At 75.6% G+C, this 53,575-nt stretch carries 53 protein-coding genes, 1 tRNA gene, 2 pseudogenes and 1 riboswitch (1 of these 57 cut by a window edge); of the genes and pseudogenes, 28 read left to right on the forward strand and 28 right to left on the reverse strand.

Annotated elements, in window-relative coordinates; translation table 11 throughout:
* The 9 genes and pseudogenes from ACFQ8Y_RS11705 to ACFQ8Y_RS11745 all read left to right on the forward strand — a co-directional run.
* Nucleotides 1–573 (forward strand): annotated as a pseudogene (locus tag ACFQ8Y_RS11705) (hypothetical protein); the annotation flags it as partial.
* Nucleotides 570–1,016, forward strand: coding sequence for a ribosome silencing factor (gene rsfS / locus ACFQ8Y_RS11710; protein ID WP_430545659.1), 447 nt, complete (start codon nt 570–572; stop codon nt 1,014–1,016). The pseudogene ACFQ8Y_RS11705 and the gene rsfS, both read left to right, overlap by 4 nt.
* Nucleotides 1,013–1,702: a histidine phosphatase family protein gene (locus ACFQ8Y_RS11715; RefSeq protein WP_430550171.1), complete on the forward strand. Its 690-nt coding sequence runs from the start codon at nt 1,013–1,015 to the stop codon at nt 1,700–1,702. Before rsfS ends, ACFQ8Y_RS11715 begins: the two co-directional genes overlap by 4 nt.
* Nucleotides 1,703–1,794: 92 nt before the next feature.
* Nucleotides 1,795–1,867, forward strand: a tRNA-Ala gene (locus ACFQ8Y_RS11720).
* A gap of 163 nt (nt 1,868–2,030) precedes the next feature.
* Nucleotides 2,031–2,142, forward strand: a riboswitch (TPP riboswitch).
* On the forward strand, nt 2,136–2,774 hold the full coding sequence (locus ACFQ8Y_RS11725; protein WP_430585552.1) for an ECF transporter S component: 639 nt from the start codon (nt 2,136–2,138) through the stop codon (nt 2,772–2,774). It overlaps the preceding riboswitch by 7 nt.
* A gap of 4 nt (nt 2,775–2,778) precedes the next feature.
* A complete protein-coding gene (locus tag ACFQ8Y_RS11730) occupies nt 2,779–4,230 on the forward strand; it encodes an ATP-binding cassette domain-containing protein (RefSeq protein ID WP_430585553.1) in 1,452 nt (483 codons plus the stop codon).
* Nucleotides 4,227–4,925, forward strand: a complete 699-nt coding sequence (locus ACFQ8Y_RS11735; protein ID WP_430585554.1) for an energy-coupling factor transporter transmembrane component T — start codon at nt 4,227–4,229, stop codon at nt 4,923–4,925. Before ACFQ8Y_RS11730 ends, ACFQ8Y_RS11735 begins: the two co-directional genes overlap by 4 nt.
* Nucleotides 4,926–4,975: 50 nt before the next feature.
* The gene (locus ACFQ8Y_RS11740; RefSeq protein WP_430550167.1) at nt 4,976–5,587 is read left to right on the forward strand and encodes a class I SAM-dependent methyltransferase; all 612 of its coding nucleotides are present in this window, start codon (nt 4,976–4,978) and stop codon (nt 5,585–5,587) included.
* Nucleotides 5,588–5,640: 53 nt separating this feature from the next.
* The gene (locus ACFQ8Y_RS11745) at nt 5,641–6,864 is read left to right on the forward strand and encodes an MFS transporter (protein ID WP_430550166.1); all 1,224 of its coding nucleotides are present in this window, start codon (nt 5,641–5,643) and stop codon (nt 6,862–6,864) included.
* A gap of 10 nt (nt 6,865–6,874) precedes the next feature.
* Here the strand turns inward: ACFQ8Y_RS11745 and ACFQ8Y_RS11750 are convergent, their stop codons facing one another.
* Nucleotides 6,875–7,723 (reverse strand): NAD(P)H-dependent oxidoreductase, encoded by an 849-nt coding sequence (locus ACFQ8Y_RS11750; RefSeq protein WP_430585555.1) that lies wholly within the window; start codon nt 7,721–7,723, stop codon nt 6,875–6,877.
* A gap of 124 nt (nt 7,724–7,847) precedes the next feature.
* Here ACFQ8Y_RS11750 and ACFQ8Y_RS11755 point away from each other — a divergent pair, with 124 nt between their 5' ends.
* From ACFQ8Y_RS11755 to ACFQ8Y_RS11770, 4 genes are read left to right on the forward strand one after another with little or no spacing between them, the layout of a single operon-like run.
* Nucleotides 7,848–8,909, forward strand: a complete 1,062-nt coding sequence (locus ACFQ8Y_RS11755) for a GlxA family transcriptional regulator (protein ID WP_430585556.1) — start codon at nt 7,848–7,850, stop codon at nt 8,907–8,909.
* A gap of 32 nt (nt 8,910–8,941) precedes the next feature.
* Entirely contained in the window at nt 8,942–10,210 is a 1,269-nt protein-coding gene (locus ACFQ8Y_RS11760) for an aspartate aminotransferase family protein (RefSeq protein WP_430585557.1), read from the forward strand.
* Between the two features lie 49 nt (nt 10,211–10,259).
* Nucleotides 10,260–11,540: an ectoine hydrolase gene (doeA, locus tag ACFQ8Y_RS11765; protein ID WP_430585558.1), complete on the forward strand. Its 1,281-nt coding sequence runs from the start codon at nt 10,260–10,262 to the stop codon at nt 11,538–11,540.
* On the forward strand, nt 11,537–12,925 hold the full coding sequence (locus ACFQ8Y_RS11770; protein ID WP_430550161.1) for an aldehyde dehydrogenase family protein: 1,389 nt from the start codon (nt 11,537–11,539) through the stop codon (nt 12,923–12,925). The genes doeA and ACFQ8Y_RS11770 overlap by 4 nt, the downstream gene beginning before the upstream one ends.
* Before the next feature lie 29 nt (nt 12,926–12,954).
* Here ACFQ8Y_RS11770 and ACFQ8Y_RS11775 read toward each other — a convergent pair whose 3' ends face one another.
* The 4 genes from ACFQ8Y_RS11775 to ACFQ8Y_RS11790 form a co-directional block, all read right to left on the reverse strand.
* The gene (locus ACFQ8Y_RS11775; protein WP_430585559.1) at nt 12,955–14,859 is read right to left on the reverse strand and encodes a rhamnogalacturonan lyase; all 1,905 of its coding nucleotides are present in this window, start codon (nt 14,857–14,859) and stop codon (nt 12,955–12,957) included.
* Nucleotides 14,860–14,973: 114 nt separating this feature from the next.
* On the reverse strand, nt 14,974–15,303 hold the full coding sequence (locus ACFQ8Y_RS11780) for a cupin (protein WP_430550159.1): 330 nt from the start codon (nt 15,301–15,303) through the stop codon (nt 14,974–14,976).
* Between the two features lie 77 nt (nt 15,304–15,380).
* A complete protein-coding gene (locus ACFQ8Y_RS11785) occupies nt 15,381–15,920 on the reverse strand; it encodes a hypothetical protein (RefSeq protein ID WP_430585560.1) in 540 nt (179 codons plus the stop codon).
* A 54-nt stretch (nt 15,921–15,974) separates the two neighbouring features.
* Entirely contained in the window at nt 15,975–16,769 is a 795-nt protein-coding gene (locus ACFQ8Y_RS11790; RefSeq protein WP_430585561.1) for an HAD hydrolase family protein, read from the reverse strand.
* Nucleotides 16,770–16,884: 115 nt separating this feature from the next.
* On the opposite strand from ACFQ8Y_RS11790, the gene ACFQ8Y_RS11795 reads away from it, so the two are divergent.
* Entirely contained in the window at nt 16,885–17,523 is a 639-nt protein-coding gene (locus ACFQ8Y_RS11795) for a maleylpyruvate isomerase family mycothiol-dependent enzyme (RefSeq protein WP_430585562.1), read from the forward strand.
* Here the strand turns inward: ACFQ8Y_RS11795 and ACFQ8Y_RS11800 are convergent.
* The gene (locus ACFQ8Y_RS11800) at nt 17,520–17,963 is read right to left on the reverse strand and encodes a VOC family protein (RefSeq protein ID WP_430585563.1); all 444 of its coding nucleotides are present in this window, start codon (nt 17,961–17,963) and stop codon (nt 17,520–17,522) included. The two genes, ACFQ8Y_RS11795 and ACFQ8Y_RS11800, sit on opposite strands and share 4 nt — an antisense overlap.
* 71 nt (nt 17,964–18,034) lie before the next feature.
* Between ACFQ8Y_RS11800 and ACFQ8Y_RS11805 the strand changes: the two genes are divergently transcribed.
* Nucleotides 18,035–18,622 carry a TetR/AcrR family transcriptional regulator gene (locus ACFQ8Y_RS11805; protein ID WP_430585564.1) on the forward strand — a complete coding sequence of 196 codons (588 nt, stop codon included), beginning with the start codon at nt 18,035–18,037 and terminating at the stop codon, nt 18,620–18,622.
* Nucleotides 18,623–18,646: 24 nt separating this feature from the next.
* On the opposite strand, the gene ACFQ8Y_RS11810 is transcribed toward ACFQ8Y_RS11805, so the two are convergent.
* The 3 genes from ACFQ8Y_RS11810 to ACFQ8Y_RS11820 form a co-directional block, all read right to left on the reverse strand.
* Complete coding sequence (locus ACFQ8Y_RS11810; protein ID WP_430585565.1) at nt 18,647–20,263, reverse strand: UxaA family hydrolase; 1,617 nt, start codon at nt 20,261–20,263, stop codon at nt 18,647–18,649.
* Entirely contained in the window at nt 20,260–21,321 is a 1,062-nt protein-coding gene (locus ACFQ8Y_RS11815; protein WP_430585566.1) for a LacI family DNA-binding transcriptional regulator, read from the reverse strand. Before ACFQ8Y_RS11815 ends, ACFQ8Y_RS11810 begins: the two co-directional genes overlap by 4 nt.
* Nucleotides 21,322–21,423: 102 nt before the next feature.
* Entirely contained in the window at nt 21,424–22,134 is a 711-nt protein-coding gene (locus ACFQ8Y_RS11820; RefSeq protein WP_430585567.1) for a rhamnogalacturonan acetylesterase, read from the reverse strand.
* A gap of 167 nt (nt 22,135–22,301) precedes the next feature.
* On the opposite strand from ACFQ8Y_RS11820, the gene ACFQ8Y_RS11825 reads away from it, so the two are divergent.
* Genes ACFQ8Y_RS11825 through pntB form a run of 3 tightly spaced genes read left to right on the forward strand, consistent with a single transcriptional unit; the run spans nt 22,302 to nt 25,739 of the window.
* Nucleotides 22,302–22,748 (forward strand): pyridoxamine 5'-phosphate oxidase family protein, encoded by a 447-nt coding sequence (locus tag ACFQ8Y_RS11825; RefSeq protein ID WP_430550150.1) that lies wholly within the window; start codon nt 22,302–22,304, stop codon nt 22,746–22,748.
* Between the two features lie 10 nt (nt 22,749–22,758).
* On the forward strand, nt 22,759–24,309 hold the full coding sequence (locus ACFQ8Y_RS11830; RefSeq protein WP_430585568.1) for a Re/Si-specific NAD(P)(+) transhydrogenase subunit alpha: 1,551 nt from the start codon (nt 22,759–22,761) through the stop codon (nt 24,307–24,309).
* Nucleotides 24,306–25,739, forward strand: coding sequence for a Re/Si-specific NAD(P)(+) transhydrogenase subunit beta (gene pntB, locus ACFQ8Y_RS11835; protein ID WP_430550148.1), 1,434 nt, complete (start codon nt 24,306–24,308; stop codon nt 25,737–25,739). Before ACFQ8Y_RS11830 ends, pntB begins: the two co-directional genes overlap by 4 nt.
* 30 nt (nt 25,740–25,769) lie before the next feature.
* On the opposite strand, the pseudogene mqo reads toward pntB, so the two are convergent.
* The 6 genes and pseudogenes from mqo to eis form a co-directional block, all read right to left on the reverse strand.
* Nucleotides 25,770–27,329 (reverse strand): annotated as a pseudogene (mqo, locus tag ACFQ8Y_RS11840) (malate dehydrogenase (quinone)); the annotation flags it as partial.
* 108 nt (nt 27,330–27,437) lie between these two features.
* Nucleotides 27,438–28,163: a maleylpyruvate isomerase family mycothiol-dependent enzyme gene (locus ACFQ8Y_RS11845; protein WP_430585569.1), complete on the reverse strand. Its 726-nt coding sequence runs from the start codon at nt 28,161–28,163 to the stop codon at nt 27,438–27,440.
* The gene (locus ACFQ8Y_RS11850; RefSeq protein ID WP_430585570.1) at nt 28,160–28,843 is read right to left on the reverse strand and encodes a pyridoxal 5'-phosphate synthase; all 684 of its coding nucleotides are present in this window, start codon (nt 28,841–28,843) and stop codon (nt 28,160–28,162) included. The genes ACFQ8Y_RS11845 and ACFQ8Y_RS11850 overlap by 4 nt, the downstream gene beginning before the upstream one ends.
* Nucleotides 28,840–29,412, reverse strand: coding sequence for a TetR/AcrR family transcriptional regulator (locus tag ACFQ8Y_RS11855; protein WP_430550145.1), 573 nt, complete (start codon nt 29,410–29,412; stop codon nt 28,840–28,842). Before ACFQ8Y_RS11855 ends, ACFQ8Y_RS11850 begins: the two co-directional genes overlap by 4 nt.
* 32 nt (nt 29,413–29,444) lie before the next feature.
* A complete protein-coding gene (locus ACFQ8Y_RS11860) occupies nt 29,445–29,891 on the reverse strand; it encodes a DUF2809 domain-containing protein (RefSeq protein WP_430585571.1) in 447 nt (148 codons plus the stop codon).
* 13 nt (nt 29,892–29,904) lie between these two features.
* Nucleotides 29,905–31,134 (reverse strand): enhanced intracellular survival protein Eis, encoded by a 1,230-nt coding sequence (gene eis, locus ACFQ8Y_RS11865; RefSeq protein ID WP_430585572.1) that lies wholly within the window; start codon nt 31,132–31,134, stop codon nt 29,905–29,907.
* A gap of 61 nt (nt 31,135–31,195) precedes the next feature.
* Between eis and ACFQ8Y_RS11870 the strand changes: the two genes are divergently transcribed.
* Entirely contained in the window at nt 31,196–32,602 is a 1,407-nt protein-coding gene (locus ACFQ8Y_RS11870) for an MFS transporter (protein WP_430550142.1), read from the forward strand.
* On the opposite strand, the gene ACFQ8Y_RS11875 is transcribed toward ACFQ8Y_RS11870, so the two are convergent.
* Nucleotides 32,586–33,050 (reverse strand): GNAT family N-acetyltransferase, encoded by a 465-nt coding sequence (locus tag ACFQ8Y_RS11875; RefSeq protein WP_430550141.1) that lies wholly within the window; start codon nt 33,048–33,050, stop codon nt 32,586–32,588. The two genes, ACFQ8Y_RS11870 and ACFQ8Y_RS11875, sit on opposite strands and share 17 nt — an antisense overlap.
* Before the next feature lie 35 nt (nt 33,051–33,085).
* Between ACFQ8Y_RS11875 and ACFQ8Y_RS11880 the strand changes: the two genes are divergently transcribed.
* On the forward strand, nt 33,086–34,102 hold the full coding sequence (locus ACFQ8Y_RS11880) for a DUF2804 domain-containing protein (protein ID WP_430585573.1): 1,017 nt from the start codon (nt 33,086–33,088) through the stop codon (nt 34,100–34,102).
* A gap of 30 nt (nt 34,103–34,132) precedes the next feature.
* On the opposite strand, the gene ACFQ8Y_RS11885 is transcribed toward ACFQ8Y_RS11880, so the two are convergent.
* Nucleotides 34,133–34,720, reverse strand: a complete 588-nt coding sequence (locus ACFQ8Y_RS11885; RefSeq protein WP_430585574.1) for an HD domain-containing protein — start codon at nt 34,718–34,720, stop codon at nt 34,133–34,135.
* A gap of 84 nt (nt 34,721–34,804) precedes the next feature.
* Between ACFQ8Y_RS11885 and ACFQ8Y_RS11890 the strand changes: the two genes are divergently transcribed.
* Complete coding sequence (locus ACFQ8Y_RS11890) at nt 34,805–35,812, forward strand: NAD-dependent epimerase/dehydratase family protein (RefSeq protein WP_430585575.1); 1,008 nt, start codon at nt 34,805–34,807, stop codon at nt 35,810–35,812.
* A 181-nt stretch (nt 35,813–35,993) separates the two neighbouring features.
* A complete protein-coding gene (locus ACFQ8Y_RS11895) occupies nt 35,994–36,761 on the forward strand; it encodes an SDR family NAD(P)-dependent oxidoreductase (RefSeq protein WP_430564028.1) in 768 nt (255 codons plus the stop codon).
* A gap of 86 nt (nt 36,762–36,847) precedes the next feature.
* Here ACFQ8Y_RS11895 and ACFQ8Y_RS11900 read toward each other — a convergent pair whose 3' ends face one another.
* From ACFQ8Y_RS11900 to ACFQ8Y_RS11910, 3 genes are read right to left on the reverse strand one after another with little or no spacing between them, the layout of a single operon-like run.
* Nucleotides 36,848–37,345: an SRPBCC family protein gene (locus ACFQ8Y_RS11900; RefSeq protein ID WP_430550136.1), complete on the reverse strand. Its 498-nt coding sequence runs from the start codon at nt 37,343–37,345 to the stop codon at nt 36,848–36,850.
* Nucleotides 37,342–37,719 (reverse strand): ArsR/SmtB family transcription factor, encoded by a 378-nt coding sequence (locus tag ACFQ8Y_RS11905; RefSeq protein ID WP_430550135.1) that lies wholly within the window; start codon nt 37,717–37,719, stop codon nt 37,342–37,344. Before ACFQ8Y_RS11905 ends, ACFQ8Y_RS11900 begins: the two co-directional genes overlap by 4 nt.
* A 40-nt stretch (nt 37,720–37,759) precedes the next feature.
* The gene (locus ACFQ8Y_RS11910; RefSeq protein ID WP_430585576.1) at nt 37,760–38,566 is read right to left on the reverse strand and encodes a DUF2599 domain-containing protein; all 807 of its coding nucleotides are present in this window, start codon (nt 38,564–38,566) and stop codon (nt 37,760–37,762) included.
* Between the two features lie 83 nt (nt 38,567–38,649).
* On the opposite strand from ACFQ8Y_RS11910, the gene ACFQ8Y_RS11915 reads away from it, so the two are divergent.
* A complete protein-coding gene (locus ACFQ8Y_RS11915; RefSeq protein ID WP_430550133.1) occupies nt 38,650–39,522 on the forward strand; it encodes a siderophore-interacting protein in 873 nt (290 codons plus the stop codon).
* A 45-nt stretch (nt 39,523–39,567) separates the two neighbouring features.
* Here ACFQ8Y_RS11915 and ACFQ8Y_RS11920 read toward each other — a convergent pair whose 3' ends face one another.
* The 3 genes from ACFQ8Y_RS11920 to ACFQ8Y_RS11930 all read right to left on the reverse strand — a co-directional run bounded on the left by ACFQ8Y_RS11920 (nt 39,568) and on the right by ACFQ8Y_RS11930 (nt 42,482).
* The gene (locus ACFQ8Y_RS11920) at nt 39,568–40,707 is read right to left on the reverse strand and encodes a M24 family metallopeptidase (protein WP_430585577.1); all 1,140 of its coding nucleotides are present in this window, start codon (nt 40,705–40,707) and stop codon (nt 39,568–39,570) included.
* Between the two features lie 64 nt (nt 40,708–40,771).
* Complete coding sequence (locus ACFQ8Y_RS11925; protein WP_430550131.1) at nt 40,772–41,695, reverse strand: NADP-dependent oxidoreductase; 924 nt, start codon at nt 41,693–41,695, stop codon at nt 40,772–40,774.
* Nucleotides 41,696–41,771: 76 nt separating this feature from the next.
* Complete coding sequence (locus ACFQ8Y_RS11930; protein WP_430585578.1) at nt 41,772–42,482, reverse strand: DUF981 domain-containing protein; 711 nt, start codon at nt 42,480–42,482, stop codon at nt 41,772–41,774.
* A gap of 124 nt (nt 42,483–42,606) precedes the next feature.
* On the opposite strand from ACFQ8Y_RS11930, the gene ACFQ8Y_RS11935 reads away from it, so the two are divergent.
* A complete protein-coding gene (locus ACFQ8Y_RS11935; protein WP_430550129.1) occupies nt 42,607–43,224 on the forward strand; it encodes a TetR/AcrR family transcriptional regulator in 618 nt (205 codons plus the stop codon).
* 27 nt (nt 43,225–43,251) lie between these two features.
* Here ACFQ8Y_RS11935 and ACFQ8Y_RS11940 read toward each other — a convergent pair whose 3' ends face one another.
* Nucleotides 43,252–44,235: a GlxA family transcriptional regulator gene (locus ACFQ8Y_RS11940; protein ID WP_430585579.1), complete on the reverse strand. Its 984-nt coding sequence runs from the start codon at nt 44,233–44,235 to the stop codon at nt 43,252–43,254.
* Nucleotides 44,236–44,352: 117 nt separating this feature from the next.
* On the opposite strand from ACFQ8Y_RS11940, the gene ACFQ8Y_RS11945 reads away from it, so the two are divergent.
* On the forward strand, nt 44,353–44,961 hold the full coding sequence (locus ACFQ8Y_RS11945) for an isochorismatase family protein (RefSeq protein ID WP_430585580.1): 609 nt from the start codon (nt 44,353–44,355) through the stop codon (nt 44,959–44,961).
* 10 nt (nt 44,962–44,971) lie between these two features.
* On the opposite strand, the gene ACFQ8Y_RS11950 is transcribed toward ACFQ8Y_RS11945, so the two are convergent.
* Together ACFQ8Y_RS11950 and ACFQ8Y_RS11955 are read right to left on the reverse strand one after the other, a co-directional pair.
* On the reverse strand, nt 44,972–46,186 hold the full coding sequence (locus ACFQ8Y_RS11950) for an amidohydrolase (RefSeq protein WP_430585581.1): 1,215 nt from the start codon (nt 46,184–46,186) through the stop codon (nt 44,972–44,974).
* Nucleotides 46,183–47,463, reverse strand: a complete 1,281-nt coding sequence (locus ACFQ8Y_RS11955; protein ID WP_430585582.1) for a hypothetical protein — start codon at nt 47,461–47,463, stop codon at nt 46,183–46,185. The genes ACFQ8Y_RS11950 and ACFQ8Y_RS11955 overlap by 4 nt, the downstream gene beginning before the upstream one ends.
* Nucleotides 47,464–47,513: 50 nt before the next feature.
* On the opposite strand from ACFQ8Y_RS11955, the gene ACFQ8Y_RS11960 reads away from it, so the two are divergent.
* From ACFQ8Y_RS11960 to ACFQ8Y_RS11970, 3 genes are all read left to right on the forward strand, one after another.
* The gene (locus ACFQ8Y_RS11960) at nt 47,514–48,158 is read left to right on the forward strand and encodes a GntR family transcriptional regulator (RefSeq protein WP_430550124.1); all 645 of its coding nucleotides are present in this window, start codon (nt 47,514–47,516) and stop codon (nt 48,156–48,158) included.
* 186 nt (nt 48,159–48,344) lie between these two features.
* On the forward strand, nt 48,345–49,514 hold the full coding sequence (locus ACFQ8Y_RS11965) for a sensor histidine kinase (protein ID WP_430585583.1): 1,170 nt from the start codon (nt 48,345–48,347) through the stop codon (nt 49,512–49,514).
* Nucleotides 49,511–50,140, forward strand: a complete 630-nt coding sequence (locus ACFQ8Y_RS11970; protein WP_430585584.1) for a response regulator — start codon at nt 49,511–49,513, stop codon at nt 50,138–50,140. Before ACFQ8Y_RS11965 ends, ACFQ8Y_RS11970 begins: the two co-directional genes overlap by 4 nt.
* Before the next feature lie 4 nt (nt 50,141–50,144).
* On the opposite strand, the gene ACFQ8Y_RS11975 is transcribed toward ACFQ8Y_RS11970, so the two are convergent.
* Both ACFQ8Y_RS11975 and ACFQ8Y_RS11980 read right to left on the reverse strand, forming a co-directional pair.
* Complete coding sequence (locus tag ACFQ8Y_RS11975; RefSeq protein WP_430585585.1) at nt 50,145–52,730, reverse strand: ATP-dependent DNA ligase; 2,586 nt, start codon at nt 52,728–52,730, stop codon at nt 50,145–50,147.
* Nucleotides 52,731–52,813: 83 nt separating this feature from the next.
* A protein-coding gene (locus ACFQ8Y_RS11980) for an alpha/beta fold hydrolase (RefSeq protein WP_430585586.1) crosses the window boundary here: on the reverse strand, nt 52,814–53,575 show its 3' portion. It continues 105 nt past the right edge of the window; 762 of the gene's 867 nt are visible here — the last part of the coding sequence; its start codon lies beyond the right edge, outside the window — the gene reads right to left on this strand; the stop codon is at nt 52,814–52,816.

Here is a 53,575-nt window from a genome sequence, read left to right on the forward strand (position 1 = left end):
CCCCCGGCCGCCCCGGCTGCCAGCCCGCCGGCCACGGTCGCGCCGCGCCCCGACGGCCCCGCCCGCCGTTCCCCGTTCGCGACGACGGGCACCGCGTCGCCGTTCGGCGCCACCGCGGCCTCGGCGCCGCCCGCCCAGGCGGCACCGAGCCCGGCGCCGCCCGGCGCCACGTCGGTCGCGCCCCCGCTGCCCTGGGCGAGCCCGACCACCGAGCGGCCCGCGTCCGTGCCGCCGTCCCGCCCCGCTGCGGGCCCCGCACAGCCGCCGGCCGCGCCGGAGCGACCCGCCGCGTCCCCGTTCGACGCGCTGGTCGCGTCGGAGCAGCCCGTCCGCGCGCGGTCGGCCGCGCCGCTGGACGACGAGGACGACGACGAGGACTGGGACGAGCCCGAGGCGTCGTACACCTGGCTGCACTACATCGTCCTCGTGGTCGTCGCGTTCGTGCTGGGGCTCCTGGTCTGGAAGCTGCTGCTCCAGGCGCCCGACGACAGCAACTTCCAGACCGATACCGACGCCGCCGCGCCCGCGGCCGGCGTCTCCCTCACGTACGAGCACCCCGGAGCCGCTGCATGACCGCTAGCCCCCGCGCCGTCGAGCTGGCGGTCGTCGCCGCCCGGGCCGCGTCGGACCGCAAGGCGCAGGAGATCATCGCGCTGGACGTGAGCGACCAGCTGGTGCTCACCGACGTGTTCCTCATCGCCTCCGGCACGAACGAGCGCCAGGTCTCGGCGATCGTGGACGCCGTCGAGGAGGCGATGTTCCTCGCCGGCTCCAAGCCGATCCGTCGGGAGGGCAAGGCGCAGGCGCGGTGGGTGCTGCTGGACTTCGGGGAGGTCGTCGTCCACGTGCAGCACGCCGAGGACCGCGTGTACTACGCGCTCGAGCGACTGTGGAAGGACTGCCCGGCGGTGGAGCTGCCGGAGGACGCGCGCGGCGGTGACGGCGCGGCGGCCGCCGCCGAGTACGGCGACGGCGGGGGCGACGGGGCGATCCGTCTCGCGGGCGACGAGCGGTGACGGCCGGCACCGTCGTCCTGCTGCGGCACGCCCGCACCGCCTACAACGCGTCCCTGCGGCTGCAGGGGCAGATCGACATCCCGCTCGACGAGGTCGGGCGCTGGCAGGCGGCGGAGGGCGGCTCCGCGCTGGCGTCGTCGCACCGCGCGACGCGCATCGTGTCGTCCGACCTGGGGCGCGCCGTCGAGACGGCGACCGCGTACGCGGACGCGCTCGGCGGGCAGCCCCTGGTCACCGACGAGCGCCTGCGCGAGCGCGGCTTCGGTGCCTGGGAGGGCCTCACGGGCGCGGAGCTGCAGGAGCGCTGGCCCGAGGAGTACGCCGCCTGGCGCCTGGGCGCGGAGCCCGTGGGCGCGGGGGCCGAGACGAAGGCGGCGGTCGCGGAGCGCATGGCCGAGGCCCTGGCCGAGCATGCCGGGGACCTGGACGACGACGCGACGCTCGTCGTCGTGTCGCACGGCGCCGCCATCTCGCTGGCGGTGACGGCGCTGCTCGGGCTCGACCCGACCACGTGGCGCGGGCTGTCGGGGATGCACAACGTGCACTGGTCGCACCTGCACCGTGCGGGCGAGGGTGCTGTGCCCGCCTGGCGCCTCGTGGCGCACAACGTGGGCGCGGGGTACCCCCTGGACCGCTGGCAGGCGGGGCCGGACTGGAATTTGGAACCTGGCCCGAAGTCTGCCTAAGATATCGACGTTCCCGAGGGGCGCAAGCCCGGAGGAACGCACCGAATCAGACGAATCGCCCGGTCGCCCGTCGGCCGCGAGAGTCGGTTCTCGGGGCTGTGGCGCAGCTGGTAGCGCACCTGCATGGCATGCAGGGGGTCAGGGGTTCGAGTCCCCTCAGCTCCACCCCGACGAGAAGGCCCGGAACCCCACGGTTCCGGGCCTTCTTGCGTGACCAGGGGTTTCACGGTGCGGGACGCCCTTGCGCCGACGCCGTCGTCGCCTAGGGTCGGACCTGCGGTCGCGTCGTCGGCCGCCGTGAGGTCACACCTGAAGTCACATCTGAAGACACCCATGACAGGGGAGCGCCGTCGAAGGGGCGCTGAGAGTGCGGGCACAGCCGCAGACCCTTGGAACCTGCTCCGGTTAGCACCGGCGAAGGGAGTTACCTGGAATGTCCGCGCCCACTTTCGCGCGCAGCGCGTCCCTGCGGTACCGCACCGTCGACCTCGTCACCGTGGCCATGCTCGGCGTGGCCGTCGGTGTCGTCTTCTGGGGCTGGACCCAGCTCTACCACCTGCTCTCCGCCGGGCTGGCGGTCGCCTTCCCGCCGGCCACCGGCCTGCTCGGCGGCGGCTGGCTGCTCGGCGGCGTGCTGGGTGGCCTCATCGTCCGCCGTCCGGGCGCGGCGCTGCTCACCGAGGTCGTCGCCGCGAGCGTCGAGGCCCTGCTCGGCGCCGGCTGGGGCTTCTCGGCGATCGTCTCCGGCGTCGTCCAGGGGTTCGGCGCCGAGCTTGTCCTCGCCCTGTTCCTCTACCGGCGTTTCGGCGCCGCGGTGGCGGCCCTGGCGGGCGCGACGGCGGGCGCGTGCGGCGCCGTGTACGAGTGGTTCGCGTACTACCCGGACTGGGAGTGGGGCTTCCGGCTGGCGTACCTGGGCCTCTTCGCGCTGTCCGGCGCGCTGCTCGCCGGCCTCGGGGGCGCGGCGCTCGTGCGCGCCCTCGCGCGGGCCGGCGTGCTCGACGCGTTCGGCCCGGGTCGCGACCTCGCCGACCGTGCCGTCGACCGTGCCGTCGACCGCGCGCCGGCCTGACGGCGTGGCGCACGACGACGTCCGGGTTCGCGTGCGAGGGCTGTGCTGGCGGCCCACCGGGCGCCGGGCCCCGACGATCGAGGGCCTCGACCTCATCGTCGGCGCGGGGGAGCGCCTGGGGCTGGTCGGTCCCAGCGGGGCGGGCAAGTCGACCGTGCTGCACGCCCTGGCGGGCGTGCTGGGCGACCCGCTGCCCGGCGAGCTGTCCGGGACCGTCCACGTGGACGGCGGGGTGGGGCTCGTCCCGCAGGACCCGGGCTCCGCGGTCGTCGCGGCCCGGATCGGCCGGGACGTCGCCTTCGGCCCCGAGAACGCCGGCCTGCCGCGGGACGAGATCTGGCGCCGGGCCGGGGAGGCTCTCGACCGGGTCGGGCTGCGCCACCCGCCCGACCGGCCGACGTCGGCCCTCTCGGGCGGCGAGCTGCAGCGGCTCGCGCTCGCCGGGGCGCTGGCGAGCGCGCCGGGCCTGCTGCTCCTGGACGAGCCGACCGCGATGCTCGACCCCGCCGCGGCGGCCGAGGTGCGCGCCGCCGTCGTCGGCGCGCTGGAGGGCTCGGACACGTCCCTCGTCGTGGTCGACCACCACGTCGGGCCGTGGCTCGAGCACCTGGACCGCGTCGTGGTGCTCGGACCGGGCGGCCGGGTCACGCACGACGTCGCGCCCGCCGCGCTGCGCGACGTCCCGTCCGCCCTGCGGGACGACCTGACGCGCGCCGGCGTCTGGCTGCCCGGCGTGGCGGCGCCGTCCCCGCTGTCCGTGCCCGCGGCGCTGGTGGCGCCGGACGTGCCCGGGCCGGACGTCGTCGTCGCCGGCCTCCGCGTCGACCTGGTGACCCGCGGCCTGCGCGGTCGCACCACGACGCGTGCCCTCGACGGCGTGGCCGCGCGGCTGCCCGCGGGCCGCCTCACGTCCGTCACGGGGCCCTCGGGGGCGGGGAAGTCCACGCTCGTCGCCACTCTTGCGGGGCACCTGCGGCCGACGGCCGGCGAGGTGCGGGGCGTCCCGGGGCGGACGGCCCGCTCGGAGGAGCTCGCGCGGTCCTGCGGGTGGGTGCCGCAGCACCCGGAGCACGGCCTGCTCGCGCTGCGCGTGCGGGACGAGGTGGAGCTCACCGGCCGGCGCCTCGGCGTCCGGGTGGACGTGGACGCCGTGCTCGCGCTGCTGCGCCTCGACCACCTCGCCGACGCGCATCCGTTCCGGCTGTCCGGCGGCGAGCAGCGGCGGCTCGCCCTGGCGGCGGCGCTGGCGCACCGGCCGGGGCTCGTGCTGCTCGACGAGCCGACCGTCGGCCAGGACAGGGGGACCTGGGCGGCGGTGGCCGGGTGGGCCGGCGCCGCGGCCCGGCACGGCGCCACCGTCGCGGCGAGCACCCACGACGCGCACCTCGTCGCCCTCGCGGGGCACCAGGTGCGGCTCGGCGGCGCGACGAGCGAGCGAGCGACGGTGGCGGCGTGACCGGCGCGCTGGGGCGCGTGAACGCCCTCGTGCTCGTGGCCCTCGGGCTGCTCGGGCTGGTCGCCTCCCTGGGCGTCCGGGACGTCGCGAGCGCCGCCGTCGCGCTGGGCGGGTCGCTGGCTCTCGGGCTGCTGCTCCTGCCGCGCGGCGCCGGCTCTCCGGCCCGTTACCTCGCGGTGGTCGTCGCGGTCGCGTCGGTGGCGTGGTCGACGTGGCTGCTCGGTGGCCACGACCCGGTGGTGGCCGCCGTCGCGGGGGCCCGCATCGCGGTGCTCGCCCTGCCCGGCGTGGCCCTCGCCCCGCTGGTCGACCTGAGCGGGCTGGCCGACCAGCTCGGCCAGCGGCTGCGCCTGCCGGCCCGTTTCGTCGTCGGGGTGGCCGCGGCGCTGCAGCGGTTCGAGCGGCTCGGCGCCGTGTGGGAGCAGGCGTCGCGGGCGCGTCGGTCGCGCGGCGTCGGGCCCGGGCGGGGCCCGCTCTCGCGAGCGCGCCACGCGGCGTCGGTGACGTTCGCCGTGCTGGCCGCCACCCTGCGCGACGCGGCGGCCATGTCCGTCGCGATGGACACCCGGGGCTTCGCGGGCGCCCACCGCCGGACCTGGGCGGAGCCTGCGCCGTGGACCCGTACGGACGGCGTCGTGCTCGCCGCCGGCGCCGTCGTCGCGGCGCTGCCGTTCGCCGTCCTGGCCTGGCGGTAGCCGTCGAGCGGGGCCCGTCGGGCGCAGGATGGGTGTCGGGAGGTGCTCGCATGGCCCGCCAGGTGCACGACTTCGACGCCCTCTACGCCGCGGACGTCCCGCCGCCGTGGGAGATCGGGCGCCCGCAGCCCGCGCTCCTGGCGCTCGTGCGCCGGTCGGTGCTCGCCGACCCGGTGCTCGACGTCGGCTGCGGCACGGGCGTGCTGGCGCTCGCGGTCGCCCGGGCGGGCCACCGGGTGGTGGGCGTGGACGCCGCGGCGCACGCGATCTCCCGCGCGCGGGAGCGGGCCGCGGAGTCGATCGTCGACCCGCCCGGCGAGGTGCGCTTCGAGGTCGCGGACGCCCGGCGGCTCGACCGCCTGGCCGTGCGGCCCCGGACCGTCCTCGACTCAGGGCTGCTGCACACCCTGGACGATGCCGGTCGCGCCGCCTACGTGGCAGGGCTGGAGGCGATCTGCCCGTCCGACGCGCTCGTCGCCGTCCTCGCGATGTCCGTGGCCGCCGGGCTCGGCTGGGGCACGACCGACGACCGGCTGCGCGCCGCGTTCGAGGGGCCCTCCTGGTCGGCGACCGTGGTCTCGGACGCCGAGATCACCGCGCGCCCCGCGGGCGACGAGCTCCACCTGCCCGCGCTGCTCCTCACGACCCGGCGGGCCGCATGAGACGTCCGTGAACGGACCGGCTCCCCACGGGGCCGGTGCGATAGGAATGGTGCGTGCCGTCCCCGCCGCTCTTCCCGTTCCGTAGCGTCGTCCTCGGGGCGTTCCTCCCGACCCTGGTGCTGGAGATCGGCATCGGTGCGCTGCTGCCGGTCGTGGCGGTCACCGCCACGGGCCGTGGCGCCACCCTCACGGTCGCCGGCCTCGTGGCCGCGCTGCTGCCGCTCGGCAAGATCGCGTTCGACCTGCCCGCCGGGGCGCTCTCGCAGCGCCTCGGGGACCGGGTGGCGATGCTGGTCGCCGGCAGCGTCGCCGTCGTGGCGTTCACGACGATCGCGCTGTCGTCGGCGCTGTGGGGACTGGCCGCGGGGGTGCTCGCGCTCGGCGCGGCGAACGCCGTGTTCAACCTCGCCCGGCAGGCGTACCTCACCGAGATCACGCCGCCGCTGCGGCGGGCGCGCGTGATGTCGACCCTCGCGGGGGTGCACCGCATCGGCCTGTTCCTGGGGCCGTTCGCGGGGGCCGCGATGATCGCGGCGACGTCGCTGCACGGCGCGTTCTGGCTGGGCACGGGCTCCGCGCTGGTCGCGGTGCTGGTCATCGCCCTGGTGCGGCCGGAGCCGCGGGCCGACGCCGCGCTGCCGCGCCCCGCCGGCGGTCCGCGGGTGTCCATCGCGGCGGTCGCGCGCGAGCACAGGCAGCTGTTCGCGACCCTCGGCGTCGCCATCCTGCTGGTGAGCGCCGTGCGCGGCGCGCGGCAGACAGTCATCCCGCTGTGGGGCGAGCACCTGGGCCTCGACGCCGAGGTGACGTCGCTCGTCTTCGGCGTCTCGGGCGCCCTGGACATGCTGCTGTTCTACCCGGCGGGCAAGGTGATGGACCGGTTCGGCCGGCTGTGGGTGGCCGTCCCGTCGATGCTCACGATGGCGGTGGGGCTGGCGGTGCTGCCGTTCGCGCACACCGCCGGCGCGCTCGCCGTGGTCGCCGCCCTGCTCGGCGTGGGCAACGGCATGGGCTCGGGCATCGTCATGACGCTGGGCGCCGACGTCGCACCCGCCGCGGTGCGGCCCACGTTCCTCAGCGTGTGGCGGCTCTTCCAGGACACGGGCGACGCGCTCGGGCCGCTGATCCTGTCGGCCGGGGCCGCCCTGGGCTCGCTCGCGGCCGGGGTGTGGGCCACCGCCACGCTGGGCGGCGCGTCCGCGGCCGCGCTCGCGCGCTGGGTGCCGCGGTACTCGTCGCTCGCGAACCTCGTGCCGCCCCGGCGCCGGCGGCCGTGACGTCCGTGCCTCACGCGCGCAGGTGCACGCCCAGCCCGCGGCGGCCGGGCTCCAGCGCGTCGTGGAGCTCGCCGCGCTCGTCGTAGTCCCCGCCGTCCTGGCTCCGGTACGCCAGCACCGGGCCGTCGGGCAGGGCGAGCAGCCGCTCGCGCAGGCCGGCCGAGACGGCGGCGTAGCCCGCGTCGTCGAGGCGGTTCGCGCCCAGCACCAGCACGGGCTCCGCCACCTGCATGCCGGTGTACCAGAAGGTGCCGTGCAGCAGGGGGAACAGCGTCTCGGCCAGGTCGCCGTGCAGCCCGCGCGGCCCGAGCCCCGTGCCCGCGCCGACCGTCACCACGGCCAGCGCGCGCCGGCCCGCCAGTCCGCCGTCGCCGTACCGCCGGGTGCGCCCGGTCGCCGCGTCGCGCACGCCGTATGCGTAGCCCTGCACCAGCACCCGGTCGAGCCACCCCTTGAGGATGGCGGGGACGCCCAGCCACCACAGGGGGAACTGCAGGACCACGGTGTCGGCCCAGGCCAGCTTGTCGTGCTCGGCCCGGATGTCCGGCGCGAGCTGCCCGCGACGCAGGGCGCGCTCCGAGGCCCCCGCGACGTCGAGCCGGTCGTCCGCGGCGTCGCCGAAGTCGGCAGCCGTCACCACGGGGTCCCAGCCCATCGCGTACAGGTCGGACTGCACCACCTCGTGCCCGGCGTCCCGCAGCGCCCGGACCCCGTCGTCGCGCAGGTGCGCGGTGAGCGACCGCGGCTCGGGGTGGGCGAGCACCCACAGCACCCTCATCGGGTGGGTCGTCGCGTCCGTCCGGTCGTCCGTCCGAACGTCCGTCGCGTTCTCCATCGGGTTCTCCATCAGGACCTCCATCGCTGCTCCGTCTCGGTACGAGGTTCTCGGGAAGGGCGGCGCCCGCCGCCCACCACGACCACGCTGCCGGTCCGCGCGCGCCTCCGGAAGTGGCCGGAGAGCCACTCTGTGCAAGGATCGAGCCATGACGACTCCGACGAGCATCGCCCCGGCCGCACCCGGTGCGCGTCCGCACCACGTCGCGGTCCTCGTGCGCGACGGCGTGATGCCGCTGGAGCTCGGCGCCGTGCACCAGCTGTTCGGCACGGCCCGGGGTCCGGGCGGCGAGCGGCTGTACGAGGTGCGCACGTGCGCCGCGGTGCCGGGCCGGGTCCGCTCGGACGCGGACTTCGCCCTCGACGTCCCGCACGGCCCGGAGGCGCTCGTCGACGCCGACACCGTGGTGGTGCCGGCCTCGCACGCGCTGGACGACACCGGCGCGCCCGACGAGGAGGGCGTGGCCCCGGGCCAGAGCTCCCTCGCGGAGCTGCTGGGGCAGGTCCGCCCGGACGCGCGGATCGCGTCGATCTGCACCGGGGCGTTCGCGCTCGCGCGCGCCGGCCTCCTCGACGGGCGCCGGGCGACGACGCACTGGATGTCGGCCGAGCGGTTCCGGCGCGCGTTCCCGGCGGTCGAGCTGGACCCGGACGTGCTGTTCACCGAGGACGGTCGGGTCTTCACGTCGGCCGGCGAGGCGGCCGGGATCGACCTGTGCCTGCACCTGATCCGCTCCGACCACGGCGCGGCGGTCGCGAACGACGTCGCGCGCCGGACGGTCGTGCCGCCCTTCCGCGACGGCGGCCAGGCGCAGTTCGTGGACGCCCCCGTGCCCGAGCCGGCGGGGGACCACACCGGCACCGCGCGGTCGTGGGCGCTCGAGCACCTCGACGAGCCGCTCTCGCTGGACCGCCTCGCCCGGCAGTCGTCGATGAGCACCCGCACCTTCACCCGCCGGTTCCGCCGCGAGGTCGGTCTCTCGCCCGGGGCGTGGCTGCTGCAGCAGCGCCTCCTGCGGGCTCGTGACCTGCTGGAACGCTCCGACCTCCCCGTGGACGCCGTCGCCGGCCGCGCCGGGTTCGGCACGGGCGCGTCGCTGCGCCAGCACTTCGCGCGGGCGCTGGGGGTCTCGCCCGCCGCCTACCGCGCGACGTTCGGCCCCCGCCCGCGACATCAGAACGTTACGCAGGTCGTCCCGCGAGTTCCTTGACGGGGGAGGCCTCGGGCACCTACATCTGGTTGATGGAGGTCTTCGAGAAGTGGGAATCCGAGATCCGGGGGTACAGCCGCACGTATCCCACGGTGTTCGCCTCGGCGTCGAACGCGCGGCAGGTGGACGAGGCCGGCCGTAGCTACCTCGACTTCTTCGCCGGTGCGGGGGTGCTGAACTTCGGGCACAACAACCCGCGCATGAAACGGGCCATGATCGAGTTCCTCGAGGCCGACGGCGTCGCGCACAGCCTCGACATGGCGACCACCACCAAGCGGGACTTCATCTCGAAGTTCGTCTCCACGGTGCTCGAGCCGCGCGGCATGACGATGCGCTTGCAGTTCATGGGGCCGACGGGCAGCAACGCCGTCGAGGCGGCTCTCAAGCTCGCCCGCAAGGTCACCGGCCGGCGCGAGGTGGTCGCCTTCACGCACGGGTTCCACGGCATGACCCTCGGGTCGCTCGCGCTCACGGGCAACGACGTCTTCCGCCGGGCCGCGGGGGTGCCGTTGGAGAACGTGCACCGGTTGCCGTTCGAGACCGCCCCCGGGGGCGGTCTCGCGTCGCTCGAGGCGTACCGGGAACAGCTGGCCGACGTGTCGAGCGGGCTGCTTCCCCCCGCTGCGTTCGTCGTCGAGACGATCCAGGCCGAGGGCGGCGTCAACGTGGCCGGCGCCGAGTGGCTGCACGCCGTGCAGCGGCTCGCCCGCGACGTCGGGGCGCTGTTCGTCATCGACGAGATCCAGGTGGGCTGCGGCCGCACCGGCAGCTACTTCAGCTTCGACGGCATGGGGCTCGACCCCGACATCGTGTGCCTCGCCAAGGGGATCGGCGGCTACGGGACGCCCCTGGCGATGAACCTCAACCGGCCCGAGCTGGACGCGCACTGGGCTCCGGGCGAGCACACGGGCACCTTCCGCGGCCAGGGCCTGTCGTTCGTGGCCGGGCGCGAGGCGCTGACCTACTTCGACGACGACGAGCTCATGAACGAGGTGCACGCCAAGGCCGAGCGCATGGTGTCCGTGCTGGACGGCCTCGCCGCCGAGGTCCCCGACCGCGGGTCCGCCGGGAAGGATCGCCGCTTCGCCGTGCGCGGCCGCGGGATGATCCAGGGCCTCGACGTGGTCGACGGCGCGTTCGCGAAGGCGGTCGCGGCGGAGTGCTTCGCCCGCGGGCTGCTCATCGGGCCGTGCGGCAGCGGCGGCCGCGTGCTCAAGCTCATCCCGCCCCTGACCATTCCCGACGACGACCTCGACGAGGGCCTGGAGATCCTCGCGGGGGCGGTGCGCGACACCCTCTAGCGCCCTCGAGCAACCTCGCCGGGGCGCGTGACAGCAGAAGGAGGCCGGCATGCGGCAGCGCGACGACATGACGTTCCCGTTCGAGGAGTACGCGAGACGCCTCGGCGACCTGCGCCGCCGCATGGCGGAGCGGATGCTGGACGCGGTGGTCATCACCGACCCCGAGAACCTCATGTACCTCACGGACTACCAGACCACGGGGTACTCCTTCTTCCAGGCGCTGGTGGTGCCGCTCGAGGACGAGCCGTTCATGATCACCCGTGCCATGGAGGAGTCGAACGTCCACGCGCGCACGTGGGTGGAGCTGACCCGCCCCTACCCGGACACCGGCGACGCGATCCAGAGCCTCGTGCAGTCCCTGCGCGAGTTCGGGCTCGACACCAAGGACGTCGGGTACGAGCGCAACAGCTACTACTTCCCGGCCTACCACCAGGACTACATCCACAACTCGTTCACCGACGGCCGCCTGCTCGACTGCTTCGGCATCGTGGAGGAGGGGCGCGTGACCAAGTCCGACGCCGAGATCGCGGTCATGCGGCGGGCCGCGCGCGCCACGGAGGTCGGGATGGCGGCGGGCATCGAGGCGGTCGCCGCCGGCGTGACCGAGAACGAGATCGCGGCGGAGATCGCGTCGGCGATGTTCCGCTCCGGCGGCGAGTTCCCCGCGGTGATGCCGTACGTCACCTCGGGGCCGCGGAGCATGATCGGCCACGCGACCTGGGAGGGTCGCACCGTGCGGCCGGGGGAGCACGTCTTCCTCGAGGTGGGCGGCTGCTTCCGGCGGTACCACACCGCGATGATGCGCACCGTGGTGCTCGACGACCTCTCGCGCAGCATGCTGGTGGCGCAGGAGCGGATGAAGCTGGCGCTCGCGGAGGTCAAGGCGGCCATCCGGCCCGGGCTCACCGTGTCCGACGCCGACAACATCGTGCGGAACATCATCTCGGACAACGGCGTCGGGGCGCGGCTGGTGACCCGGTCGGGGTACTCGATCGGCATCGCGTTCCCGCCCAGCTGGGACGAGGGCTACATCGTCAGCCTCAACCAGGGCGACCCGCGCGTGCTGCGCGAGGGGATGACGTTCCACATCATCCCGTGGATGTGGGGGGTCGACGGCGACAAGACCGTCGGCATCTCCGACACGGTGCGGGTGACCGCCGACGGGTGCGAGTCGTTCTTCACCCTGGGCGAGGACTTCACCTGCAAGCCCGAGCACGCCGCCGCGGATGGCGGACGGATCGGCGGCGAACCGTCGGACGGCGGTTCCCTCGCGCTCGTGCCGGGCCCGGCCACCGACGGCATGGACGCGACGGAGGAGGAGACCGCATGACGATGCTGATCGCGACGGACCCGAGCACGGGCGAGACGGTCCGCGAGGTCCCGGCGGCGACGCCGGGGGAGGTGGACGCCACCCTGGCGGCCGCCGAGGCGGCGCGGGCCGCGTGGCGGGACCGTGGGCTCGACGGGCGCGCCGAGGTGATGCACGCGGTGGCGGCCGACCTGCGCGCCCGCGCCGACGAGCTGGCCCCCCTGATGACGCAGGAGATGGGCAAGCCGATCACCGAGGCGCTCGGCGAGGTCGAGAAGGCGGCCTGGTGCGCCGAGCACTACGCCGAGCACGCGGCGGCGTACCTGGCGACCGAGGAGATCGCCTCCGACGCGACGCGCAGCTACGTGCAGCACCTGCCGCTGGGCACGGTGCTCGGCGTCCTGCCGTGGAACGCGCCCTTTTGGCTGGCCCTGCGCTTCGCGGCGCCGGCCCTCATGGCGGGCAACACGGGCGTGCTCAAGCACGACCCGCACGTGCCCGGCTGCGCGGAGGCGATCGGCGAGGTCTTCGCACGGGCGCTGTCGGCGTCGGGCGCGCCGCGGGGGGTGTTCCTCAACCTGCCGCTGGAGACCGCGGACGTCGCCGCCGTCATCCGCGACCCGCGCGTGCAGGCGGTGTCGTTCACCGGGTCGTCGCGCGGCGGCGCGGCGGTGGCGAGCGTCGCGGCGGCCGAGATCAAGCCCGCCGTGCTGGAGCTGGGCGGCTCCGACCCGTGCGTCGTGCTCGCCGACGCCGACCTGGACGCCGCGGCCGACACCATCGCCCTGTCGCGGATCATCAACGCCGGCCAGTCGTGCATCGCAGCGAAGCGGGTCATCGTGGAGGACGCCGTGCACGGCGCCCTGGTCGACCGGCTCCGGGACCGCCTCGCCGCGCTGAAGGTCGGCGACCCGCGCGACCCCGCCACGCAGGTGGGGCCGATCGCCCGTGCCGACCTGCGCGAGAACCTGCACCGCCAGGTCACCCGCACGGTGCAGGCGGGGGCGCGGCTGCTGCTCGGCGGCGAGCTGCCCGACGGCCCGGGCTGGTTCTACCCGCCCACGCTGCTCGACGACGTCACCGACGACATGACCGCCGCCTGCGAGGAGACGTTCGGCCCGGTCATGGCGGTGATGCGGGCGGCGGACGCCGACGAGGCGCTCGAGACGGCGAACCGCACCGAGTACGGCCTCGCGGCGAGCGTCTGGACGACGCCCGAGCGTGGCGAGGCGATGGCCCCCCATATCGCTGCCGGGCAGGTCTCTGTGAACGGCATCGTCAAGACCGACCCCCGGCTGCCGAGCGGCGGGGTGAAGCGCTCCGGCTACGGGCGCGAGCTCGGTCCGCACGGCATCAAGGAGTTCGTCAACGTGCAGCAGGTGTGGGTCGGCCCGCGCCAGGGCTGAGGCCTGGCGCGGGCCGACCTGTCACCGCGTCAGTCCACCGTGGCGAAGCTGGGGTGCGGCGGCTGGTTGTACGCCGTGTTCTGCCACGCGACGGCCAGCCGGTACTGCCGGTCCTCCATGAGGGACGGGTGGGCGATGTCGGTCGGGATGTCCGTGGAGTAGATCCGCAGCGCGCTGGAGTCGGTCGTGCGGAAGACGACCTCCTCGCGCCAGTCGCCGAGGATGTCGGCCTGGAGCGCCGGCGTCGCCTTGGTGCCGTTGTTCGACGCGACCCCCTCGCCCGTGAGGAGGCGGGTGTCGCCGCTCGCGCCGTACTTGTCGATGTGGGTGTCGTCCAGCAGCTCGCGCTGCCCGTCGCCGTCCCACCAGATCACGAAGTTGGTGGAGCCGGGCTTACGACCCACCTCGGAGCCGTCCGTCGCGCTGCGCAGGCCGGAGACCTTGGACGACCACACCTCCGCCCCGGGGTTGTCGGCGGTGATGTCCGCGGCCACGCCGCGGCCGTTGTCGGAGCCGGCGGCCGGCGCGCTGGAGAGGATCCTGCCGGTGGCGGCGTCGGCCACCCAGTGCGCCGGGTCGCTGCCCGACTCCGAGGGCTTGAACACCTCGAGCCCGGGGTCCGACGGCACCAGGTCGCTCACGTGGTACGCGTCGCCGTGGTGGGTGCCGTTCTGCCACAGCCCGTTCCCGTTGTCGTCGATCGCCATCGAGCCGTAGAGGATCTCGTCGCGCCCGTCGTCGTCCACGTCGGCGATCGACAGCTGGTGGTTGCCGCGGCCCGTCCAGTCGGGCCCGTTGGTCGACGAGCCCGAGTCGAACGTCCAGCGGCGGGTGAGCGCGCCGTCGCGGAAGTCCCACGCGGACACGGCGGTCTTGGCGTAGTAGCCGCGCCCCATGACGATGCTCGGCCGGGACCCGTCGAGGTAGGCGGTGCCCGCGAGGAAGCGGTCCACCCGGTTGCCGTACGTGTCGCCCCAGTCGCCGACGTTGCCGCGGGCGGGGCGGAAGTCGATGGTGTCGAGCTCGGCGCCGTCGGTGCCCCGGAAGACCGACAGGAACTCGGGGCCGCTGAGCACGTAGCCGCTCGAGTTGCGGTGGTCGGCGGAGGCGTCGCCGATCACCTGGCCCGTGCCGGAGACGGTGCCGTCGCCGGTCTTCACCGCGACCTCCGCGGCACCGTCGCCGTCGTAGTCGTACACCTGGAACTGCGTGTAGTGCGCCCCGGCGCGGATGTTGCGGCCGAGGTCGACGCGCCACAGCCGTTCGCCGTCGAGCTCGTACGCGTCGAGGTAGACGTTGCCCGTGACGCCGGACTGCGAGTTGTCCTTGGCGTTGCTCGGGTCCCACTTGAGGACGATCTCGTACTCGCCGTCGCCGTCGAGGTCGCCCACCGAGGCGTCGTTCGCGGAGTAGGTGTAGCCGCTGCCGGCGGGTGGGACGTCGAGCGGGACGTCGAGCGAGCTCGCCTGCGCGCCCGCCACGGGCGCGAGGGTCAGGGACTCGCCGGCGACCTGTCCGGCGGCTCCCTCGGCGGACGGGTCGTCGGACCGTGCGGCCGCGGCGCGCGCCGCTCCGTCGCCGACGGCGACCACGGCATAGCGGGCGTCGGCGGGGGCGCCGCGGTCGAGGAACGACGTCGCGCCGGTGACGGCCGGTCCGGGCACCCGGACGCCGTCGCGGTAGACGTGGAACGCGGCGTCGTCACGGTCGGCCGCCAGGAGGCGCCAGCTCACGCGGTTGCCGTCGGCGGTGGGCGTGCTGATCACCGCCCGGCCGCCGGGGGACGCGTCGGCGGACGCGGTCGGCGTCGTGGGCGCCGCGGCGGACGGCGCGTCCCCGGCGGCGAGGGCGGGGGCGGCGAGGGCGAGCGCGCAGAGCGCTCCCGCCGCGGCGGTGAGGGTGGTGACTGCGGTCGTGCGGAGTGTCGGCAGCATCATTGCTCCGTTCCGGTTGAGACGATTCACACCGTTCGCGACCGAGGTTGCCAGAAACCGGTTGCTCGCGTCACCTCCGGGTCTCACCAGATGGGACGGGGTGACGACGGGGCCTCAGGGCTTGGGGATGCTCGTGACCGTCGTGAGCAGGAAGACCGAGTCCTCGAGCGCGCTGACGGCGTGCCGCTCGTGCGTCAGCACCCGCAGCTGCCCGGCGCGCACCTCGTCGTCCCCGTCGAGCGCGGTCACGCGCACGCGCCCGTGCAGCACCAGGACGGACGCGGCCGGCGGGGAGTTGTGCTCGCCCAGCTCGATCCCCTCGACCAGCGCCAGGATCGTCTGTCGCAGCGGGCCGTCGTGCACGACGACCTCGGCGCTGCGTCCGTTCTCGGCTGCGCGGGCCTTGTCGAGGTGGGTCGTGGTGAGGTCGTCCAGGTCGGCCATCAGGGGCTCCGTCCGTCGGTCGGCACGCGGACCGCGTCGTCAGGGCCCGCCGACCTCACCGTACCCGGGGAGCGCGGTCAGCCGCCGCCCGTCCAGAGCACCTCGGCGATCATGTCGCCGGCCCCGTCGCCGCCGGCGAACAGGCTGATCAGGTGCTCTCCGGCCGGGCCCGACAACCGCACCCGCCACCAGCCGTCCCCGAGCTCTGCGGCCGAGGCCTCGACCGCGCCCTCGACGGTGCGGACCGCGTCCCCCTCGACCTCCGTCACCGTGAGCTCGACGTCACCGTCGAGGGGGACGTGCACGAACAGCTCGGTGGCGTCGCCCACCGCCGGCGGGTGCTCGTCGAACCCGTCGGCGCAGCCCTGGTCGGCGCAGAAGGTGAACGGGTGGAGCAGCAGCGCCCGGTCGCCGTACCGCACCTCGAACGGCCGCGGCTGCTCGATCCCCTCGGCGTCCGGGGGCCACAGTCCGTGCGTCGCCGTCGCGGTGGGGGACGGGACTCCCGACGGCGGCGCGCCGGGCGCCCCGCCCGGCGCGCACGCCACGAGCGCGCCCGTCAGCACGGCGGTGGTCAGTACGGCGAGCGCCAGGGTCCTCGGTGCAGTGCTCCTCATGTCCTTCCCGTGTCGCGACGGCACGCGACCTTGCGGCGCGGGGCGGTGACGACCTCAGACGTGGGCGGTCGTGAGCCCCAGCCGGGCGAACGCCTCCGCGACGCCGCCGCGTGCCGGGCCCGGCACGACGAGGTCCGCCTCGGCGAGCACCGCCTGCGGCGCGCCCTCGACGGCGACGGCCGTGCCCGCGTACTGGAGCATCTCGACGTCGTTGTACCCGTCGCCGACGCCGACGGCCTGCGCGGCGGTGAGCCCCAGGTGCTCCATCACGGCGGCCATCCCGACGGCCTTGTGCACCCCGGCCAGGTGGATCTCCCCGGCGTTGTCGCCCGTGTCCGCGTAGGACGAGGGGAGGATGCCGACCTCGGGGCCGAGCTCGGCGCGCAGCGCCGCGATCGGCACGCGGGAGTCGAAGTAGCTGATCTTCGCGTACCGGACGCCCGCGAGGTCGCCGGGCATCCGCAGCACGTCGAGGATCTCGTGGGGTGCCGCGTCCCCGCGGACCGCGAGCCGGGCGTCGAGCCCGACGGGGCCGTACACGGCCTCCGGCGCCTCCAGCAGGTACGCGACGTCGTGGGCGTCGAGCACGTGCCGCACGCGCGTCGCGAGGTCGTCGGGGAAGCGGAGGTCGGCCACGACCTCGCCGTCGAGCCGGACGAACGCCCCCGCCGTCGCCACGACGCCGTCGAACCCTGCCGCGAGGAGCGACGGCGGCAGCATCGACTCCGGGCGGCCCGTGCACAGCAGCACCCGGTGGCCGGCGCGCCGTGCGGCGCGCACGGCCTCCTCGTGCGCGGGCGGCACCGTGCCGTGGTCCGCGTAGGTGCCGTCCACGTCCAGGAACGCCACGCGCGCCCCGTCACTCTTCGAACCCGACACGGGTGCAGTCCTCCAGGCATTCGGCGTCGTCGTGGGCACCGTCGAGCCTAACCGCGGCGTGGGTGCCCCGTGGTTGGCTGGCGACGTGACGACGAGCACCGAGCGCGCCCGGACCTGGTCGATGATCCACGCGGAGCGTGCGGCGCTCGCCGACGAGCTCGGAGGGCTCGACGACGCGGCGTGGGCCGCGCCGTCGCTGTGCGGGGAGTGGTCCGTGCAGGACGTCGTCGCCCACCTCACGGCGGGCGCGAGCGCCGGCCGGTGGGCGTGGCTGCGCAGCATCGCCGGGGCGCGCTTCGACGCCGGCGTGCACAACGCCCGCCGGCTCGCGGAGCACCGGGGTGCCACGCCGGCCGAGACGCTCGCACGGTTCCGCGCCGTCACGACCAGCACCGTCGCGCCGAGCGGGCACACGGCCGCGTGGCTGGGCGAGGTCGTGGTGCACGGCCAGGACGTGCGCACGCCGCTCGGCCTGCCGCGCACTCCGTCCCTCGCCGCGACCACCGCGGTGGCCCGCTTCTTCGTGGGCAGGGACTTCACGGTCCCGGGCCGGTCCGTGGCGCGCGGGCTGCGGCTCGAGGCGACCGACGGACCGTTCGCGCACGGCGACGGACCGGTGGTCCGCGGCACCACCCTGGCGCTCGTGATGGCACTGGCGGGCCGGCCGACGTTCTGCGACCAATTGACGGGCGAGGGGTTGCCGCGGGTGCGCGAGCGGGTCTAGGCGACCGGGTCCTCGGCGCCGGGGCCCTCGGTGCCCGCCCCGGCGTAGAGGGCGGCGAACTCCCCGGAGGGCGGGATCGGGGTGACGACGTCGACGAGCGCGCCGTCGGGCCCGGCCACGATGAAGTGCCGCTGGCCGAACTCCTCGTCGCGCAGCGGCAGCAGCACGTCGTGCCCGCCCGTCGCGAGGACGCGGGCGTGCACGGCGTCGACGTCGTCCACCTCGACGGTGACGAGCACGCCCGCCGCTCGCGTGCCGCGGGCCCGCTCGGGGACGGTCCCGTGGTCCGCGTCGACGACGGCGAGCTCCGCCGCGCCGGAGCGCAGGCTGACGTACCAGTCCGAGGAGAACGTCGGGGTCATCCCCAGCAGGTCGGCGTAGAAGCGCGCAGCGCTCGGGACGTCCGAGACGGCGAGGACGGGGTACAGGCTGGTGATCATGACGACTCCCGGGGCAGATACATACGGCGTGTACGTATATATACATTCACGGTGTCGGTAACCTGTCAACCATGCCGAGGAGATCCAGGGCCGAGAGCGAGGCGACGGCGGCCGCGATCCTCGCCGCCGCGCGCGGGCTGTACGCGGAGCGGGGGTACGCCGCCGTGGCCGTCGAGGAGGTCGCCGCCGCGTGCGGCGTCACCCGCGGCGCCGTCTACCACCACTACGGCAGCCGCGCCGGGCTGTTCGCCGCCGTGCACGCGGACGTGACCCGCGGCGTCGGCGCCGAGATCGAGCGCGCGACCGACGGTCTGGACGATCCGTGGGAGAGCCTCGAGGCGGGCTGCCGCGCGTTCCTCGCGGCGGTCGTCGCCGACGACGCGCGGCAGGTCGTGCTGGTCGACGGGCCCGCCGTGCTCGGGTGGGCGCGCTGGCGCGAGGACGACGCCGCCAGCTCGGGACGGCTGCTGGACGAGGTGCTCGGCGCCCTCGCGGACGCCGGCCGCGTGCGCGCCCCCGAGGTCCCTGCCACGTCGGCCCTGCTGTCCGGGGCCATGAACGAGGCGGCCCTGTGGGTGGCCGCCTCGCCCGACCGCGACCGCGCCCTCGACCAGGCGTGGGCGGCGCTGCGCCGCCTGCTGCGGGGGATCGAGGCCTGAGGGATCGGGACGGTCAGCGCCGCGTCACGTGACCGCGCCGAGCTGCCAGGGCACGAACTCGTCGGCCCCCAGGTCGAGCTCCTCCGAGACGGTCTGCTCGCCGGACGCGACGGCGAGGATCTTCTCGAACAGCTCCTCGCCCACCTCCTCGACGGTCAGCCCGGTCTCGACGATCCGGCCGGCGTCGAGGTCCATGTCCTCGCTCATGCGGCGGTAGGTGTCGGAGTTGGTCGCGACCTTGATCGACGGGGACGGCTTGCAGCCCAGCACCGACCCGCGGCCGGTCGTGAAGACGACGACGTTCGCGCCGCCCGCGACGATGCCGGTCACGGACACCGGGTCGTACCCGGGGGTGTCCATGAAGGTCATGCCGCGCTCGGTGACGGGCTCGGCGTACTCGTGCACGGCGACGAGGTCGGCGGTGCCGGCCTTGGCGACCGCGCCGAGCGACTTCTCGAGGATGGTCGTCAGCCCGCCCGCCTTGTTGCCGGGCGACGGGTTGTTGTCGAGGGTGCCGCCCCCGGCCGCCGCGTAGCCCTGCCACCAGTCGAGGCGGTCGAGCAGCCGCTGGCCCACCTCGCGCGAGACGGCGCGGCGCAGCAGCAGGTGCTCCGCGCCGAACACCTCGGGCGTCTCGGCGAGGATCGACGTGCCGCCCTGCGCGACGAGCAGGTCGGAGGCGTGGCCGAGCGCCGGGTTGGCCGTGATCCCGGAGAAGCCGTCGGAGCCGCCGCAGTTGAGCCCCAGCACCAGCTCCGAGGCCGGTGCCTCCTCGCGCCGCAGCGCGTCGATCGTGGGCAGCATCTCGGTGACGGCGGCGACTCCGGCGCGCACGGTGGCACGGATGCCGCCGGTGTCCTGGATCGTCAGCGTGCGCACGGGCAGGTCCGCGCGCAGCTCGAGACCGTCGAGCACGGAGGCGGCGGGCAGCATCTCGCACCCGAGCCCGACGACCAGCAGCCCGGCCATGTTCGCGTGCGACGCGTACCCGCGCAGCGTGCGCAGGGTGACCTGCGCGCCCTCCGACGTCGGGACCAGGCCGCAGCCGGTGTCGTGCGTGAGCGCGACGACGCCGTCGACGTGGGGATAGGCGTCGAGCACCGGACCGCGGAACTGGTCCGCGATCATCCGGGCGGTCGAGGCCGAGCAGTTCACCGACGTGAGGATGCCGACGTAGTTGCGGGTGCCCCAGCGGCCGTCCGAGCGGCGGTAGCCCTGGAACGTGCGGCGCGTCGTGGGCTCGGGGAGCGCGGTGCGGGCCGTGCCGAACTCGTACTCCCGGGCGCCGTCGTCCATGCCCAGGTTGTGCGTGTGCACGTGGTCGCCCGGCGCGACGTCCTTCTTCGCCCGGCCGATGGACTGCCCGTACTTGCGCACCCCCGTGCCCGTCGCGACGGGGCGGACGGCGAGCTTGTGGCCCCGCGGCAGGGTCGAGCGGGTGGTCGCCTCGGCGCCGTCGGGCAGGCGCACGGTGGTGCCGGCGGGCACCTGGCGCGTCGTGACGGCGACGTCGTCGGCCGGGCGCAGAAGCAGCGCGACGTCGGCGAGGTCGACGACACCGGGCAGGGGCGGCTCGGCCGTCGCGCCGGGCGCGGGGGTCGCCGCGAGCGGCAGCAGCGGGTGGTGCGGGGCGGTGCTCATCGGATCGCGACCTCGGGATCTGTGGTGGAGGGGAGGGGGGCAGCCGTGCCAGGGGGGACGGGGGTGACGGATGTCGCCGGCGCGGTGGACGCGCGCACCACGAGCTCGACGGGCAGGCGGCGGTGCTCGGGCACGACCCGTTCCGTCGGCACCCTGCCGCCGGCCAGCAGGTCGACCGCGACCCGTCCGGCGCGGGCCAGGGGCACGGCGACGGTGGTCAGGGCGGGCGTCACGAGCGACGCGGCGGCGACGTCGTCGAACCCGACGACCGACACGTCGGCGGGCGTGGCCACCCCGCGCGCGTGCAGCCGGGCCAGGACGCCCAGCGCGACGAGGTCGTTGAAGCACAGCACCGCCGTGGCGCCGGCGGCGAGCGCGAGGTCCGCGGCCTGGACACCGCCCCCGTGCGTGGGCCGGAAGCTGCCGAGGTCGAGCACCGCGTCGCCGGTCGTGCCCGTCGAGAGCGTGGCGAGCGCCGTCCGGCGCTCGGCGTCCGACCACGAGGTGCGCGGGCCGCCGGCGTAGGCGACGACGTCGTGCCCGAGCGCGCGCAGGTGGTCCACCGCCTGGCGCACCCCGTCGGCGATGTCGAAGGAGACCGAGGGGGTGTCGGGCGCCTCGCGGTTGACGAGCGCGACCGGCCCGCCCGCCGACGCCAGGAGCGGGCCGAGGCGGTCGTGCGGCAGACGGGGGGAGCAGAGGACGAGGCCGTCCACCCGGTCGCCGAGCCGCGCGATGACGTCGGGCTCGACGGTGACGTCCTCGTCGGTGTCGGCGACGAGGACCTCGCGGCCCGTCTCGCGCGCCCGCGCCTGCACTCCCTTGGCGACCGCGGCGAAGAACGGGTTGGCGAGGTCCGGCACGACCAGGCCGACCGTGCCGGTGCTCCCGGTCGTCAGCGCGCGGGCCGCGGGGTGGGGCCGGTAGCCGAGCGACTCCGCGGCGCGGGCCACCTGTGCGCGGTTGGCCGCCGACACGTGGGGTGCGTCGCTCATCGCGCGCGAGGCGGTGGCGAGCGAGACGCCTGCGGCGCGCGCGACGTCGCGGAGCGTGACCACGCGGACCTCCCTGCACGCCGTCGACGGTGGAGCACGGGCTGGAACCGGTTCCAGTCCGTTCCACAGCCTACCTGCTGCCCGACCCTCCGGGTACCCGCGGGGTCAGGCCGGCTCGTCGTCGTGCCAGCGGAACCAGGCGTCGGGCACGTCCTCGTCCAGCCGGCGCACCTCGCCGGCGGCGAGCACGCCCGCGGTGAGGAGGCCGGTGGCGACGAGCCGGGCGACGGCCCCCGCTCCCGGCGGGTTGAAGTGCGTGTCGTCGCGGCGCCCGTCGTCGGCGTGGAAGAAGTAGTGCAGCGTGCGCTCGGGCCCGAGGTCGAGCCACAGCGCGAGCGAGTCGCGCTGGACGTCCACGAGCGGCACGTCCTCGCGCGCGGCGAGGGCGCGCATCGCGTCGGGGTACTCGCCGTGGGCGGGCACCGCGCGGCCCGCGTCGTCGAACCGGCGCCGCTCGACCGACGTCGCGAGCACGGGCCGCGCGCCCGCGGCGCGCGCGACGTCGACGAACCGGGCGAGGTGATCGGTGTAGGACGTCCACGGCTCGGTGTGCCGCTCGGGGTCCTCGACCTTCGCGTCGTTGTGGCCGAACTGGATCACCAGGACGTCGCCCGCCCGCAGGTCGCGGGCCACGGCGTCGAGCCGCCCCTGGGTGACGAAGCTGCGGGTGCTGCGGCCGTTGCGCGCGTGGTTGGCGACGGCGACGGCGTCGTCGAGGTAGTACGGCAGGGCCATCCCCCAGCCGGTCTCGGGGGCGGCGGCACGGCTCTTCGGGCCGGCGGTGGAGTCGCCGGCGAGGTGGACGGTGCGGGGCATGCGGGTCCTCCGGAGGTGGGCTGGGACGGGAGCGGGCAAGCGCTTGCCGGTCACCCTAGCGGGGGCACGGACGACAAGACCGCGTGCATCCGCGCACGTCCAGGGCGTAGCGTCGGCGCCGAGCGACCGCAAGTGCCGTGCGTCACGAAGTCCGCGAGGAGTCAACGATGCCCCGTCCGCCGTTCCCGGCCCCCGTGCTCGACCTGCTGCGCCGCCCCCAGCCCGCCGTGATCGGCGTCGTCCGGCCCGACGGCAGCCCCGTCACCGCGGCGACGTGGTACCTGCTCGAGGAGGACGGCGCGGACGGCTGGCACGTGCTGGTGAACCTCGACGCGACGCGCAAGCGGGTGCAGCACCTGCACGCGAACCCGCACGTGAGCCTCACCGTGCTGGACGACGACTGGTACACGCACGCCACGCTGCTCGGCCGCGTCACCGCGTGGCGCGACGACGTCGACCTCGCCGACACCGACCGCATCGCGCGCCACTACACCGGCGACCCGTACAAGGTGCGCGACCGTGCCCGCGTGACCGCCGTCGTCGAGGTCGACCGGTGGACGGCGTGGGGCAGCCTGCGCGGCGCTCTCGACACCTCGTCGGACACCGCCCGCTGAGGGGACGGCCATGCGTATCGGTGCTCCTCGCGCGACCGGCGCGGACCCGCGCCTCGTCGCCGTCACCCCGGACGCCGCCCGCCGCCTCGTCGGCCTCGGGCACGACGTCGTGGTCGAGCCCGGGGTCGGGGACGGCGCGCGCCTGCCCGCGCACGACTACGTCGCGGCGGGCGCCCGCGTCGCCGACCGGGCCGACGTGTGGTCGGCCGACGTCGTGGTCACCCTGCACCCGCCGGGCCTCGCGGAGCTCGACCTGATGCGGCCGGGCGCGACGCTCGTCGCCCAGCTCGCGCCCGCGGCGAGCCCCGACCTGCTGGACGCGATCGCCGCGCGCGGCGTGACCGCGCTGGCCCTCGACGCGGTGCCTCGGATCTCGCGCGCGCAGGCCCTCGACGTGCTGTCGGCGCTGTCCAACGTGGCCGGGTACCGCGCGGTGGTCGAGGCGGCCGAGGAGTTCGGCGGCATGTTCGCCGGCCAGGTGACGGCCGCGGGCAGCACCCCGCCCGCGCGGGTGTTCGTCATCGGCGCCGGCGTGGCGGGGCTGGCGGCGATCGGCACCGCCGTGAGCCTGGGCGCCGAGGTGCACGCCTTCGACGTGCGGCCCGAGGCGGCCGAGCAGATCGAGTCGCTCGGCGCCCGCGTCGTGCGCGCGGACGACGCCGTCCAGCAGGTCAGCGCCGACGGGTACGCGAGCGCGCAGAGCGCCGACCAGGAGGCGGCCGCCCTGCGCGCGTACGCGGAGCAGTCCGCGCAGGCGGACGTCGTCGTCACGACCGCCCTCGTGCGCGGCACGGCCCCGACGACGATCACGCGCGCGATGCTCGACGCGATGCGCCCCGGGTCGGTGGTCGTGGACCTGGCCGCGCCCGGCGGCGGCAACTGCGAGGCGACGGTGCCGGGGCAGCGGGTGGTCACCGGCCGCGGCGTCGTCGTGCTCGGGTACACCGACCTGGCCGCGCGCCTGCCGCAGCACAGCTCGCGGCTGCTCGGCACCGTGGTGGTCAACCTGCTCACGCTCCTGACGCCGGGCAAGGACGGGCGCCTCGTCCTCGACCTCGACGACCCCGTGGTCCGCGGGATGAGCGTGACGCACGAGGGCCAGGTGACCTGGCCGCCCCCGCCCGTCGCGGTGTCCGCGGCACCCCCGCCCGCCCCGACGCCCGCACCACCCGAGCCGGCCGCCGCCGACCCCGGGGCGGAGCGCCGTCGCCGTGCGACGCGCCGCACGGTGCTGGGCGCCCTCGGCGCCGTCGCCGCGGGCCTGCTGATCGCCGCCTCGCCGCCGGACGCCGTCGGGCACTACACGGTGTTCGCGCTCGCGGTGGTGGTCGGCTTCTACGTGATCTCGAACGTCACGCACGCCCTGCACACGCCGCTCATGGCCCAGACCAACGCGATCAGCGGCATCATCATGGTCGGCGCGCTGCTGCAGATCGGCGACTCCTCGCCCCTGGTCACGACGCTCGCCGTCGTGGCCGCGGCGCTCGCGAGCGTCAACGTGTTCGGCGGGTTCCTCGTGACGAACCGGATGCTGGGCATGTTCCGGCGGGAGGCGCCATGACGGTGACGTCGGTCGCGCAGGCCGCGTACGTGATCGCGGCGCTGCTGTTCGTGCTGTCGCTGGCGGGGCTGTCGGCGCAGGAGTCCGCGCGGCGCGGCACGGTGCTCGGGATGCTCGGCATGGGGCTCGCGATCGTCGCCACCGTCGCGCTGGCGCTCGACCGGTCGCAGCGCCCGTGGCCCGTGACGGCCGGCCTGATCCTGCTGGTGCTGGTCGTGGGCGCGGCCGTGGGGTCGTGGCGGGCCCGGCGCGTCGAGATGACGCAGATGCCGGAGCTCATCGCGCTGCTGCACTCGTTCGTCGGGCTGTCGGCCGTGCTGGTCGGCTACGGCTCGTTCCTCGCCGAGCCCGCGGGTGCGGCGGCCGCGGGCGGCGACACCGTGCACCGCGTCGAGGTGTTCCTCGGCGTGCTCATCGGCGCGGTGACGTTCACGGGGTCGGTCGTGGCGTTCGGCAAGCTGTCGGGGCGGCTGCCCTCGGCGCCGCTCACGCTGCCCGGGCGGCACGCGCTCAACCTGCTGGCGCTGGTCGCGTCCGCCGGCCTGCTGGCCTGGTTCGTCACCGCCGACGACGTCGGGTCCGCGCTCCTGCCCCTGCTGCTCATGACGCTCGTCGCGTTCGCGCTCGGGTGGCACCTCGTCGCCGCAATCGGCGGCGGGGACATGCCGGTCGTGGTGTCGATGCTCAACTCGTACTCCGGCTGGGCCGCCGCGGCCGCCGGGTTCACCCTCGGCAACGACCTGCTCATCGTCACCGGCGCCCTGGTCGGGGCCTCCGGCGCGATCCTCAGCTACCTCATGTGCCGGGCGATGAACCGGTCGTTCTGGTCCGTCGTGCTCGGCGGCTTCGGCGCGGGCGCTGCTGGCGAAACGACGGGCGGCCCCGGTGGCGGCACGCAGGAGGCGGGGGAGGTGCGCGAGACGTCGCCCGACGAGGTGGCCGCGCTGCTCACCGCGGCGCGGTCGGTCGTCGTCGTGCCCGGGTACGGGATGGCGGTGGCCAAGGCGCAGCACCCGGTGGCGGACCTCGCCGAGCGCCTGCGGGCGCGCGGCGTGACCGTCCGGTTCGGCGTGCACCCCGTGGCGGGGCGGCTGCCCGGCCACATGAACGTGCTGCTGGCGGAGGCGCGCGTGCCCTACGACGTCGTGCTCGAGATGGACGAGGTCAACCCGGACCTGCCCGGCACCGACGTCGTGCTCGTCATCGGCGCCAACGACACCGTGAACCCGGCGGCGCAGGACGACCCGTCGTCACCCATCGCGGGCATGCCCGTCATCGAGGCGTGGAAGGCGCGCGACGTCGTGGTCTTCAAGCGGTCGCTCGCGACCGGCTACGCGGGCGTGCAGAACCCGCTGTTCTTCCGGGAGAACACCCGGATGCTCTTCGGCGACGCCAGGGAGCAGGTGGACAAGATCGTCCAGGCTCTCTGACGCCGCCGAGGAGGGGGAGCGCTCAGGCGCTCAGAGGCGGGAGTCCGCCTGCGACTCGTAGACCGCCGCGTCCAGGACGCCGTCGGCGTGCAGGTACGACGGCGAGTCGGGGACCGGCGTCGCGTCGATGGTGCTGGCGTCGGCGGGCACGCCGTCCAGGCTGGGCATGACCGAGGCGAGCTCGGGGCGCCACTTGGTGAACCGGAACGGGAAGCACCGCTCGAGCAGGTCGACCATCGCGGAGGCCGCGGTCGAGGCGCCCGGCGAGGCGCCCAGCAGGCCGGCGATGGAGCCCTCGGCGCCCGTGACGATCTCGGTGCCGAACTGGAGCACGCCCTTGCCGTCGGCGTCGCGCTTGATGACCTGCACGCGCTGCCCCGCCGTCAGCTTCTCCCAGTCCTTGGGGTGAGCGGTCGGCATGAACTGCTGGAGCGCCTGGAACTTCGTCTCGGGCGCGGCCAGGAGCTGGCCGACGAGGTACTGCGTGAGGTCGAGGTTCTTGAGGCCGGCGCCGAGCATCGACGTCACGTTGTTGGCGCGCAGCGACGTGATCAGGCCCAGGTACTTGCCCTTCTTGAGGTACTTGGGGCTGAAGCCGGCGTAGGGGCCGAACATGAGGTACGTCTTGCCGTCGACCACGCGGGTGTCGAGGTGGGGCACGGACATCGGCGGGGCGCCGACGTCGGCCTTGCCGTAGACCTTCGCCTGGTGCTGCGCGACGAGCTCCGGGTCGTCCGTGCGCAGGAACTCGCCGGAGATGGGGAAGCCGCCGAAGCCCTTGATCTCGGGGATGCCGGCCGACTGGAGCAGGGGGAGCGCGCCGCCGCCGGCGCCGACGAAGATGAACTTCGCGGTGACGGTGCTGGTGCGGTTCCGCGCGTTCCACGAGCGGTCCTTGACGCGCAGGCGCCAGCGGCCGTCCTTGGTGCGCTTGAGGCTCTTCACCTCGTGCTGGAGCTCGAGCTCGGCGCCGTTCGCGACGAGCCCGTCGACGAGCTGGCGGGTGAGGTTGCCGAAGTCGACGTCGGTGCCCGAGGTCGCGCGGGTCGCGGCGATCGGCTCGTCGGCGTCGCGCTCGGTGGTCAGCAGCGGCGCCCAGCGGCCGATGGTGGCGCGGTCGGTGCTGTACTCGAGGTCGCGGAACAGGGGGTGCACGTGCAGCGTCTCGTAGCGGCGGCGCAGGTAGTCCACGTTCTTCTCGCCGCGCACGAACGTCATGTGCGGGGTCTTGCTGAGGAACGAGTCGTCCTTGATGCGGCCCGTGGCGAGCAGGTGCTGCCACAGCTCGCGCGAGATCTCGAACTGCTCGTTGATCGCCACCGCCTTGGTGATGTCGATCGAGCCGTCCTTGCGCTCGGGCGTGTAGTTGAGCTCGCAGAGCGCGGCGTGCCCCGTGCCCGCGTTGTTCCACGGGTTCGAGGACTCCTGCGCCACGTCGTCCAGGCGCTCGTAGATCCGGATGGACCACGACGGCTCGAGCTGCTGGAGCAGCGTGCCGAGCGTGGCGCTCATGATTCCGCCGCCGATGAGGACGACGTCGACGTCGGCCCCTGTGGGGGCCCCAGCAGTCGTAGCACTCGAAGTCACCGGGTCACCATACGCCGCGCGTGAAAACTGTCACAAAGAATGAGAGCAACCTCACACGGGCCTCTGACCTGCAGTGACGTGGGTCACACCCGCGGCAGGCGCCGTCGCAGGTCAGGGCTTCGGGGTCGCCGACGACGGCCACGGCCCGAGGTCGGGCAGCGGCACGGCGGCGCCGTCCCGGAGCGCTGAGACGGGGCCCGAGGGGGCGCGCCCGGCGAGCCAGGCGGCGACGTCGCGCGCGTCGCCGGCGAGCTCCAGGCCCGCGCCGTCGGCGCCCTCGGACTCCGGCAGGCGCACGGCGAGGAAGTCGCGCAGGTGCGCGCAGAACGCGTCGTCCCAGGAGCCGTACCCCACCGCCGCGCCGAGGCCGGCGGTCGCGTCGACCGCGTGGATGCGGGCCTCGCGCCACCAGGCGAGCAGCGCGTCCGCGAGGACGCCGTCCCGGTACGCCACGGGTGCGGCCCACAGTGCGTCGTCCGGCGCGGGCCAGGCCGCCAGGAGCCGGGCCCGTGCCACCTCCAGCGCGGCCGCGTGCTCCGCGGCGCTGCGCCCGGCGCCCGCCTCGATGTCGGCGTTCCGCCCGGCCGGACCCCCGTCGTACGGGGCGACCGTCTCGCCGCGCGCGGCGTACTCCGCCTGGCGTGCGAGGGCGGCGGCCACGTTCGTCACGTGCGACAGCACGTGCCCGCGGGTCCACCCGTCGAGGGGGGACGGGTCGGCGCCCGCGCCCTCCGGCAGGCCGCGCACGACGTCGATCAGGGCGGCGAGGGCGGCGTCGGCGTCGGCGAGGGCGTGCGCGAGGTCGGGGGTGCGCGCGTCGGTGTCGGTGGGGCTCACGGCCACAACAGCTCCTTGGTCCAGGCGGTCTCGGTGCGGGCAGGCGGCGCGTCGGTGCGGTAGCGGAGGCGGGACTGGCCCTTGTCGTCGCTGGCCGCCCAGAACTCGACGGTGGCGGGGGCGAGCACCCAGGCGGTCCACGCCGGGGCGACGGCGTCGGGGTGCTCGCGCGCCTCGTCCAGGCGGCCCGCGAAGGCGTCCCAGTACTCCTGCCGGGAGCCGAGCGGCTCGCTCTGGTGACCGACGAGCCCGGCGGCGCGCGAGCCGTCCGGGCGGGCGCGGAAGTCCGAGGCTCCGGCGTCGGGCCCGGCGGAGGAGGCGCGCCCGCTGACGCGGACCTGCCGGCCGAGGTCGCGCCAGAAGACGGTGAGCGCCGCGTGCGGGTTCTCGCCCAGGTCGCGGCCCTTGGGGCTCGTCGCGTGCCCCGCGAACCACCAGCCGTCGGCGGTGACGTCCTTGATCACCAGGGTGCGCGCGTGCACGCGGCCCGCGGCGTCCGCCGTCGAGAGGGTCGCCGCGTGCGGGGCGCCGACGCCGGCGGCGAGCGCGTCGTCGAACCACTGCGCGAACAGCTCCTGCGGCGTAGCCGGGGCGGTGGTGAGGTCGTCCAGGTCGACGCCGAACGGCGGCAGGCCGGGCGGGAAGGTCGGCAGGGCGCGCAGGCGCTCGCGGAAGGTCACGCGGTCTCCTTCGTGTTCTCCGGGGTGAGGATCGAGACGAAGCCGCGCACGGCGGCCCGCATCGCGTCGGGGTCGCCGGTGGCGCGGGCGAGCACGTAGCCGCCCTGCACGATCGCGACGGCGGCGTGCGCACGGTCGCGGGCGGTGTCGTCCGGCAGTCCGGTCTCGCGCAGGGTCGTGGCGACGACGTCGAGCAGGCGGACGAAGTAGGCGGTGACGACGTCGCGCAGTCCGTCGTCGTCCATGACGGCCTGGTCGCTGGTGAGGCGGCCGACCTTGCAGCCCGCGAGCGCGTCGCGGGGGCGCTCGAGGTACGCGACGACGCGGTCCAGGGCCGGCGTCGTGCCCTCCAGGTCGCGGCGCGCCGCGGTGAGCGCGGCCTCGACGGTGGCGCCGACGGCGGCCGCGGCGAGGTCGTGCTTCGTGGGGAAGTGGTGGTAGAGGCTGCCCTGCCCCACCCCGCTGGCGGCCAGGACCTGGCGAGGGCTGGTGGCGCCCACGCCCTGGGCGGCGAACATCTCCTGCGCGGCGGCGACGAGCCGGTCGCGCGCATCGGTCGGCGTGCTCATGCCGCCACCATACCTACCTCTAGGTATGGTGGCTACCCCTGGTGCTCCGTCCCCGCGCGCCGGCCCCGGGAGACGGCGCGCGCGACGGCGACGCCCGCGACCGCGCCGAGGACCGCGCCCGCCGCGCACCAGAGCAGGCCCGCCGGGGAGAAGGCGGCGCCGAGCACCGGGGCCAGGGGCGGCCACCGCGAGGCGAGGGCCTGCGGCAGCGACGTCAGCCGCAGCAGCTCGACCGCCGCGCAGAGCGCGAACCCGACCAGCCCGGCCGTGAGCGCCCGCGTCCGCGGGCGCACGACCAGGACGAGGACCGCGACGAGGGCCGCCGCCAGGACGTCACCGAGCGGGCCGCCGACCGGCTCGGCCAGCCGGTGCTCGGCCAGGCGCCCGAGTCGCGCGACGACGAGCGCGAGCAGGAGCAGCGCGAGCCGGGGCGCCAGCGCGCGGGTCACGGCGGCGGGGGAGCGGGCGGGGCCGGGCATCCGGGGCCGGGCCTCAGAAGTAGTCGCGCACGTGCACCTGGCGGCCGCCCCACAGGGCGTCCCAGACGGCGTCGTGCGCGGCGGGCCCCGACGCGCCGCCCGCGAGCCGGGCGTTCGCCGTCGACTGCGCGCCCGCCCACGTCGCGGCCAGCCCGGCGGACGTGAACGTGAGGCGGTCGCCCGGGGCGGCGTCGTCGTCGGGCGTGACGCGCACCGCGCCGTCGGCGGCCTCGAGGGTCCACGCGCCCTCGAGGTCCGGCGTCCGCGGGTCGACGACGGCGAGCGGCACGCGGGCCGGCACCGGCGCCACCCGGGCGGCGCCGAGTGCGCCGGGCACGTCGAGCAGGCGCAGCATGTACGGGCGAGGCGCCGAGGTCGCCGCGTGGTCGGGCAGCACCAGGCGCGAGACGTCGACCCCCGACCAGCCGCCCGACGTGCCGACCTGCACCCAGCCCGCGACGGACGCGAACGAGGCGAGCACCCGCCACAGGACGCGGGCCGCGTCGGGGGTGAGCGCGACCAGGTCGTCGACCTCGATGGTGTTGGTGCGGTCGTAGCCCGGGCCGCGCGACCAGCTCGCGAAGCCGAGCACCTCCTCGGCCGCCCCCGTACCGCGCACGGCGAGGCTGACGCCCGTGTAGTCGGCGTCGGGGCCCACCATGTCGTCGGCCTCCATCGTGAACGGGGTCTCGGCCCGGGAGAGGGGGCCGTTCTGCGCGGAGGCCCACGCCTCGTACACCCGCCGGACGGCGGGGACGTCGGCAGCGGTGGCCCGCCGGGCGCGCACGTCCTCGGCGGGCCGGGGCACGGCCGCGAGGGCCGCCATCGGGATCCGCACGTCCTCGAACGCGCCCACCACCTCGTAGCCCAGCCCGCGGTAGATGCCCGCCGACGACGGGTACAGCGTCGAGACGACGTCACCCAGGTCACGGGCCTCCGCGAGCGCGGCCTCCATCAGCGGGCGGAGCAGGCCGGAGCCCCGGCGCTCGGCGGCGACGGTGACACCGGCGAAGCCCGCGGTCGGCAGCCGGACGCCGTGGAACCAGGTCGTGAACGACCGGACGCCCAGCCCCGCGACCACCTCGCCGTCGTCGGTCGCGACCCAGGGCCGGATGTTCGGCAGCGGCCAGGCCGCCGGGTCGGGATCGGGTGCGGGCGTGGACGGGACGCCGAAGGCCTCGGCGCCGAGGCGCCGCGATGCGGGGACGTCGGTGATGGCGGTGCGCCGGAACTCGAGGGTCACGCCGGCGACGCTAGCGCCCCACGACCGGCGCGTCACCGCCATTGCGCCGTACCGTGATCCGGTGAGCACACCGTCCGTGCCCGACGCGGCGCAGGCCCGGCTGCGCAGCCGCGTCCTGGTGGTCGCGATCCTGGCGTCGTTCGTGTCGTTCCTCGACGGCACGGTCGTGAACGTGGCGCTGCCCGCCATCGGCGACGAGCTCGGCGGCTCGGGCGAGGCGCGGCTCAGCCTGCAGCAGTGGGTGGTGGACGGTTACCTGGTCACCCTCGGCTCGCTCATCCTGCTCGCCGGGTCGCTGTCGGACCTGTACGGGCGGCGCCGGGTGCTCGTCGCGGGACTCGTGGGGTTCGCCGCGGCGTCGGTGCTGTGCGCGCTCGCGCCGACCGGCCCGGTGCTCGTGGGCGCCCGCCTGCTGCAGGGGGTGGCCGGGGCGCTGCTGGTGCCGAGCTCGCTGGCGCTCATCATCTCGACGTTCGACGGCGAGGCGCAGGGCCGCGCCATCGGGCGGTGGACGGCGTGGACCGGCACGGCGATGATCGTCGGCCCGTTCGTCGGCGGCGGCCTGGTGGACCTGCTGTCGTGGCGGTGGGTGTTCTGGATCAACCTGCCGGTCGTCGTCGTCACGCTCGTGCTGCTGCGGCCGGTGCCGGAGGTGCGGCAGACCACCGGCCGCCGGCTCGACGTGCCGGGCGCCGTGCTCGCCGCGACCGGCCTCGCGGCGGGCGTGTACGGGCTCATCGAGCGGACGTGGGCCGCCGTCGCGGTCGGGGTGGTGCTCCTGGTCGCGTTCGTGGTCTACGAGCGGCGCGCGCGGGACCCGATGATGCCGCCGCGCCTGTTCGCCGCGCGCAACTTCGCGTGGGGCAACGTCGCGACCTTCGCCGTCTACGGCGCGCTCTCGCTCGGCGGGTTCGTGCTCGGCCTGTTCCTGCAGCAGGTGGCGGGCTGGTCGGCCACCGCCGCCGGCGTCGCGCAGCTGCCGTCGACCCTCGCGATGCTCGCGCTGTCGACGCGGTTCGGCACCCTGGCGGCCCGGTACGGGGCGCGGTGGTTCATGACGATCGGGCCGGTGGTCGCGGGCGCCGGCTACCTGCTGCTGCTCACGATGGACGCGGACGCGACCTACGTGACGCAGGTGCTGCCGGGGCTGCTGGTGTTCGGTCTGGGGCTGTCCATCACCGTCGCGCCGCTGACCGCCGCGATCCTGGGCGCCGCCCCGGCCGCCGACGCCGGCATCGCCTCGGCGGTGAACAACGCCGTCTCGCGCGTGGCCGGGCTGCTGACCGTCGCGTTCGCCGGCGTCATCCTCGGCGGGGTGCTCGACGTCGCGTCGTTCCACCGCGCTCTGCTGGTCACCGCGGGGCTGCTCGTGCTCGGCGGGCTGGTGAGCATGGTCGGCATCCGCGACGTGCGCCGTCCGGAGGCCGCGGAGGGCGAGCCGGGCCCCGGCGTCACAGCGGGAGCTTGAAGCCCTCGTGCGACTGCGCGTAGCCGAGCGACCGGTAGAACCGGTGCGCGTCGGGCCGCTGCTTGTCCGACGTGAGCTGGGCCAGCACGCAGCCGCGCTCGCGGCCCCGCTCGTGCGCGTGCTCCATGAGCGCGCGGCCCAGCCCCTGGCCGCGCAGCGCGGCGTCGACGCGCACCGCCTCGACGAGCAGGCGCGTGGCGCCGTTGCGGGAGATCCCGGGCACGAACGTCAGCTGCATGACGCCGACCACCGCGCCGTCCAGCTCGGCGACGACGAGCTCGTCGTTCGGGCTGGCCTCGACCGCCTCGAAGCCCGCCACGTGCGCCGGCCCGAACACGCCGGTGCGGGAGGCGGCGACGGCGTCGTCGGCGATGAGCTCGACGACACGCGGCAGGTCGTCGCGGGTCGCGAGGCGGAAGGTGACGGCGGCGGCGGGGGAGTCGGGCACGCCCGGACGTTAGCAGGCGGCGCTAGCCTCGCCCCGTGACCGAGCGCGAGATCGTCGCCGACCTGCCCCTCTGCCTCCCCGACGGGCGCCTGGACCCCGACGCCGTCGGCTGGTCGCGCGTGCCCCTGCACGACACGTCCGGCATCGGACGCGGCCTGCGCGGGTTGGGCCGGAACAAGCGGTGGGAGTACTGGGCGGTCGTCACCGCGGACCACGTCGTCGCGCTCACCACGTCCGCGCTGGACTACGCCGCGCTGCACCAGGTGTGGGTGCTGGACCGGGCGACCGGCGAGGAGGTCGACGCCGTCGCGATCGCGCCGCTGAACCGGTCGGCGACGCTGCCCGGCCGCCTCGGCGCCGGCCCCGTCCGGTCGCGCACGCGCCCGGTGGCGATCGCCGTCGACGAGGGGCCCGGCGGCACGCGCCTGCGTGCCCGGACGCCGCGCGTGGACCTCGACGTGACGGTGTCCCGGCCGGCGGGCCGGGAGCTGCTCGGGGTCGTGGTGCCCTGGTCGGACCGGCGGTTCCAGTACACCGTGAAGGACGTGGGTCGGCCCGCCACCGGCCGGCTCCGGCTCGACGGCGTCGAGCACCCGGTCGCTACGGGGGCGTGGGCCGTCCTCGACCACGGGCGGGGCCGCTGGCCCTACCGCGCCGCCTGGCAGTGGGGCGTGGGGTTCGGCCGGGGCGTCGACGCCGACGGCGCGGGGCACGAGGTGGCGCTGCAGCTCGGCGGGACGTGGACGCGCGCCGGCGCGACCACGGAGAACGGGGTGCTCGTCGACGGCCGCCTGCACAAGCTCCACGACGAGCTCGACTGGACGTTCGACCGCCGCGCGTACACCGCGCCGTGGCGGGTGCGCGGCGAACGGCTGGACCTCGCCTTCGTGCCCGCCCACGACCGCGTGAGCCGCACCCAGCTCGGGGTCGTGGCGTCGTCCACCCACCAGTGCTTCGGCACCTGGTCGGGCTGGGTCACGACCGACGCCGGCGTGCGCCTCGACGTCGACGGCCTCGACGGCTGGGCGGAGGACGTCGCGCAGCGCTGGTGAGCGTCGCAGCGTCGTCGGCGACCGCGCCGGTCAGCGCACCCGGTCGGCTCCGCCCGCGGCGACGTAGGCGGCCACGACGGACGCGGGCTTGCGCGCGGCCTGGTCCCGGAGGCAGGCGCTGAACGTGTCGCGGAAGTCGAGCCGGGGCCACCGGGCCTCGAGGTCCGCGCGGAAGGCCGTGGGCCAGTGCTCGAGCCCGCGGCCGCTGACGTCGGCGCCGGTGGACCGGGCGAGGAGATACCCCTCCGGGCGCTCGCCCGGCGGGACGTCGGCGTCGTCGAGCATGTGGTCGACGACCGCCCGCGCCGCGCGGTCACGGCGCTGCGTGCTCCAGCCGGCGCCCGCGGTGACCGCCCAGGCCACGTTGCCGCCCGCGACCTCGAACGGCTCGGCGTGCGCGTCGAACCCGGCCGTGAGGCCGGCGTCGTGCAGGAGGCCCGCGACGGCGAGCACCTCGTCGTCGACGGGGAGGGCCAGCTGCCGGCCGAGGTCGACCGCCAGCAGCGTGGACCGCACGGCATGGTGCACGAGCGCCGCGGGGGAGAAGCGGACGAGCACCTCGAACGCGGCGGTCACGGGCGCGGTGCGGGGAAGGTCGTCCGGAAGGGCTGGGGTCATGTCGTCGGACACTAGCCCGGCGGCGCCTTCTGCCGGCGGCAGAAGGCAGGGCGCGGGGCGTGCGGGTGCGTCAGGGTGGTGCTCATGAGGCTCCTGGTGCTGGGTGGGTCGGTGTTCCTGTCGAGGGCGGTCGCGGCGGACGCCGTGGCGCGAGGGCACGAGGTGGTGGCCGCGAACCGTGGCTCGTCGGGACCGGTGCCGGGTGGCGTGCGGCACGTGGCGCTGGACCGGGCCGACCCGTTCCCGGACGCCCTGGCCGTGGAGGGGTTCGACGCCGTCGTGGACGTGTCGCGCACCCCGTCGCACGTGCGACGCGCGGTGGCCGCGCTGCCGGACGCGCACTGGGTGTTCGTCTCGACGGTCAACGTGTACGCCGACGACGCCGACCCGGGCGGCCCCGGCGTCGGGCGGCTGCGCGAGCCGCAGGTCGACGACGTCGACAGGCCGCAGGACCCGGAGGCGTACGGGGCGATGAAGGTGGCGTGCGAGGAGCTCGTCCGCGAGGGCGCGGCGAGCGCCGCGGTGGTGCGTCCGGGCCTGATCGTCGGTCCGGGGGACCCGAGCGGTCGGTTCGCGTACTGGCCGGCGCGCCTGGCCCGGGTGCTCGACGACGGCGCCGACGTCCTGGCGCCGGGCGACCCGGCCGACCCGGTGCAGGTGATCGACGTGCGCGACCTCGCGGCCTGGCTCGTCGACCTGGCCGAGCGCCGCACCCGCGGGACCTTCGACGCCGTCGGGCCGGTGACCCCGGTCGGCGACCTGCTGGCCGCGGTGGCGCGCGGGGTCGGCGCCGCGCCGCGCTGGGCATGGGCGGACGACGCCGCCCTGGCGGCGGCCGACGTCCGGCCGTGGTCGGGGGAGCGGTCGCTGCCGCTGTGGCTGCCGCGGCCGGAGTGCGACGGCATGCCGGCGCACGACGCCGCGCCGGCGAGGGCCGCGGGCCTGTCGCCGCGGCCGGTGGAGGAGACCGCGCGCGACACGCTCGCGTGGCTGCGGGAAGTCCCGGCCGCTTCGGTCACCGGCCTGACCGCGGGGGAGGAGGCGGCCGTGCTGGCCGGGCTCCGCGGGGGCGCCGGGGCCCAGGGTTCCTGACGTGGCGGTGTGACGTGTCAGACCCGTCGGGGGCGCGGTCCGCCCGGCGCGCGGGGTTACGGTCGAAGGATCAGCGCCCCGACCCTCACGAGGGCCTCCGGGGCGGACGTTCGTCCCCCGGGCCGTCACCGCGCGTGACCCGTGCGCCCGCCCGCGGGGGCGTGGTGCGAAGGAGACGGACATGACGGCAGTCGGCAGCTTCGAGGGCAGGGTCGCGCTCGTGACGGGCGGCGGGTCGGGCCTCGGCGAGGCGATCAGCAAGGAGCTCGCGGGCCTCGGCGCGAAGGTCGTGGTGACGGACATCCGCCTCGACGCGGCGCAGCGCGTGGTCGACGAGATCACCGCCGCCGGCGGGGAGGCGGCCGCGTTCGAGCAGAACACGGCGGTCAAGGAGGACTCGGCCAAGGCCGTCGAGTTCGCGAAGGCCACCTTCGGGGGCCTGAACTACGCCGTCAACAACGCCGGCATCGGCGGCAAGCAGGCGCCGGCGGGCGAGACCGACCTGGACGACTGGGACCGCGTCATCGACATCAACCTCAACGGCGTGCTCTACGGCATGCGGGCGCAGATCCCCGCGATGCTCGAGCAGGGCGCCGGCCAGAGCGCGATCGTCAACATGGCGTCGATCCACGGCACGGTCGCCGCCATCGGCAACGGCGCCTACACGGCCGCGAAGCACGGCGTCGTGGGCATCACGAAGAACGCCGCCGCCGAGTACGGCGCGCAGGGGCTGCGCATCAACGCCGTGGGCCCGGGCTACATCAAGACGCCGCTGGTCGAGTCGAGCCTGCCGGCCGAGGCGCGCGAGGCCCTCGAGGGCAAGCACGTGCTGGGCCGCCTCGGCGACCCCACGGAGGTCGCGACCGTCGTGCGCTTCCTGCTGTCCGACGACGCGTCGTTCGTCACCGGCGCGTACTGGCTGGTCGACGGCGGCTACACCGCCGTCTGACGCTCGAGCGCCGAGGTCGAGGCCAGGGGCACGAGGTCGAGGTCCGTGACCTCGACCTCGTGCCCTCACCTCGATCTCGGCGCCGATCAGGCCGCGAGGCCGGCGGCGAGCTCGTCGACGAGGTCGAAGCCCTCCTGCAGCCCGCCCTCCATGCCCGACTCGACGATCGCGTCGCGGACCTCGCGGCTGGGCGCGCGGGTGACGAGCGTGAGGGTGGTGACGCCGTCCTCCTCGGTGAACGTGTAGGTGTTCAGGGTCGCCGCGGCGTCGCCGTCGGGCATGCCTTCGAAGACCTCCGTGTGCACCAGGCGCTCCGGGGGCACCACCTCGGTGAACTCGCCGTGGAACGCGACCTCGAAACCGCCGTCGGCCTGCATGACGTAGCGGTAGGTGCCGCCGGGGCGCGGGTCGATCTCGACGCTCGTGACGGTGCCGCGCTTGCCGGCCCACCAGCGGGCGATCAGCTCGGGCTCGGTGAACACGCGCCAGACGGCGGCCGCGGGGGCGGCGAACCGGCGCACGACCTGGATGTCGGTGTCGTTCGGCAGCGTCAGGACGGCGGTGCCGGTGGTGGTGCTGGTCATGATCGTTCTCCTCGGTGCTCCGGGGGCTGGTCCGGGTGGACGCCCGGCGGGGTCTCCAGGGTGTCGAGCAGCTCGTCGATGAGCTCGAACCGCTCCTCCCACAGCCGCTCGTACCGGCCGACCCACGCGTGGATCTCCTGCAGGGGCCGGGCGTCCGTGCGGTAGAGGCGACGACGGCCGTCGTCGCGGACCTCGACCAGCCCGACCTCGCGCAGCACCCTGAGGTGCTTGGAGACCACGGGCTGGGCGACGTGGAGCAGCTCGGCGAGCTCGCCGACGCCGCGCTCCTGCTGCGCCAGGGCGTCGAGGATCTCGCGGCGCCGGGGCTCGGCCACCGCGTTGAACGCATCCGTCGTCGTCGCCGCGCGTGCCATACGAACAACCTATGCCTGTATCGGAATATGTCAAGAGGGTTCAGGAGGTCGGGTTGCAGCGCGCGGCCATCGTCGCGACCAGGCCGACGTCGGGCCGCCACGGCTCCAGGTTCCACGAGTCCTTGTCGGGCGCGCCGATCGCGTGGCACTCGAGCTGGTCGTGCATCGTCGCGGTGTCGACGTCGGGGTCCGCCGTCACCAGCTCGGCCCACACGAGGTCGGTGCCCGCCTGCCCCGCCTCCCGCGCCCAGTCCGTCGGGACGACGGCGAGGGACGGGCCGCCCTCGCGGTCGCCCCAGTCGGTCCCCTCGACGGCGGTGGTGCCGAGGGTGGTCGTGACGTCGTCGTCCTCGGGTCCGGACGCGCCGTCCGCGAGGGGCCGGACCTCCAGGTGGGTGTCGTCCGCGGCGACGAGGCGCGCGCCCCGGGGGGCGGACAGCCCGCCGACCGTCGTGCCGCCGGCGCGCACCGCGACGCTGCCGTCGGCGCGGGTCTCGAACGCACCGCCCGAGGCCAACGCGAGCGTCACCGGATCGTCGGTGTCGTCGGCGTCGTCGACCGCGGACCGCTCGAGGGTCATGGTCGACGTGCCCGCCCTCGGGTCGGGGGTGACGTGCACGGGAGGGTCGTCGAGCGCCGCGCCGGGCACCGACACCTCCAGCGTGACGTCGCCGGCCGTCACCTCGACCCGCAGGGGCTGCTCGGGGGTCGCGGTCGGTCCCGGCGTCGTCACCGTGCTCGGCGTCTCCGTCGGCGCGGGCGTCGACGGCGAGCAGGCACCGAGGGCGAGGAGCGTGACGAGGGCAGTGAGGCCGGGGAGCGCTCGCGACCGGAGGAGGGAGTGCACGCCCTCAGTCTCGGGTACGGGGCCCGTCGCGGCACCCGACCGGGCCCTGGTCATTCGGGTGAGGTTCGCCTAACCTTACCGACGTGAGCACGCGAACGCTGTCGAAGCCGGTCGACCCGCACGTCCTCGTCGCCGAGGTCGTGACGACGAAGCGCCTGGGCCCGCACCTGCAACGGGTCACGCTCGGCATCGACGACATCGACCGCCTCACCCTCGTGGGCGACGACCAGTGGTTCCGGCTGTTCCTGCCGCGCCCGGGCCAGGACACGCTGAAGCTCCCGACGCGCACGTCGAACCTCGGCTGGTACGCGCAGTACCTGGCGACGCCGCGTGCCCGCCGCCCGCTGGTGCGCAACTACACGATCCGCGCGGCGCGGCCCGAGCTGCGGGAGATCGACGTGGACTTCGTGCTGCACGGCCACGACGGCGCGGCGCCCGCGGGGCCGGACGGCGGGCACGAGCCGCTCGGCCCGGGCGCGGGTTTCGCGCTGTCCGCGCGACCCGGGGACCGGGTCGGAATCCTCGACCAGGGCACCTACCACCACCGGCAGGCCGCGTGCGACTGGCGGCTGCTCGTCGCCGACGAGAGCGGCCTGCCCGCCGTCGCCGGCATCTGCGAGGCGCTGCCCGACGACGCGCGCGGCGTCGCCGTCGTCGAGGTCCCCACCGCCGACGACCGCCAGGACTTCCGGGTGCCGGCCGGCGTCGACCTGCGGTGGGTCGAGCGCGACCGCGCCGCGGCCGACGACCCGGTCCTCGGGGAGGTGCCCGGCCGGGCCGCGCTCGAGGTCGTGCGCGGCGCCGAGCTCCCCGCGGGCAGCGGGTACGCGCTCGTCGCCGGCGAGCAGGCGCTCGCGGCCGGCGTGCGGCGGCACCTGGTGAACGAGCGGCAGTGGCCGAAGGCGGCGGTCGACTTCGTCGGCTACTGGCGGCACGGCAAGGCGTCGCCCAGCTGACCTGCCTTCCACCGGGTGGTCTCTCGCTGGAAGGTCGTTCGTGCGCTACTCGACGACGACGACCTCGTGCGGCGAGGTGTTGAGCCGCAGGGCGGCGTCCGGGGCGTCGGCGACGCCGGGGACGCCGGCCGGGAACGCGACGACGATGTCCTCGATGCGCACGCCGAACTCGCCCGGCAGGTAGATCCCCGGCTCGACGGAGAAGCACATCCCGGCCTCGACCGGGGTCTCCTCGCCCTCCACCATGTACGGCGGCTCGTGCGTCGTCAGGCCGATGCCGTGGCCGGTGCGGTGGACGAAGAACTCGCCGAACCCGGCGTCGGCGATGACGGCACGAGACGCGCGGTCGACGTCCTGGCACGTCGCTCCGGGGCGGACGGCGTCGACACCCGCCTGCTGCGCGGCGCGCACCACGTCGTGCACCTCCTGCTCGCGGTCGGTGAGCGCGCCGACGTGCACGGTGCGGGTGGTGTCGGAGCCGTAGCCGTCGGCGAGCCCGCCGAAGTCCATGACCACCATGTCGCCCTCGCGGATCACGCGGTCGCCGGCCTCGTGGTGCGGGTCGGCGCCGTTCTCGCCCGCGCACACCAGGGTGAAGTCGACCTGCTCGTGCCCGCGGGAGCGCAGCAGCGCGTCCAGGTCGTCGGACACCTCGCGCTCGGCGCGCCCCGCGAACCGGCGGGTGACGATCTCGGCGAACACGGCGTCCGCCCCGGCGCCCGCCGCGGCGAGACGGGCCACCTCCTCGGGCGACTTCGCGGCCCGCAGCATGGGCAGCACGGTCGTGACCGCGGCGTACGACGACGCGGGCAGGGTGCGCTGCAGGCCCAGCACGTGCAGCGCCCACGCCGTGTCGCTGATCGCGTACCGCCCGTCCGGGCGCAGCAGCCGGGCGGCGACCGCGTGCTCGTCCTCGCCGTCCACCCAGGCCACGGCCTCGATGCCGCCGACCGCGCCGACCTCGAGGTCGTGGGCCTCGAGCTTCGGCACCACCGCGACCGGGTCCCCGTCCACGGGCAGCACGAGCAGCGTGAGCCGCTCGAGCTCGGCGGCGGGCGTGTACCCGAGGAAGTAGCGCAGGTCGGGGCCGGGCGTCACCAGCACTCCGGCGAGGCCGGCGGCGGCGGCCTGGGCGGCGGCCCGGCGGCGGCGGTCGGCGTGCACGGCGGGGGAGAAGGGCGTCATCTGCCCAGCGTGCCGCGTGCGGCCCCGGCCTGCACCACGGTCGGGCGCGCGCTCGGGCGCACGGTCAGACGCGCACCACGATCTTGCCGCGACCGTGCCCGGTCTCGGAGGCGCGGTGGGCGTCGGCGGCGTCGGCGAGGTCGAAGACCTGACCGACCTCGACCGCGACCTTGCCGGCGTCGATCAGCGCCCCGAGCGCCTCGAGGTCGGCGCTGGACGGGCGCACCCACACGTAGTGCCCGCCGTGCTCCGTGCGCGCCGTCGCGTCCGTGATGGACGTGATCGTGCCGCCCGGGACGAGCACCGCGGCGCTGGTCGCGACGGCGTCGCCGCCCACGTAGTCGAGGGCGACGTCGACGCCGTCCGGGGCGAGGGCGCGGACGCGCTCGGCGAGCCCGTCGCCGTACGTGACGGGCTCGGCGCCCAGGTCGCGCAGGAAGTCGTGGTTGGCCTCGCTCGCGGTGCCGATGACGCGTGCGCCGAGGCTGCGCGCGATCTGCACGGCGAAGGCGCCGACGCCGCCGGCCGCCGCGTGCACCAGCACCGTCTGGCCCTCCCGCACGCCGGACCGCAGGACCGACTGGTAGGCCGAGAGCCCCGCGAGCGGCACGGCCGCCGCCTCCTCGAACGTCAGCGACGCGGGCTTGCGCGCCAGCGTGCGCACGGGCGCGGCGACGAGCTCGGCGAACGTGCCGCCGTGCACCCAGTCCTTGCGGACGTACCCGTACACCTCGTCGCCCACCTGGTACTCGGGGGTGTCGAGGCCCACCTGTTCGACGACGCCCGCCACGTCCCAGCCCGGGACGACGGGGAACTGGGTGTCGAACAGGCCGTCCAGGTAGCCCTGGCGGACCTTCCAGTCGACGGGGTTGACGGAGGCGGCGCGCACCCGCACGACGACAACGTCCGCCCCGGGGTGCGGGTCGGGCTGGTCGGTGAGCTCGAGGACGTCGGCACCGCCGAAGCGGGAGTAGGTGATGGCTCGCATGCCCGGCACAACAGAGGCCGGGCCGCGAGACTTCCCGCGACCCGGCCCGTGCCGGCCCTGCCGTGCTGCGACGGCGTCAGCCCATGGTGTTGACGATCAGCCCGATGTGGGTGAAGAAGTTCATCGCGCCGAACAGCAGGAACGCGAGCCCGGCGAGGCCCCAGGCCCAGCCGATGACGACGCGCAGGCCGCGACCGGCGCCGTCGCGCAGGGCGAGCGGGAAGAGGATCGCGCCGAGTCCGACGAGCGCGATGAGGCCGGACATGAAGATCGCCTCGACGAGCGGGTACGCGGCGAAGGCGCCCGAGATCGGCTCCTGGGGCGGGGCGGCGAAGAGCTGGTAGGTGACGCCGGCGATCGCGATGGCGACCAGGCCGAGGCCCATGCCGAGCACGAACACGGAGACCGGGCGGGCGACGGCGCGCAGGTGGTCGGTGGCGTCCTCGCGGGCCAGCGCCTCCTTGCCGCGCGTCCACAGGTAGAAGGCCGCGGCGAGCAGCAGCACGCCGAACGCGAGGCTGGTCTCGCCGAAGATGATGTTGTCGAAGGGGAAGCCGCCGGCCGCCAGCGGCCAGGTGAGCGTCATGTGCAGCCCGGTGGCCGTGAGGATCAGGCCGAGCACGCCGAACGCGAGCGACCAGCCCTCGGCCACGACCTTCCCGGGCGCGCGCAGCAGGTCACGGCCGAGCCACACGAGCAGGATCAGGCCGGCGCCCACGGCGACGGACATCACGGTGTTGTAGGTGGGCATCTGCGCCCAGTCGATCACGAGGCCATCCGCGGCCATCAGGTTCACTGCTCGTTCATCTCCTCGGTCCGGGCCGCCCGGCGGCGGTCTGTCGATCGGCTAAACCATACGCGCGTATAGGTTATTCCGGCGCCGTCACCGTGCCGCGCCTACGATGGGCGGCGTGACGGAGGACGACCGGCCGCGGCGGCGCCGCATGGTCCAGGGGCGTGGCGCCGACAAGCAGCGCCGGATGGTCGAGGCCGCGGCGACGCTGCTCATCGACGAGGGGTTCGACGCCGTCACGCACCGCCGCGTCGCCGAGGCCGCCCGCCTGCCGCAGGGCTCGGCGTCGTACTACTTCCCGACCAGCGCGGCGCTCGTCGCGGCCGCGGTGGAGGCCGCCGAGGACGTCCGCGGCGCCGCGGCCCAGGCCGCGGCCGAGGCGCTGCCGCACCGGCGGCGGTCCGCGGCGACGGCGGCGCGGCTCCTGATCGAGGTCCTGTACGCGCCCCACGTCGACGACACCGTCGTGGCCCGCCGGCTCGACCCGATGATGACCGCGATGCGCGACCCGGCGCTGCAGCCGATCATGCGGCGCTCCCGACCCCGCTTGCTCGGTGCCGCCCGCACGGTGCTGCAGGCCTCGGGGTTCGAGGGGGCGTGCGAGGACCCGCGCGACGTCGACCTCGTGGCGCACCTGGTCGACGCCGCCCTCCTCACCGCGGCCTCGTCGGGCACGGACCGAGTGCTGGACCGCGCGGGGGAGACGGTCGCCCGGCTGCTCGAGCGATGGCGCTGACGCGGCTGTCGGCGGCCGCCGGGGGCGTCAGCCCGCGAGGCGGAACCGGGCCCGGTACTGCGCGGGCGTGGTGTCGAGCCGGCGCCGGAACGCGCGGGTCAGCGTGTCGGTCGTGCCGAAGCCGCAGGCGGTCGCCACGCGCTCCAGGGTGTCGTCGGTGGTCTCGAGCTGCTGCCGCGCCGCCTCGACGCGGACCGACTCGACGTAGGCCGCCGGCGTGGTGCCCAGCTCGGTCTTGAACAGCCGGGTGAGCTGCCGCGCGCTGACGTGCGCCCGCTCGGCGAGCTCCGCGACGGTCAGCGGGGCGGCGACGTCCCGCAGGACGTGATGACGCAGGTCGTCCACGCGCCGGGTGGTCGCGCGGGGGTCCGTGGCGACCGAGAACTGGCTCTGCCCGCCCGGCCGCTTGAGGAACATCACGAGCTGCCGGGCCACGCGCAGCGCGAGCTCCTGGCCGTGGTCGTCGGCGACCAGCGCCAGCGTCAGGTCGAGGCACGCCGTGAGCCCGGCGCCGGTCCACACGTCGCCGTCGCGCACGAAGATCGGGTCGGCGTCGACCCGGACGCCCGGGTGCTCGGCGGCGAGCTGCCGCGCCGTGGACCAGTGCGTCGTGACCCGGCGGCCCTCCAGCAGGCCCGCCTCGGCGAGGACGTGCGCCCCCACGCAGACCGACGCCACCCGGCGGGCGCCGTCGGCCAGAGCCTGCACGCGCGGCACGAGCGCGGGGTCCACGACGGCGCGGACGTGCCGCTCGGCGTCGACCCGGACCGCGCCCGGCACGACCAGGGTGTCGACCCGCCGGCCGGCCAGGTCGTCGAACGTGGCGTCGGGCAGCACGCGGACGCCCGCCGACGTGGTCACGGGGTCGGTGGTCTCCGCGGCGAGCACCACCTCGTAGCCGGTCGGGCCGTCGAGCTCGCGCGCCAGCAGCGCGAAGACCTCGGCCGGTCCGGTGACGTCGAGCAGGTCGACACCGTCGAAGAGGGTGACCACGACGAGCCGTTCGATCATGGGGATGTCCGAATCTGCGGGTTGCATGACATTGCCGACACCGTACGCCGGTTCGTAGCGTGGGGAGCGTGCCGCCACCTCGGCGCCCGATCCCTCGACCTCCTGCGGAAGGACACCATGACCAGCACCACCCTGCGCGAGCTCAGCGGCGCCGACCCGACCCCTGCGGGCCTCGCCGAGGCGACCGTGATCCTGGTCGACTACCAGAACACCTACACGCGCGGCGTCATGGAGCTGGACGGCTGGGCGCCGGCCCTCGACGCCGCCGCGGACCTGCTGGCCCGCGCCCGCGCGGCGGGTGCCACGGTGATCCACGTGCAGCACGACGGCGGCGCCGGCTCGCCGTACGACCTCGCCACCGACCTGGGCCAGATCCACCCGCGGGTCGCGCCCGCGCCCGGCGAGGCCGTGGTGACGAAGACCGCCCCGGACTCGTTCCGCGGCACCGGGCTCGGCGACCTGGTGGACGCGGCCGGCCATGTCGACGTCGTGGTGGTGGGCTTCATGACGCACATGTGCGTCGCGTTCACGTCCCAGGGAGCGGCCCTGCGGGGCAACCGGCCCACCGTGGTCGCGGAGGCGTGCGCCACCCGGTCGCTCGCCAGCGCCGTCGCGCCGGTGCCCGCGGAACAGCTCCACCGGGCCGCGCTCGCGACGGTCGCCGACGCGTACGGCGTCGTCGTGGCGACCGCCGACGACCTCACCGGCCAGGCCGCGGCCGCCTGACGCGAGCCGGTCAGACGAGCACCTCGCCGTCGCGGGCGACCACCCGGCCGCCCGCGACGACGAGCGCCCGGGCCGGCGCGCGCACCACGGCGTCGGGCACGTTCTCGGCGTCGACGAGCACCACGTCGGCCGGCGCGCCCGCCACGAGGTCGTGGACCTCGCGGCCCACGAACCGGGCGGCGTCCGCGGACGCGACGCGGGCGGCGGTGACGAGCTCCTCGTCGTACCGCAGGCCCGACAGCCGGGCGAGCTGCGTGGTCAGCGCGAGCAGGTCGCCCGTGCCGTACGGGGACCACAGGTCGCGGATGCCGTCGGTGCCCAGGCCGACGGGGACGCCGGCCTCGCGCAGCGCCAGCAGCGGCAGGGGAGCGGCGCCGATCGGCGCCACCGTGGTCATGGTGATCCCGGCCTCGGCCATGGCCGCGATCAGGTCGGCCCGGCGCGACCCGGCGAGCTGGCCGACGGCGAAGCCGTGCGCCACGTTGACCCTGCCCTGCAGCCCGGCCCGCAGGGTGCGGTCGATCATCAGCTCGATCTGGAACGCGCCGAGCTCGCCCCCGTCGTGCAGGTGCACGTCGACGCCGACGCCGCGCTCCTCGGCGATCGCGAACAGCCCGTCGAGCTGCCCCACCGGGTCGCGGTCGATCGACGCGGGGTCGAGGCCGCCGACGTGCTCCGCCCCCGCCGCGGCGGCCCGGTCGAGCAGCTCCAGGACCCCGGGGCGCCGCAGCACGCCGTCCTGCGGGAACGCGACGATCTCCGCGTGCACGGCGCCGCCGAGCGCCGCGACCGCCTCGCGCACCACCTCGATGCCGCGCAGGCCGACGCCGAGGTCGACGTCCACGTGCGTGCGCACCGCCGTCGTGCCCGTGCGGACCGACTCGCGCAGCACCGCCAGCGTGACGTCCACGCCGGGGATGCCGAGCTCGTCGCGGTGCGCGCGCTCGTGCGCGATGCGCGCCCGGACGCCCGGCTCGCCGCCGTAGCTCACCCACGGCTTGCCCCACCACGACTTGTCGACGTGCGCGTGCGCGTTGACAAGCCCGGGCAGGGCCAGCAGGCCGCGACCGTCGACCTCCCCGTCCATCGCGCCCTCGGCGGGCGCCGCGGTCGCGTCGTGCGGCACGACGGCGGTGATCGCGCCGTCCGCCACGTGCAGGTCGGCGGCGTCGCCGCCCCAGGGGCGCACGTTGCGGATCACGGTGACGTCGGGGCTGCTGGTCATGGGCGGTCCTCCTCGAAGGGGACGACCGCCTGCGGTCGTCCGGGGATGGTGATCTCGTAGCTCTCGTCGGCGCCGTCGAGCGCCGCCGCGAGCGGGACGACGGTCGCGCCGTCCCAGGCCTCCTGCTGGGTGTAGCCGCCGGCGAGCACGCCGTACGCCTCCCCGTCGGGTCCGCGCCACACCGTGACCGTCTCGTGCCGGCGGTCGGTCGGGAGCACGACGTCGGCGCCGTCCGGCCCGACCACCTCGATGCTCGGGCCCGACCCGGCGTTGCCGAACGGGCCGTTGCCGGCGATCACGAGGGTGCCGTCGTCGGCGCGGGCCACGCCGTGCTGGTGGGAGTCGGCGGTCAGGTCGGTGGTCGTGACGTCGCCGGTGCCGGGATCGACGCGCGCCAGGGCCCGGCCCTGGTAGGGCAGCAGCAGGTCGCCGTCGTCGTCGAGGACGGCGTAGTGCGGCTTCTCGAACGACGCGAGGCCGCCCTCGCGGCCGAACGGCGCCACCTCGATGGCGCGGGCGCGCTCGCGCTCCGGGTCGACGACCGTGACGGTGAACCCGTCGTGGTCGACCGTGTATACCTCGTCGCCGTCGTCGCCCACGAGGACGTCGAACGGGCGCAGGCCCACCGGCACGGAGGAGACGACCTCGCCCGTGTCGGCGTCGAGCGTCTCGAGGAACGCCGCGTCCCCCGTGCTCACCGCGACGTGCACGCGCTCGCCGTCGGGGGACACCGCCAGCCCGAGGCCGCCGCGACGGTACTCGCCGTGCGCGAGGCGCGTGGTCGCGTGCTCGTACGCGAACAGGTCCGTGCGCTCGCGGGTGTCGAGGTCCACGACCGCGACCCCCTCGGCGGTGGAGACGAAGGCGCGGCGGGAGCCCTCGTCCACGGCGACGTCCCACGGCGCGGTGCCGACGGTGATCTCGTCGACGACGGCGCTGCCCCGGCGGACGGCCGGGTCGACCACCGCGAGCGTGTCGCGCTCGGCCTGCGTGGCCAGCAGCAGCTGGGTTGGAGCGGCCTCGGCCGACGGCGTCGGTGCGGCCGACGTGCCCGGGCTCTGTGTCGGGCTCTGTGTCGGGCCCTGTGTCGGGCTCTGTGTCGGGCCCTGTGTCGGGCCCTGTGTCGGGCCCTGTGTCGGGCGCTGTGGCGGGCCCGGTGTCGTCGTGCCCGCGGGCGGCTGCGGAGCCGCGCAGGCGCCGAGGGCGAGCAGGGTGGTGGCGACCGCGAGGGCCCCTGCGGCACGGGCCGGGCGGCGCGTGCGGCGGGTGGGGGTCACGATCAGATGGTATGCCATATTCTCCTCCGGCTGGCTGGCAGGATGTGCGCATGTCCTCCGAGCTCTCGGCCCCCTTCGAGCCCGAGTCCGTGCGGGTGGCGCGCGTCGTCCGCGAGCAGATCGTGGAGGGGTCCCGGGAGCCCGGCAGCCGGCTGGTCGAGCGCGACCTGGCCGCCGAGCTGGGCGTGAGCCGCATCCCCGTGCGGGACGCGCTGCGCACGCTCGTCGCGGAGGGGCTGGTCACGCCGCGGCCACGCACGTGGGCGGTGGTCCGCGAGTTCAGCGACGCCGACGTGGACCACCTGCACGAGGTGCGGGAGGCCACGGACCCGCTGCACTTCCGGCTCGCGGCGACGCGCCGGTCGGTGGAGCAGCTCGCCGGCCTGACCGAGGCGTGGCAGCGGGAGGACGCCGCCGCCCGCGCGGGCGACGGCCCCACGGCCCGGCGCGCCGGGGCGGACTTCCACGAGCGCGTCGTCGTGGCCGCCGGGAACCCGGTGCTCGTCGAGCTGCACCTCGTGATCGCCAGCCGGGTGCGCTGGCTGCTCGGACAGCACCTCGACCTGCAGGCGATCGCCGACGAGCACCGCGAGCTCCTCGACGCCGTCCGGGACGGCGACGGCGAGACCGCGGCCCGGCTGGCGCGCGAGCACCTCGCCACCAGCCGAGCCGCGACCCAGGAGCGCCGGGCCTGACGCCGCCGATGTCGTGGTCGGCCTCGTCGTCGGTGTCGTCGTCGGCGCCGTGGGCGAGGTCGGGGGTGAGGTCATCGGCCCAGGCTCGTCGGCCGCGTCGCGCCGCCGCATCGGGCGTCCGGGGCGCGGGGGATCGTCCGAACGGATGAGGTGCGGACGCGTCGTGCGCGGCTAGCGTGGTCGTCCGTGCCCGGATCCCTCACCCGCGGGGTGCACCTCGCCTTCGCCGCGCTCGTCGTGACGTCGGCGGCGCGCTACCTCACCAACCACGGCCTCGACGGCCAGTGGTGGCTCGTGGTCGCGCTGCTGCTGGCGGTCGCCGTCGCGTACGCGGGCCTCGTGCTGATCGCCCGCCGGTCCGGCGGGGCCGGGCCGGGCGCCGTCGTCCACGGCGTGCTGGCCGTGCTGCTCGTGGCGTGGTCCGCGCTGGTGCTGGTCGCTCCGAGCTTCGCGTGGTCGGCGATCCCCTTGTTCTTCGTGTGCCGCAGCCTCGTGCCGGTGCCCGCGGCGCACGTCCTCGTCGGCGCGGTCGCGGTCGTCACGGGCGTGGCGCTCTTCGACCTGTCCGGCCGCAGCGACTGGGCGGCCGCCGTGGCTCCGCTCGTCGTGGCGGTGCTGCTCAGCCTCGCCTACGACGCGATCGTGCGGCAGGCGGGCGAGCGCGTGCGGCTCCAGCACGAGGTCGCCGTCCTGGCCGAGCGCGAGCGCGTGGCGCGGGAGATCCACGACACCGTGGCCCAGTCGCTGTCGTCGGCGGTGCTGCGCCTCGAGGCCGCCGACCAGCGCTGGGACGCCGACCCCGACGCCGCGCGCGACGACGCCCGGCAGGCCGCCGTCGCCGTGCGCGCCAGCCTCGGCCAGACGCGCGACCTCGTGCACGACCTCGTCGACCCGTCCCCGGCGACCGGCGGGGTCGCGCCCGCCGACGTGGAGGCGGCGGTCCGGACCGCGGCCCGGCGGCACGTCCCCGACGCCGAGCTCACGGTGGTCGGTGACCGCGTGCCGGTGGGGCCGGAGGTCGCGCACGCGCTCGCGCGGATCGCCCAGAGCGCGGTCGCGAACGTGCACCGGCACGCCGGCCCCGCGCGGCTCGGGCTCACCCTCACCTACCTGCCCGACGCCGTCGCGCTCGACGTGTTCGACGACGGTCGCGGCTTCGACGTCGCCGCGGTGAGCTCCCGCGCCGCCGGGCCGGACGGCGGGTTCGGGCTGCGCGCCATGCGCCAGCGGGTGGAGCAGCTCGGTGGCACGATCACGGTGGAGAGCGCGCCGGGCGAGGGGACCGTCGTCGGGGTGCAGCTGCCCGTCGCGGGAGGGCTGCCGGCGACCGGACCGGACGACCAGGAGGACGCATGAGCGACCCGATCACCGTGCTGCTCGTGGACGACCACCACGTGGTGCGCGCCGGGCTGCGCGCCCTGCTCGACTCGCAGCCGGACCTCACCGTCGTGGGCGAGGCGGGCACGGCCGACGAGGCCCTCGACGCCGTGGCACGGCTCGCGCCCGCGCTCGTCGTCATGGACCTCGAGCTCGGCGCGGCGGAGGACGGCGTGGCCGCCACCCGCCGCATCAGGGCCGCCCACCCCGACGTCCCGGTGCTCGTGTTCAGCGCCTACGACACCGACGCCGACGTGGTGCGCGTCGTCGACGCCGGCGCCATCGGCTACGTGCTCAAGGACGCCCCGCCCGCCGAGATCTTCGCCGCCGTGCGCGGCGCCGTCGTCGGGCGCAGCGTGCTCTCCCCGCCCGTCGCGTCCCGGCTGATGCAGCAGGCGCAGAACCCCGGCAGCGCGCTCACCCTGCGGGAGGCGGAGCTGCTCACGCTGCTCGCCCAGGGGCTGAGCAACCGCGAGCTCGGCCGCCGGCTGTTCATCTCCGAGGCGACCGTCAAGACCCACCTCGCGCACGTGTACGCCAAGCTCGGCGTCGAGTCGCGGGCGGCCGCCGTCGCGCACGCGCTGCGGGGACAGACGGTGCGCTGACGAGTCAGCTCTCGACGCCGACCTGGTCCGGGCGCTTGTCGTCGCGCCACCCGCGCCACACCGAGTGCCGCAGCCGCGGACCCTCGTCGTCCGCGCCGTCGGTCGCGCCGAGGTCGGCGGGGTCGCTCGTCCAGTCGCCGTACGTCACCTCGGCCACCCGCTCGGGCGCGGCCCACCGCGCGTGCACCGCCTCGGTGCGGGGCACGCCGTCGAGCGGCGCGTCGTCCACGGACCGCAGGCACCGGACCACCTCGCGCCGCTCCGCCTCCTTGAACCCCGTGCCGACCTTGCCCACGTAGCGCAGCACGCCGCCGTCGTCCGGCACCGCCAGCAGCAGCGACCCGGCCACCCGCGCGTCCTCCCGACCCGTCCCGGCATGCAGCGGGCGCCAGCCCACGACCACCACCTCCTGGGTGCGGGCGTGCTTGATCTTGAGCCAGTCGCGCGAGCGGCGGCCCGGCGTGTACGACGACCGGCGTCGCTTGGCCACCACGCCTTCGAGCCGCATGAGACGGCTGGTCTCCAGCGCCTCGTCGAGCGTGCCGTCCAGGGCGTCGGGCACGTGCACCGGGCGGCGCGGCGTCACGACCCGCGCCAGCTCCGCGCGGCGCTCGGTGTACGGCCGGTCGGTCACCGCGCGCCCGCCCACGACCAGCACGTCGAACAGCACCAGGTCGACCCCGACCGCGCGGCGCGCCTTCTCGACGTCGCGCGGCCGGGTGAGGCCCGCCCGCTGCTGGAGACGGCGGAACGACGGGCGCCCGTCCGCGTCGAGGGCGACGATCTCGCCGTCCAGCACCAGCGGCAGGTCGTCGTGCGCGACCATCTCCGCGACCGCCCGCAGCTCCGGGAACGTCACCGTGAGGTCCTGCCCCGAGCGGGACGTGAGCCGCACGGCACGCTCGTCGTCGCCGTCCGTGCCGCCATGCAGCACCTCGACCACCGCGCGGAAGCCGTCCCACTTCACCTCGAACGCCCAGTCGTCCGGGTCCAGCCGCGCGAGCTCGCCCGGTGGCGCCGTCGTCGCGAGCATCGGGCGCGGCGTCTCGGGCGGCGCGTCGTCGTCAGGCGCGCGGCCGGGGGCCGGCGACCGTCCCGCGGGGGCGTCGTCCGCGTCACCGCCGTCGCCCCCGCCGTCGCCCGCGCCGTCGTCCTCGTCCCCGGGCTGTGCCTTCGTGCGGTGGATCAGCCACGAGTTCTGGTCGTCGCCGCCGCGCCCGCCGGTGCGGATGAGGGCGAGACGTCGTGAGCCGCGCCGCTCGCTGTGCAGGACGGCGATCACCTCGTCCTCGCGCCACTTCTCCAGGTCGTAGGTGCCGGCGTCCCAGATCGTCACCTCGCCGCCGCCGTACTCGCCCGCGGGGATGCTGCCCTCGAACGCGCCGTACTCGAGCGGGTGGTCCTCGGTCTGCACGGCCAGGTGGTTCTGCTTCGGGTCGGTGGGCTCGCCCTTCGGCAGGGCCCAGCTCACCAGGACGCCCTCGTGCTCCAGCCGGAAGTCCCAGTGCAGGCGGCGGGCGTGGTGCTCCTGGACGACGAAGGTCGGCGCGCCGTCGCGGGGGTCCGGGCTCTCGGGGCCGAACGGCTCCGGGGTCTTCTCGGGGTCGCGCTTGGCGCGGTACGTCTCGAGCTTCTCGGCCGGCGTGCGCTCGAACGTCGCCATGCGCTCCGGCGTGGGCTCGAGCTGGGCCAGGTGCCCGGCCGCCAGGGGCTCCAGGAGGTCGCCGTCGCGCTCCAGGCGCTCGACCACCTCCGTGAAGGTGAGGTGGCGCAGGTCGGGGTCGTCGAGCTCGTCCCAGGTGCGCGGCGCGGCGACGGTCGGCTCGTCGCGGCCCCGCAGCGAGTACGGCGCGATGGTGGTCTTGGCGCCGTTGTTCTGCGACCAGTCGACGAGCACCTTGCCCGCGCGCAGCGACTTCTTCATGTCGCTGACGACGAGGTCCGGGTGCTCCGACTCCAGGTGGCGCGCGAGCTCGTGCGCCACCGCCGAGACGGCGTCCGCGGTGAGGGAGTCGTCGTGACCGACCAGCGCCGCGTACAGGTGGATGCCCTTGGAGCCGCTCGTCACGGGCAGCGGGTCGAGGTCCATGCCGCGCAGGATGTCGCGCGCCAGCCGCGCGACCTCGGCGCACTCGGCCAGGCCCGCGCCCGGCCCCGGGTCGAGGTCGAGGACCAGGCGGTCCGGGGGCATCGGCGTGCCCGTGCGGCCGAATCGCCACTGCGGCACGTGGATCTCGAGGGTGGCCGTCTGACCCAGCCACGTCAGCGTGGCGAGGTCGTTGACCAGCACGTAGTCGTTGGTCGACGTGCGGTGCTTGATCGAGCGCCGCGGCACCCACGACGGCGTCGACGCGTCCAGGTTCTTCTGGAAGAACATCTGCCCGGCGACGCCGTCCGGCCACCGCTTGCGCGTCGCGGGGCGGTACGCCGCGTGCCGCAGCAGCGCCGGTGCCACCTGGGCGAGGTACTGCAGCACCTCGCCCTTCGTCGTCCCCGTGGCCGGGTAGTACACCTTGTCCAGGTTCGTCAGCTGCAGGCGGCGGTCGTCGACCGTGACGGTCTGCGGCTTGCTCGACGACGCGCGTGCCATGCGGACATCGTCGCGCGAGGGGTCGATGCGCGCGCCTCGGGCGGGGACGCCGACCATCAGGAGGCGCCAGGGCGACCGCCGGGTCACGCGGGGGCGAGGAACTCCCGCAGGGCGGCGGCCACCTCGCCGGGAGCCTCCTCGGCCTGGTGGTGGCCGGACCGGATGAGGCGGTGCCGCAGCGGCCGGTCGAGCCACGGCTCCCAGATGGCGGCGGGGTCGCCGTGGATGTCCAGGTCGTCCTCGGTCGACTCGAGCAGGAGCGTCGGGCATCCCACCCGCCGCCCCGCCGCGCGGTCGTCCTCGTCGTGGCGTCGGTCGATGCCGAGCCCCGCGCGATAGTCCTCGCACATCCCGTGCACGACGGCGGGGTCCCGCATCGCGTCCCACACGTCGGCATGGTTCCCGGGCCCGATGACCTCCGGCGGTGGCGTGCGGTACCAGGCGTCGGGGTCGGCGTCGATGACGCGCTCGGCGGGCTTCTCGTCCTGGGCGAGGAACCACCAGTGCCACCAGGCGCGGGCGAACCGCGCGTCCGTCCGCTCCAGGTGCTCGACGACGGGCAGCCCGTCCATGACGACGAGGTGCGTGACCCGCTGCGGGTGGTCCATGGCGGTGCGGAAGGCGACCAGCGACCCGCGGTCGTGGCCCACCACGGCGAAGCTGTCGTGGCCCAGGGCGGACATCAGGTCGACGACGTCCCGGGCCATCGCCCGCTTGCTGGACTGCGCGTGGTCGGGCGCGTCGGGCGGCAGCGTCGACCTCCCGTAGCCCCGGAGGTCGGGGCAGACCACGGTGTGCTGGTGCGTGAGCAGAGGCGCGACGGCGTGCCACGTCGTGTGGGTCCG

This window comes from Isoptericola sp. NPDC056605, from assembly GCF_042792795.1.
Taxonomy (GTDB): Bacteria; Actinomycetota; Actinomycetes; order Actinomycetales; family Cellulomonadaceae; genus Isoptericola.

What these genes read in the sequence shown, in the direction of transcription:
- ACFQ8Y_RS11925 (WP_430550131.1), bottom strand. Translation starts at nt 41,695, where the DNA reads ATGCGAGCCATCACCTACTCCCGCTTCGGCGGTGCCGACGTCCTCGAG.
- ACFQ8Y_RS11775 (WP_430585559.1), bottom strand. Translation starts at nt 14,859, where the DNA reads ATGCTGCCGACACTCCGCACGACCGCAGTCACCACCCTCACCGCCGCG.
- ACFQ8Y_RS11905 (WP_430550135.1), bottom strand. Translation starts at nt 37,719, where the DNA reads ATGGCACGCGCGGCGACGACGACGGATGCGTTCAACGCGGTGGCCGAG.
- ACFQ8Y_RS11805 (WP_430585564.1), top strand. Translation starts at nt 18,035, where the DNA reads ATGCCGAGGAGATCCAGGGCCGAGAGCGAGGCGACGGCGGCCGCGATC.
- pntB (WP_430550148.1), top strand. Translation starts at nt 24,306, where the DNA reads ATGACGGTGACGTCGGTCGCGCAGGCCGCGTACGTGATCGCGGCGCTG.
- ACFQ8Y_RS11895 (WP_430564028.1), top strand. Translation starts at nt 35,994, where the DNA reads ATGACGGCAGTCGGCAGCTTCGAGGGCAGGGTCGCGCTCGTGACGGGC.
- ACFQ8Y_RS11755 (WP_430585556.1), top strand. Translation starts at nt 7,848, where the DNA reads ATGACGACTCCGACGAGCATCGCCCCGGCCGCACCCGGTGCGCGTCCG.
- ACFQ8Y_RS11825 (WP_430550150.1), top strand. Translation starts at nt 22,302, where the DNA reads ATGCCCCGTCCGCCGTTCCCGGCCCCCGTGCTCGACCTGCTGCGCCGC.
- ACFQ8Y_RS11940 (WP_430585579.1), bottom strand. Translation starts at nt 44,235, where the DNA reads ATGATCGAACGGCTCGTCGTGGTCACCCTCTTCGACGGTGTCGACCTG.
- ACFQ8Y_RS11760 (WP_430585557.1), top strand. Translation starts at nt 8,942, where the DNA reads ATGGAGGTCTTCGAGAAGTGGGAATCCGAGATCCGGGGGTACAGCCGC.
- ACFQ8Y_RS11810 (WP_430585565.1), bottom strand. Translation starts at nt 20,263, where the DNA reads ATGAGCACCGCCCCGCACCACCCGCTGCTGCCGCTCGCGGCGACCCCC.
- ACFQ8Y_RS11860 (WP_430585571.1), bottom strand. Translation starts at nt 29,891, where the DNA reads ATGCCCGGCCCCGCCCGCTCCCCCGCCGCCGTGACCCGCGCGCTGGCG.
- ACFQ8Y_RS11785 (WP_430585560.1), bottom strand. Translation starts at nt 15,920, where the DNA reads ATGAGGAGCACTGCACCGAGGACCCTGGCGCTCGCCGTACTGACCACC.
- ACFQ8Y_RS11945 (WP_430585580.1), top strand. Translation starts at nt 44,353, where the DNA reads ATGACCAGCACCACCCTGCGCGAGCTCAGCGGCGCCGACCCGACCCCT.
- ACFQ8Y_RS11770 (WP_430550161.1), top strand. Translation starts at nt 11,537, where the DNA reads ATGACGATGCTGATCGCGACGGACCCGAGCACGGGCGAGACGGTCCGC.
- ACFQ8Y_RS11885 (WP_430585574.1), bottom strand. Translation starts at nt 34,720, where the DNA reads ATGACCCCAGCCCTTCCGGACGACCTTCCCCGCACCGCGCCCGTGACC.
- ACFQ8Y_RS11830 (WP_430585568.1), top strand. Translation starts at nt 22,759, where the DNA reads ATGCGTATCGGTGCTCCTCGCGCGACCGGCGCGGACCCGCGCCTCGTC.
- ACFQ8Y_RS11890 (WP_430585575.1), top strand. Translation starts at nt 34,805, where the DNA reads ATGAGGCTCCTGGTGCTGGGTGGGTCGGTGTTCCTGTCGAGGGCGGTC.
- doeA (WP_430585558.1), top strand. Translation starts at nt 10,260, where the DNA reads ATGCGGCAGCGCGACGACATGACGTTCCCGTTCGAGGAGTACGCGAGA.
- ACFQ8Y_RS11820 (WP_430585567.1), bottom strand. Translation starts at nt 22,134, where the DNA reads ATGCCCCGCACCGTCCACCTCGCCGGCGACTCCACCGCCGGCCCGAAG.
- ACFQ8Y_RS11975 (WP_430585585.1), bottom strand. Translation starts at nt 52,730, where the DNA reads ATGGCACGCGCGTCGTCGAGCAAGCCGCAGACCGTCACGGTCGACGAC.
- ACFQ8Y_RS11740 (WP_430550167.1), top strand. Translation starts at nt 4,976, where the DNA reads ATGGCCCGCCAGGTGCACGACTTCGACGCCCTCTACGCCGCGGACGTC.
- ACFQ8Y_RS11960 (WP_430550124.1), top strand. Translation starts at nt 47,514, where the DNA reads ATGTCCTCCGAGCTCTCGGCCCCCTTCGAGCCCGAGTCCGTGCGGGTG.
- ACFQ8Y_RS11725 (WP_430585552.1), top strand. Translation starts at nt 2,136, where the DNA reads ATGTCCGCGCCCACTTTCGCGCGCAGCGCGTCCCTGCGGTACCGCACC.
- ACFQ8Y_RS11970 (WP_430585584.1), top strand. Translation starts at nt 49,511, where the DNA reads ATGAGCGACCCGATCACCGTGCTGCTCGTGGACGACCACCACGTGGTG.
- ACFQ8Y_RS11800 (WP_430585563.1), bottom strand. Translation starts at nt 17,963, where the DNA reads ATGATCACCAGCCTGTACCCCGTCCTCGCCGTCTCGGACGTCCCGAGC.
- ACFQ8Y_RS11900 (WP_430550136.1), bottom strand. Translation starts at nt 37,345, where the DNA reads ATGACCAGCACCACCACCGGCACCGCCGTCCTGACGCTGCCGAACGAC.
- ACFQ8Y_RS11780 (WP_430550159.1), bottom strand. Translation starts at nt 15,303, where the DNA reads ATGGCCGACCTGGACGACCTCACCACGACCCACCTCGACAAGGCCCGC.
- ACFQ8Y_RS11930 (WP_430585578.1), bottom strand. Translation starts at nt 42,482, where the DNA reads ATGGCCGCGGATGGCCTCGTGATCGACTGGGCGCAGATGCCCACCTAC.
- rsfS (WP_430545659.1), top strand. Translation starts at nt 570, where the DNA reads ATGACCGCTAGCCCCCGCGCCGTCGAGCTGGCGGTCGTCGCCGCCCGG.
- ACFQ8Y_RS11920 (WP_430585577.1), bottom strand. Translation starts at nt 40,707, where the DNA reads ATGACGCCCTTCTCCCCCGCCGTGCACGCCGACCGCCGCCGCCGGGCC.
- ACFQ8Y_RS11750 (WP_430585555.1), bottom strand. Translation starts at nt 7,723, where the DNA reads ATGGAGGTCCTGATGGAGAACCCGATGGAGAACGCGACGGACGTTCGG.
- ACFQ8Y_RS11950 (WP_430585581.1), bottom strand. Translation starts at nt 46,186, where the DNA reads ATGACCAGCAGCCCCGACGTCACCGTGATCCGCAACGTGCGCCCCTGG.
- ACFQ8Y_RS11855 (WP_430550145.1), bottom strand. Translation starts at nt 29,412, where the DNA reads ATGAGCACGCCGACCGATGCGCGCGACCGGCTCGTCGCCGCCGCGCAG.